This window comes from Kitasatospora cystarginea (genome assembly GCF_039533515.1).
GTDB classification, from domain to species: Bacteria; Actinomycetota; Actinomycetes; order Streptomycetales; family Streptomycetaceae; genus Kitasatospora; species Kitasatospora cystarginea.
This window is the reverse complement of record NZ_BAAATR010000018.1, coordinates 114,009-171,600: the sequence shown is the minus strand read 5'-3', so window position 1 is coordinate 171,600 and position 57,592 is coordinate 114,009. Positions and strand designations below refer to the sequence as shown.

The 57,592-nt window shown below is 71.5% G+C and carries 18 protein-coding genes and 1 pseudogene (1 of these 19 running past the window's edge); 8 read left to right on the top strand and 11 right to left on the bottom strand.

The window, feature by feature from the left end; genetic code table 11:
* Positions 1–306: 306 nt before the first annotated feature.
* From ABD369_RS20900 to ABD369_RS20875, 6 genes are all read left to right on the top strand, one after another.
* Positions 307–1,557, top strand: a complete 1,251-nt coding sequence (locus ABD369_RS20900) for an MFS transporter (RefSeq protein ID WP_344637993.1) — start codon at positions 307–309, stop codon at positions 1,555–1,557.
* 245 nt (positions 1,558–1,802) lie between these two features.
* Entirely contained in the window at positions 1,803–1,946 is a 144-nt protein-coding gene (locus tag ABD369_RS20895) for a hypothetical protein (protein ID WP_344637992.1), read from the top strand.
* Positions 1,947–2,059: 113 nt separating this feature from the next.
* Positions 2,060–2,374, top strand: a complete 315-nt coding sequence (locus ABD369_RS20890) for a hypothetical protein (protein WP_344637991.1) — start codon at positions 2,060–2,062, stop codon at positions 2,372–2,374.
* A 66-nt stretch (positions 2,375–2,440) separates the two neighbouring features.
* Positions 2,441–2,959 carry an aKG-HExxH-type peptide beta-hydroxylase gene (locus ABD369_RS41190; protein WP_425557698.1) on the top strand — a complete coding sequence of 173 codons (519 nt, stop codon included), beginning with the start codon at positions 2,441–2,443 and terminating at the stop codon, positions 2,957–2,959.
* Between the two features lie 864 nt (positions 2,960–3,823).
* Complete coding sequence (locus tag ABD369_RS20880) at positions 3,824–4,591, top strand: ATP-binding cassette domain-containing protein (RefSeq protein WP_344637989.1); 768 nt, start codon at positions 3,824–3,826, stop codon at positions 4,589–4,591.
* Between the two features lie 114 nt (positions 4,592–4,705).
* Entirely contained in the window at positions 4,706–5,533 is an 828-nt protein-coding gene (locus tag ABD369_RS20875) for a GNAT family N-acetyltransferase (RefSeq protein WP_344637988.1), read from the top strand.
* 114 nt (positions 5,534–5,647) lie between these two features.
* On the opposite strand, the pseudogene ABD369_RS20870 reads toward ABD369_RS20875, so the two are convergent.
* Positions 5,648–6,037 (bottom strand): annotated as a pseudogene (locus ABD369_RS20870) (transposase family protein); the annotation flags it as partial.
* Positions 6,038–6,213: 176 nt separating this feature from the next.
* Here ABD369_RS20870 and ABD369_RS20865 point away from each other — a divergent pair.
* Positions 6,214–7,107, top strand: coding sequence for a methyltransferase domain-containing protein (locus ABD369_RS20865; protein WP_344637987.1), 894 nt, complete (start codon positions 6,214–6,216; stop codon positions 7,105–7,107).
* Positions 7,108–7,509: 402 nt separating this feature from the next.
* On the opposite strand, the gene ABD369_RS20860 is transcribed toward ABD369_RS20865, so the two are convergent.
* From ABD369_RS20860 to fabD (ABD369_RS20815), 10 genes are all read right to left on the bottom strand, one after another.
* A complete protein-coding gene (locus tag ABD369_RS20860; protein ID WP_344637986.1) occupies positions 7,510–8,721 on the bottom strand; it encodes a cytochrome P450 in 1,212 nt (403 codons plus the stop codon).
* Between the two features lie 159 nt (positions 8,722–8,880).
* On the bottom strand, positions 8,881–9,699 hold the full coding sequence (locus ABD369_RS20855; protein ID WP_344637985.1) for an SAM-dependent methyltransferase: 819 nt from the start codon (positions 9,697–9,699) through the stop codon (positions 8,881–8,883).
* 256 nt (positions 9,700–9,955) lie between these two features.
* The gene (locus ABD369_RS20850) at positions 9,956–10,972 is read right to left on the bottom strand and encodes an NADP-dependent oxidoreductase (RefSeq protein WP_344637984.1); all 1,017 of its coding nucleotides are present in this window, start codon (positions 10,970–10,972) and stop codon (positions 9,956–9,958) included.
* A gap of 58 nt (positions 10,973–11,030) precedes the next feature.
* Positions 11,031–13,301 carry an ACP S-malonyltransferase gene (gene fabD / locus ABD369_RS20845; RefSeq protein ID WP_344637983.1) on the bottom strand — a complete coding sequence of 757 codons (2,271 nt, stop codon included), beginning with the start codon at positions 13,299–13,301 and terminating at the stop codon, positions 11,031–11,033.
* A 1-nt stretch (position 13,302) separates the two neighbouring features.
* On the bottom strand, positions 13,303–19,113 hold the full coding sequence (locus ABD369_RS20840; RefSeq protein ID WP_344637982.1) for an SDR family NAD(P)-dependent oxidoreductase: 5,811 nt from the start codon (positions 19,111–19,113) through the stop codon (positions 13,303–13,305).
* On the bottom strand, positions 19,110–42,905 hold the full coding sequence (locus tag ABD369_RS20835) for an SDR family NAD(P)-dependent oxidoreductase (protein WP_344637981.1): 23,796 nt from the start codon (positions 42,903–42,905) through the stop codon (positions 19,110–19,112). Before ABD369_RS20835 ends, ABD369_RS20840 begins: the two co-directional genes overlap by 4 nt.
* A gap of 91 nt (positions 42,906–42,996) precedes the next feature.
* Positions 42,997–52,392 carry an SDR family NAD(P)-dependent oxidoreductase gene (locus tag ABD369_RS20830; RefSeq protein ID WP_344637980.1) on the bottom strand — a complete coding sequence of 3,132 codons (9,396 nt, stop codon included), beginning with the start codon at positions 52,390–52,392 and terminating at the stop codon, positions 42,997–42,999.
* The gene (gene asnB / locus ABD369_RS20825) at positions 52,389–54,377 is read right to left on the bottom strand and encodes an asparagine synthase (glutamine-hydrolyzing) (protein WP_344637979.1); all 1,989 of its coding nucleotides are present in this window, start codon (positions 54,375–54,377) and stop codon (positions 52,389–52,391) included. Before asnB ends, ABD369_RS20830 begins: the two co-directional genes overlap by 4 nt.
* 4 nt (positions 54,378–54,381) lie before the next feature.
* The gene (locus ABD369_RS20820) at positions 54,382–54,636 is read right to left on the bottom strand and encodes an acyl carrier protein (protein WP_344637978.1); all 255 of its coding nucleotides are present in this window, start codon (positions 54,634–54,636) and stop codon (positions 54,382–54,384) included.
* Between the two features lie 83 nt (positions 54,637–54,719).
* A complete protein-coding gene (gene fabD, locus ABD369_RS20815) occupies positions 54,720–56,306 on the bottom strand; it encodes an ACP S-malonyltransferase (protein WP_344637977.1) in 1,587 nt (528 codons plus the stop codon).
* 549 nt (positions 56,307–56,855) lie between these two features.
* On the opposite strand from fabD (ABD369_RS20815), the gene ABD369_RS20810 reads away from it, so the two are divergent.
* Positions 56,856–57,592 carry the start of a BTAD domain-containing putative transcriptional regulator gene (locus ABD369_RS20810; protein ID WP_344637976.1) on the top strand. 2,710 nt of this gene lie beyond the right edge of the window, so only the first 737 of its 3,447 coding nucleotides appear in the window; the start codon lies at positions 56,856–56,858; its stop codon lies beyond the right edge, outside the window.

Below are 57,592 nucleotides of genomic sequence, written 5' to 3'. Positions count from 1 at the left end.
TGACGAGCAGCCGACCACCCCCGGAGCCGTGGAACCCGGCGCCCACCCGCGCGACAGCCGGGCCCTCGCCATACCCACAGGCACAAACAGCACGCCCGGACAAGCAGAAACGGCCCGCCAGCAAAGCTGACGAGCCGTCATGCAAGATCGAGGCTAACCAGCAGTCGTTCAGTAGCCGCCGCGGTGGCTACTGAGCCATGCGAAGCGTCTACGCATTCGCCATTCGTCCCTTAGCACTCCAGGGACGTCTTCGCTGTTTGGAGTCATCAGGTGCTCACTGCTCGATCTCGCGTGCCCGGACGTCTTGTGGCGCTCCTCCGAACCAACTCCGACTTCAGACGTCTGTTCTGCGCTTCCGCGTTCAGCCTGACCGGTGACTGGTTTACCTTCGTCGCGTTGAGCGGCTTCGTCTACCACCGCACTGGCTCGCCCGGATTGACCGCGCTCCTGTTCGCCGTCAACTCGCTTCCTGGGGTGCTACTGATCCCAGTCATCGGCCCGCTCACCGATCGCTTCGACCGCAGGCGTCTGCGGATTGCATGTGACATCGGAGCCATAGTGCCGGTAGTCGGCCTGCTGATCGCCTTTCACCTGAGGTCGGTACCGCTTGCGCTGGTATGCCTGGCAGCCCTGTCGGTATTCGCCGCCCTGGCGAGTCCCATTCCCGAGACCGTCCTGCCCAACATGGTCGACGCCCAGGACCTCCCGCTGGCCCAGGCCGCACTTGGCAGCGTGTACTCCGGAGGTCTCCTGGTAGGGGCCGGCCTGGGCGGTGTGGTCACCGCCACCTTGGGAAGCTCCACCACTCTGCTCATTGACATCCTCTCGTTTGCCGCGTCAGCCCTCCTCACCTCCAGGATTCGCCGGCCGTTCTCAGCGGCTGCGCCGGGGCGGCGCATGCGTGTGTGGGCGGACACCGCCGAACTATGGCAGTTCGTGCGAGTCACCCCCGTGGTATCTGCGTTCCTGTGGCTGACAGCAGGACTGCGCCTTTCCTACGGCATGGTCGGCCTCCTGCCCGCCTACGCCCTCGACCGCTTCCACGTCGAAGACGCGGGAGTCGGCGCGCTGTATCTGGCTCAGGGAGTCGGCGCCGTTCTCGGCCCCTTCCTGGGCCGGCGGCTCACTGGCGGTTCCGGCGACCGGCGCCTGTTCGTAGCCACTGCTGCCCTGGCCGTCTTCGGTCTCGGATACCTGGCTCTGGCGCAGGTCAGCAACCTGGGACTGGGAATGGCAGCTGCCCTGGTGGGCCATCTCGGGGTGGGGGCGTGCGCGATCCTGGCCATCAACGGCCTGCAGCTGGCGAGCCCTGATCACGTTCGAGGGCGTGTGATGGTGCTGGCGTTCGGTCTCTCCTCCGGCTTGCAGGGAGTCTCCTCGCTGGCCGTCGCTCCGCTCGCGGCCACTCTTGGTATGACAGTGACCACGTGCTTACTCGGTGTCTTCGCCGTCGCCTATGCCGCACTATGGATCATTCCGATCGCACGTCTGCGAGAGACCCACAAGAGCACCGAATCGGACAAGCTGCAGGACGGTGCGCGCGAGCGCGCCGGATGAACCGTTACGCCTGCGCCACCTCATGTTTCTTCAGGCGAAAGATCAGTATGCCGCAGAGTGAAGGAGTCAACTCCACCCGGCTTCATGTGGCTGACCAGCGCATACGTCCCTCCTGATTGCTGAAGGAATTCGTCCCGTAACAGATGGATGAAACATGGCCCTTCGGGGCTAGCTTTCATGGTCCGTGCACGCCATGCACGGGCGCACACTGTAGGAATTTCCGTTTCCGAGAGGAGGCAACGCAAATGGACGAGCTCCTCCAGAAGATCGCTTCCGCGATCACGGACGAGGACATCGAGCAGGCCCAGGATTCCTCCGTGGCCATGCGTGAGAGCAGCCACAACGCGAAGAAGTACCGGCTGCAGATGTTCGCTGTCGACCCGGACTAATCCGGAGCGGGCTGCCGTGGCGGGAAATCCACCGGATTGAACCCCGCGGCGGCAGCCCGCACCTCCTACCCGAGTGGGCTGCACGGCCCTGTTGCAGACGAATAGGAGACGGCATGCTGCACTTGTACGGCACTGAAGAGAACCTGAAGACTGTCGCTGCGCTTTCCTTCCCGTTTCTCGATAGAGCTCAAGCCATAACCCAACACGCGCTCAAGCAGGCGTACCGCGGGTTCCTGCACACCATCCAGCCCAGCGTCCCGTCAGAAGTCGACACCGAGCCGCGCTATGTCCGGGAAACGAAACGCGTCCAAGAATACCTGGACATCTTCAAAGCGGACTCATCGCTGACCGACACCCGCTACCAGTTCGATGCTCTGAGCACCGAGTCGCCCTTGGTGTCGGAGAAGGCGCAAGCCGCTCTGGGGTGAGTACGCGACCGTGCCGCCTCGCTCGCGCAGCGCGACGAATCATTCGCCGCCGTCTACCCACTTGCGATCAACGCGGTATTTCAGGCCCCCAGCGGGATGGCCGGCGGCGGAACGACAAGTGGGGCGGTCGGGGTGCTGTGGGTCGATCCACGCAGCACCTGGGCAGACCGGGACCTCGACGAATTTCTGATCCACGAGCTCGGCCACACTCTGCTTTTCCTCGACGAGTGCCGGTTTAGACTCTTCACCTCCTACCCGAAGTTGCTCAAGCAGGAAAACTGGGTCACCTCCGCCATTCGTAAGACGGTTCGCCCTCTGGATAAGGCATACCACAGTGCCGTCGTGGCGACAGAGGTCCTCTTGGCGCGTGATGAATTCTTGGGGCACCCGGATTCCAGTGTGCTCCACCCTATCTCCCCTCTGCTTACCCAAGGCGCGATCCGCTCCGTCCAGGATATTGACCGTCCGCAGGTCAGGAGTCTCCTCACCGACCATGCCCTTGGAATCCTGCGCCACTGCCGGGACGAAGTGGAGCGACTGGACCGGAAGCACGGCTGGAATGTAGCCGACTTCAATCGGCCGTGAGGAGCTGATCAAGCATGTATTTCCTCTCCGGCGCCGCCGCCAACCTGCAGACACTCCTGGTTCTTGCACGCCCCCATTTGATCCAGGGAGAGCCGCTCAGCGAGAGCCTGGTCGCCCGGGCCTACCGCAACTACCTGGCGGACCTCCAGCCGCAGGTCCAGGCCCTGGACGCGGACAGGACGGTGCTGGTCCGAGATGACAGTCAGGCGAGCCTACTTGCAGAGCTGTTCGACCTGCCGGCAGTGGATAGGCACTCGCAGCGGGGGACTGCCACGTCAATGGACGACAGCAAGGCTGCGTTCTTCACGGCGGGCCTGGAACGCATCGCGGAGTATGACTCTCAGCTCGCCTCGATCTTCCAGACGGCCGTCGTTTCGGTGTTCTCAACCCAGGACAGCGCAACACCGGGAAGCACTCTCGTAGATCACAAAGCCGCCCGTTGTTGCCGACCAGTAGCTACCCGAGTGATGTGCCTGCCCGTGACGAGAGCGAACGGACCGCCACGGCAACGACTCCTCGAAGTGCCACAGCCTCAACCGTCGCACCTCAACCGAGCGGGCCTCTTCCTCGCCGTACCGGATCCAGACCGTAGGCCCGGCCCCCGTACTACCTGTCCACACCGCAGCACCCCCAGAGCACATGAATCGCACGCCAGTGCGGCGTCCGCGGCCAATAGTCACGCCTGTGATCGACAACTGCGTGGATTCGATGCGCACTTCACCCGTACCGGTACAGCTCCACGATGTCTCGCATAACGCCGCGCAACGGTGGGCAGCATGGCCTGATGTTCACGATGCCCGTACCGGGATTGTTCAACCCATGTTCAAGATCCACCAGCATTGTTCGTCGAGACTCGGAACCTACATGACCATCCCGCGCGGCACCGTCGTCGCGCTGGTCGGAGCCAACGGCTCGGGCAAGAGCACCCTGGCCCATCTGCTGTCCGGCGTCTACCAGCCCCACTCCGGGCGGATCCTGTGGGATGACGTCGATGCCGCCGAGGCCGACCGCGACCAGCTGTTCGCCTCCGTCGCCATCCTCGCTCAGAACTTCCAGCGCTGGGCGTTCACGGTCAAAGCCAATCTCTTCCTCGGCCGCCCCGAGTACCCCTGCGGGCAGGACCAACTCGACGCCTCCGCCACGTACGCCGACCTGCACCCCGTGCTCGACGAGCTGCCGCGCGGCTGGGACACCCTCGCCGCCAAGGGCTTCGAAGGCGGAGTCCAACTCTCCGGCGGCCAGTGGCAGAAGGTCGCCCTCGCCCGCACCCACCTGCGCGTCACCACCCCCGGCCCCGCCGGCCGACTGCCGCACCTGGTCGTCGTCGACGAACCGACCAGCGCGATGGACGCGAAAGCCGAAATCGCCGCCTTCGAACGGATCCGGGAACTCGCCGACCTCGGCGTGACCGTCGTCCTCATCACCCACCGCCTCGCCGCAACCGCCAAGGCCGACCACATCTACGTCCTCGACCACGGCCGCCTCATCGAACAAGGCACGCACGAACAGCTGATGGCCCAACAACCCGCCACCCAGTACCGCGAGGCATACCTCCTGCAAGCAGCCCAGTACGAGACCGGCACCGTACCCAAGCAAGCAGCGCCCGCCGCCAAGACCGCGACGCCACACTGACTCGGCGGTCTGGCCCCCAACACGGCAGTCCAGCCGACCGTGCTGTGCTGTTAAGGCTGGCTCCTCCTCGTGCTCGCCAGGTGGCCCGGCCCGAAGATGGCCCAGTCGGCTCGCATGGAATTGGCCCATGCGATGGGTCAATTTCGCACTACCGTAGGCACAATGACAATGAGATCCACTTCAACCGACCAGCCCACGTCCTTGGCCGAGGCGCCGATGCGTCAGGCCCGCAACTCCGCCGCCTTTTGGATCGCGATCGGCCGATGCCGGGGGCATGAGGTGATCCGGCGCCGCGGATTCGTCGCGGTCGATGGCGACGAGCGTGCAGGCCTGCGGATCCTGATCCAGGAACCCGACCTCGACCCGGGCGAACTGGCCGAGTTGAGCGAGCTGGCCCGCCGGGCCGCGGGCCCGGTGAACGCCGAGGATCCGTTCAGCTCGACCGACCTGAGCCACCTGGGCATGCGAAGCCGGCAGATGCCGATCATGCTGCGCCCGCCCGGGCCCGTCGACGAACCGGTGCTGGACGTGATCCGGGTACAGCAGCCCGAGGACCTCCAGGCGGCCGAGCGGATCGTGATCGAGGGCTTCGAGCTGGCCAGATTCGAGCCCTACCGCCCCGGCGAGCTGTTCCCGATGGCGCTGATCAAGCAACCGGGCGTGGACGTGTTCGTCGCCTTGCACGGCGACGTGGCCGCGGGAGCCTGTGTCAGGGTCGTGGACGGCGGCGTCGGCGGCCATTACTGGGTCGGTACTTCGCCGGCGTTCCGGTCGCGTGGCGTGGGTCGGGCCGTCATGCTCGGCTCCCTCGCCCACCTGGCGGATCTGCCGGTCACACTCACCGCTTCGAAGCTGGGCAGGCCGCTTTACGAGTCGCTGGGTTACACCGCCGCGACGTCCTCGACCTGGTGGGCCTCTCCTCATGTGACAGCGTCGCGGTGAAGCCCGCTGGCTCGCCAGTGCCCCGCAGGGCTCCAACCATGTGGACAGATGCGCCGGTAGGCGCTGTGCTCGTGCCGGTTGCGGGCGGATGACCTGGGCGTAGATCGTCGGCCACCGGGCGACTTCGCGATTCGTCAGGACCAGCAAGGCTCGCACCAGGGTGGTCGCCCGCTTCGGGTCGGTGCGGACCTTGCCGAGGGCCCGCCAGTTCTTGAGGTGGGCGAAGGCGTGCTCGACCGGTGCCCGGACGGAGGCAAGGGCCGTGTTGGACAGTTTCTGGCCGCAAGTCAGGGGGCGGTTCCGGGCGGCCTCGTAGTCGGTGATCACGGCCGGGTCGGCGTCGGGGCCGCTGTCGTCGGGGCCGCTGTCGTCGAGGCCGACGAAGCCCAGGTCGGCGATGGCTCCGAGACCGGCTGCACGGAGATGGGCGGTGAGCTTGTCGTGACGGCAGGCGGTGATCTCCGAGGTGCGTCCCGGTCGCGCTGCGGAGACCCCGACAGTCCGGTCAGCGCGCCGTCCCGCGCCTGGCGCGCTGGCTCTGGGGTCCGAATACGTGTACCCCTTCCGGCGCGTCACGGTGCAGAACCGTGCTGTAGGACGTGCGGGGTTCGCTGACTGTGTGAGACATCCCTCTCCCGTCATCGTGGCGCTGGTGGCCCGGGAAGGTTGACCATGTAGTCATGACTTCCTCGCCCCGCCCACCGCACGTCGATGGCCGACCTGATCTGATAGGCGGGACTACCGCGCTCGGTGGAGAGTCCGCTCCCGCCCGCGGGTACCTGCTGGACAACGCGCGCGCCGAGGCGGGCGAGCGATTCGCTTGGCTGGCCGAGCTGTTCGACGGTGTGACGCGCGGGCACGTCGATCGACTGGGGGTCAGGGCCGGCTCGCGCTGCTGGGAAGTGGGGGCCGGCGGCCCCAGTATCCCGGAGGCGCTCGCGGCGTCCGTCGGTCCGACCGGGCACGTGCTGGCCACGGACATCGACCCGTCATGGCTGAAGGCAGGCGACGGGTACGAGGTGCGCCAGCACGACGTCGCCGCTGACCCGCCCCCGGAGCCGGGGACGTTCGATCTGGTGCACGCCCGACTCGTGCTGGTCCATGTACCCGACCGGGCTCGCGCGTTGGCCACGATGGCGGCAGCGCTACGGCCCGGCGGCTGGCTGCTGGTCGAGGACGCCGATACCGCTCTGCAGCCACTGGCATGCCTGGACGACAGCGGCCCTGCGCAGCGACGGGCCAACCGGCTGCGCGACGCGGTCCGGGAGCTGCTGACGCGCCGCGGCGCGGACCTGCGCTACGGCCGGACACTGCCGCGGGCATTGCGTGAGGCCGGCTTGGTAGATGTCGCCGCGGCGGGCTCTTTCCCGGTCGGCGGGCTGGCCTGCGACCGGCTGGAGGCGGCGACCATCCGGCACGTGCGCGGCGAGCTGCTCGCGGCCGGCCTGGCCGACGACGCCGAGATCGACGCGCACCTGGCCGCCATCCACGCGGGCGAACTCGACCTGACACTCGCGCCGCTGATCTCGGCCTGGGGACGCCGTCCAGCCGAGCACCCTCCGGCACTCGGTTAGGTGCGGATACGGTCTTCCACTCGGATCACGGGGCGTCGAGAACTCCATGATCCTCGAAGCCATGCCGCCCTCCGTTACCTGCCCGTCTGCGTCGTAGCGTCGCGTGCGCAGCCAGTTGATCTCGAACTGCGAGCACAGCATCTGTCAACTGTCGCACGAAGACGCAGACTTGCAGTCCATGGGCTTGGGCCCGGCAGAGACCGCCGGGCCCAAGCCAGCCGGCGCTGACTTCACGGCTGATTTCCGTCGCCGCCCGCCCAGTCCGTTGAAGTCCGTCGCGCTGGGTCGGTGCCGCATTCGCCACTCCCCCACAAGACACGCAATAGATCGGGAGTTACATGGTGTATGACCCGAGAGGGCACGGACGGGTTGCCTTGCGCCGGGCTCCGGATTCGCGGCCTTCTACCAGATGACCGGCAGCCCGTGCAGGCCGAAGATCGCCGCGTCGTTCTTCAGTGGCAGGTCGTCGACGCTCTCGGCCAGCCGGAGTCCGGGAACACGGCGGAGCAAGGTTTCGTAGACGATCTCCAGCTCCATCCGCGCGAGGCTCTGTCCGAGGCACTGATGCGGGCCGTGGCCGAACGCGAGGTGCTGGCGCGCGCCGCGGTCGACGTCAAGCTCGTCGGGGTTCTCGAACACCGCGGGATCGCGGTTCGCCGAGCCGCCGAGCGCGAAGACGCCCTCGCCAACGCGGATGATCTGTCCCCCGATCTCGACGTCGTCCTTCGCCACGCGGGCGGTGATGATGTCCGTGATGGTGAAGTACCGCAGTAGTTCCTCGACGACGTCCGGGGTCGAGCCGGGGTCGTCCGTGATCCTCGCCCGCAGCTCCGGCCTCTCCAGCAGGGCCAGCGTGCCCAGCGAGATCATGTTCCCGGTCGTGTCGTGCCCGGCGGTCAGCAGCAGGAACGCCAGGTCGACCAGGGCGTCGTGATCGTAGGTGCCCGCCTGCCGGCCCTTGGCGACCTGGCGGCTGAGCAGGTCGTCCTCGGGGGACTCCTCCTTGCTCGTCACCAGCTCGTCCAGATAGGTCTGCAGGTCGAAGAACGCCTGCTGCCGGGTCAGCGGCGGGAGCGTCATGCTGAGCATGCGGGAGGTGCGGTCCTCGAAGAAGTCACGGTCGGTGTCGGACACGCCCAGCAGCTCGCAGATGACCAGCGACGGCACCGGGAAGGAGAGTGCCTTCACCAGATCGGCTGGCTTGGGGCCGGCCAGCATCTCGTCGATGCATGCGTCGACGATGTCCTGGATGCGCGGGCGCAGCGCCTCCATCCGCCGGAAGGTGAATTCGCCGACCACCGCGCGTCGTGCGGCGGTGTGCTCGGGCGCGTCCATACCGGCCAGGGAGAGCGTGGAGTCCCTGTCGCTCTTGGCCAGTTCGACCAGCATGGGGAAGTCCGGGTGTCCCCGGTCGGAGCTCAGACGGGGGTCGGCCAGCGCCTTGCGGACGTCCTCGTACCTGGTCAGGATCCACGCGGACCTGCCGGTGGGCAGGGTCACCTTCGCCACCGGGCTGCTCTCGCGGAGACCGGCGTACTCGGCGGGCAGCTGGTACGGGCAGGTGCGGGGGACGGGAAAGGCGAGCGTGGTGTTGTCTTCGGTGGGTGCAGTCACAGAACTTCTCTCCTGAGCAGTGCGTTGACAGGGGTGCGCTGGAGATCCGTCGCTTGGTCCGGCGCGCCCGCCCGCGGCCCTTCGCCATCGGCCGCGCGGTCGGCGGCGATGGTCCTCGAAGGGCCGCGGGCGGGCCCTGCCGAATTCCGGCGTGCCGTCTCAGACGGGCTTCTGCGCGGTCAGCAGGACGGAGCCGAACTCATCGACGTCGATCATGGCCGCGGGGCTGAACTTCTCGTCCGCCTCCTCGTCGAAGACCGGGTCCAGGTCCTGCTCGCTGCGGCTCATCTGCTCGAAGGTCTGACGCACGCTCTGCTCGGTGATGTCGCGGAGTTCGACGAAGCGCAGGCCCGCGCGGCCGAGCATGGGCACATAGTCCTCGGGGCGCGCCAGCGTCATGATGAAGTCGCGGAGCAGGCGGTCCACGGCGGGCTGCTTGTCGGCAGGGATCGGGGCGCGCTCGAAGAAGTCGGTCAGCACCAGTCGGCCACCGGGGCGCAGCACCCGACGGATCTCGCTGAGGACCCGCTCGCGGTCGGGCATGTGGAAGATCGACTCGATGGCGATGGCCGCGTCGAAGGAGTTGTCGGGGAAGGGCAGTTCCATGGCGTCGGCGTGGCGGAACTCCGCCTCGTCGGCAAGCCCGGCCGCCTCTGCGAGCTCGGTGGCGCGAGCGATCTGGTCCCGGCTGATCGAGATCCCGGTGACGTGGGCGCCGGTGCGCACCGCGATCCGCATGGCCGGCTGCCCTACCCCGCAGCCGACGTCGAGCACCTGGTGGCCCTTTTCGAGCCGCAGGGCGTCGGTCATCAGGTCGGTGAGCCGGTCGGCCGCGTCGACGAGGGGCACCTCGTTGTCGTCGAGGTCCCAGTAGCCGAGGTGGAGACTCCCTCCCTGCGCGGCGGTGTCGAGCGCGGTCAGGCGGTCGTAGAGGAGTCCGACCTCTGCGGGGACGGGGATGGTGGTGGGGTTCGACATTCGAGGTCCTCCGTTGTCTTCATGCGTGGAATTCATGGCCGGCTGATTCGCCTGGCGCGTACGCGGTACGGGCGCCGTCGAGCGGATTCAGCGGGCAGGTTTCGAAGAGAAAGGCGGCGAGCGAGGAATCGGCCGCGAGGCGCGTTCACATCGACGACGTCGGTGGTTGCGCGTGAGGAACACGCTACCGGTCCGGGGGTGAACAAGGAACAGTGCACCGGGGCGAATATTCGCGTTCTTTGCGAGAACTACGCGCTCAGCCGGCTATCTTGACGAGCATTTTGCCGGTGTTCGCGCCCCGCAGCATGTCGATGAACGCGGCCGGCGCGTTCTCCAGGCCCTGCACGACGGTTTCCCGGTGGGTGATCCGCCCCTCGGTCAGCCAGCGGCCCATCCGGTCCAGGAACTGGTCCTTCAGATCGGTGTATTCACCGACGAGGAAGCCGCGCAGAGTGATTCCCTTGGCAATGGCCTGCATCAGGTTTCGCGGTCCGACGATCTCGCCCTTCAGATTGTACTGCGAGATCGCGCCGCAGAGAGCGAAGCGTGCGCCCATTCTGCCCAGGAGCAGTGCGGCGTCCAGGTGTTCGCCACCGACGTTGTCGAAATAGACATCGATGCCGCCCGGTGCGGCTTTCGCGAGTTGTTCCCGGACCGGCCCGTCCTTGTAGTTGAACGCGGCGTCGAAGCCCAGTTCCTCGGTGAGGTAGGCCACTTTCTCCGCGCTCCCGGCTGATCCGACCACTCTCGCCGCACCGGACAGCCTGGCGATCTGGCCGACCAGTGATCCGACCGCGCCCGCGGCCGCGGAGACGAACACGACGTCGCCTTCGCGGAATTCGGCGGCTTTCAGCAGCCCCGCGTAGGCGGCGTGCCCGGGCATGCCCAGCACGCCCAGGTAGGCGCCGGGCGGCGCGACGGCCGGGTCGACCCTGACCGCGCCGGCGGCGCCCACGACGGCGTACTCCCGCCAGCCGAGGCCGTGCAGCACCAGGTCTCCGACGGCGAGACCCGGCGACTTCGACACGATGACCTCACCGACGGCGCCCCCGTCGAGTGCCTTGCCGACGGCGAACGGCGGTACGTAGGACCTGACATCGGTCATCCGCCCGCGCATGTACGGGTCGACGCTCATCACCAGATTGCGCACCAGCACCTGGCCGGCGCCCAGCGGGGGCAGCTCCGCCTGCACGACCGAGAAGGTCTCCAGGGTCGGCCAGCCCTCAGGGCGAGCGGCGAGCCGGACTTCGGTTCCCTTGGACGGAACGGTCATCACTCTCCTCAACTACCGTAAAGAACGGGGCCGATATGCGGCACCACGGAATTGCGCCTCAGGATTCGAGGAGACGCAGGCGATTTTGGCTCCCGTCCGTGGGCGGGGATGCGAGGGCGTCGCGCCAGGTCCTCATCGCGGATTCGATGTGTTCGGCGGCACCTTCGAGCAGCATGAGGCCGATCCGGTCGGCATGCCGGTTTCGCCATGGCTCCATGTCGGTGCCGGCGACCCATTGGTTGAACGCCCCCAGGGCCGGGCCCGTGTGGATCTGGTAGTTCACCTTGCCCGAGCCGTCGCCCTCCATGGCGAGGCGCGTCGTGTGGAAGAAGTACCAGCGGAACACGAGCGCCATCTTCTGTTTGGGCTGTGCTTCGGCCTGGGAGATCTCGGCGTCCCTCCCCCGCGACCGGAGATAGTCGCGGACTTCCTCCCAGACCCGGTCGAGGCTCCTGCCGAAGTACGTCCTCTCCAGCAGTGAGCGCGTCTTCGCCGGGATCTCCTCGATGCCGTCGTAGTGCGAGTAGAGGGAGAACAACTTGTTGGCCCTGGTGGGGAAGAACACGCCCTTGCGGAGCACCTGGACCTTGGCGCCCAGCTCGAACATGTCACCGGCCGGGGCATAGGCGGTGTCGGCGATACCGACGTCCTGCAGCATGTCCTTGACCACGGCGCTCGTCCCGGCTTCCACCGTGCACTGGTTGACGGAGCCGGTGAGGACGTAATCGGCGCCCATCATGAAGGCCGCCGCCACCGCCGAGGGGGTGCCGAGACCGCCGGCGAGGCCCATGCAGAGGGGTTCGGCGTAGCCGTACCGGTCCTGCGCCTCCTGCCGGAGCCGGAGCATGGCCGGCATCATGACCGTGGCGACGCCGCCGTCGGTGTGTCCGCCGGAGTCGGCCTCGACCGTGATGTCGTGGCTCATGGGCACCTGCCGGGCGAGTTCCACCTGCTCGTCGGTCAGCGCGTTCTCCCGGCGCAGCTTTTCCAGCACCGGCTCGGGGGCGGGTGCCATGAACGCCCGCGCGACTTCCGGACGCGACACTTTGGCCACGATGTGGTGGTCGCACACCGGCTTGCCGTCGGCGCCGCGACGGAGCCCCCGCGCCCGGTGGAGGACGAGCGCGGATGACATCTGCATGAAGGCCGACGCCTCGATGACGCGCACACGATGGCGCGACAGCAGGTCGATCAGCTCGCGCTCGGCGGCGGGGTCGTCGTGGTCGGCGAGCACGTTGACGCCGTAGGGCTCCCCCCGGGTGAGGCCCCTCTGAATGTCCAGCACCCCACGCTCGATCTCCGGGAGCGACAGACCGCCGGTTCCCAGGAAGCCCAGCATGCCGTTCCTGCCGAGCCTGACGACCATCTCGGCCGAGGCGATCCCCCGGTACATGCCGCCCACGAGATAGGCGTGGCGCACCCCCATCCGCTCGCGGAACAAGGGGCTGCCCAGGGCGGCCGCCGGTGCGTCGGGGAGCGGAGCGGGGCGCGGGGCGGAGCGGATCTGGTCGATCAGTTTGCCGAGCACCTGGCCGCCGAGTTCGACGAAGTCGGTGACACCCTGGTCCAGCAGGTGACGCACGCTGTCGGTCCAGCGCACGGGCCGCACGACCTGTTCGGTGAGCGTGCGCGCGGTCTCGCCGGCCACGTACGGGCGGGCCGTCGCGTTGGCGATCACGGGTGTCCTCGGATCGCCCAGGGTGAACCCGTCCACGAAGCGGGCGAAGTCCTGCTGCGCCTGCCGCATCAGGGGCGAGTGGAAGGCGCCGGACACGCTCAGTCTCGCGCAGCGGACGCCACGCGAATCGAGGTAGGACACCAGCGCGCGGATGGTCTCGGTGTCACCCGAAACGACCTTCTGCGCCGGTGCGTTGTCGTTGGCGATGGTCAGGGCGGAGAATCCGCCCTCTTCGAGGAGCACGTGCAGCCGTTCCGGGTCGACTCCGACCACCGCCGCCATGCCGCCGCCCCGCGCCTGTGCCATCAGTGCGCCGCGCTGCTGGACGAGGCGCAGGCCGGTGGTGAAGTCGAACGCGCCCGCGGCGTGCAGCGCGCAGTACTCGCCGAGGCTGTGGCCGGCGAAGAAGGCCACCTCGTCGCCGTTGTTCTCACGCCACCAGCGGTAGGCGAGCGCGCCGACCACGAACAGCGCGGGCTGGGTGTACTCGGTGCGGCCCAGTTGGTGTCCCGGGTCGTCCAGGCACAGCTCGCGGATCGAGTACCCGAGCACGCTGGAGGATTCCTCGACGAGTTCGGGGTAGGCGTCGAAGAGCTCGCGCCCCATCCCGCGCCGCTGTGCGCCCTGGCCGGGGAAGACCACTGCCTTCATGTCAGCGGCCTCCCCGCGCGGAGAGTTCGGCCGGGACCTCGGCGGCGTACAGCCTGTCGCACAGCCGCATCAGCTTGTCGAGCGACTGCGGGGCCGTCATCACCTCGGCGTGCATCGAGGTGTCCACGTCGATGGTGAAGAAGTCGTCGATCTGCTCCGCCCACTGCTGCCAGTAGGTGATGCCGTCCACCGTGGGCAGGTCCGGGTTGGGGAAGAGCACCATGTGGTCCTCGAACGCGCCGAAGAACTTGCCGCCGCGGTTGCGCAGGTAGTAGCAGCGCAGCCCGTCCCGCCGGGGCAGCGGGTCCACCGTGTACGTCTCGCCCTGAGTGGCCTGGAAGTAACGCGCCAACTGCAGGACGCGTGCCCGCAGTTGCGTCTCGGTCTTGTTGACCCCGCGCGCGAGGGCGGCGTCGATCAAGGAGTCGAGGAACTCCGGGCCGTCCAGCGTGGTGTCGACCTCGTCGCGGTGCAGGATCGGGGAGGCGCCGCCGTGCGAGTCGAAGCGGTTGTTCCCGAGGATCAGGTTGACCGCGCGGAAGTTGCTGACCTTGCTCACCGCGTCGGAGCTGAAGTCGCCCCCGACGATCAGGGCGTTGGCCTTGTTGGTCGCCTCGGCGTCCAGCGTGTCCAGCATGACCAGCGAGCTGACCTCCGCCCCGCGCGACTGGAGCTGCCGCACGACCTCGTAGGCGAAGAGGCCGCCGAGGGAGAAGCCACCGATGTCGTACGGGCCTTCCGGCTGTACGGCGAGGATGACGGTGGCGTAGTACTCGGCCATCGCGACCTGGCCGGTGAGGATGTCGGTGGAGTCGATCCAGCCCTTCGGCTGGATGCCGTAGAAGGGGCGCCGGCAGCGTGCGGCCAGCGGGGCGTAGGACTCGACTCCGCCGTTGCCGTGGTGGACCCAGAACACGGGCCTGCCCTCGGTGACACCGTTCATGCGGACCAGTTCGGGGAAGCTGTTCGGCGACACCGGCTCGGCCGGCCGCGCCGGGGGCTCCACCGCGGGAGCCGCCTCGGCCGGGCGGGTCTGGGCCACCGGCCGGGCCTCTTCCGCCGGGGCGGGCACGGGGGAGGTCGCGGCGGCGATCTCGTCGACGATTTCCTGGAGCGTCCGGCAGTCGCCGATGACGTCGAGGGTGAGGGAGGCGTCGATGTGCGTCTGTGCCTTCGTGAGGAACTGCACCATGAAGATCGAGTCGAAGCCGTAGTTGCTCAGCGGCTCGTCCCACCGCAGGGTCGCGGCGTCGACTTCGAGCAGGGTCGCCATGAGGTCCGCGACCACGTCGCCCATCGTCGACCGCGCAGCCGGCTCCGGGTCGGCGGCCGGCGCCGCTTCCACGGCCGTCGCGGGCTCGGTGGCCGATACCGGCTCGTGTGCGGGCAGGAACCGCTCCCGCATCCGCGCGTGGTCACCGTCCAGCGCGATGACGCTCGGCTTCCGGACGGCCCAGGCGCGGTTCAGGGCGTCGATGCCCACCGACGCGCGCATGGGCCGCATGCCCACGGATTCCAGGAGGCCCAGGGTCGAGGTGTCGGCGCCCATGCCGCCCTCCTCCCACAGCGGCCAGTTCACCATCAGGGTGCGCCCCGCACGGCTGCCCTGGGCGACCAGGGACTCCCGGTGGGCGGCGAAGCCGTCCATGAAGCCGTTGGCCGCGGCGTAGTCGGCTTGACCCACGTTGCCGAAGGCCGCCATCGAGGAGAAGCCGACGAAGCAGTCGAGCGACGTCCCGGCGGTGGCCTCGTCGAGGTTGCGGAGCCCGCTGACCTTGGCGGCGAACACCTCCCGCAGATCGGCCGCGCTCTTCCTGGCGACGAAGCCGTCGCGCAGCACTCCCGCCGCGTGGACGATGCCGTGCAGTGTGCCGTGCTCGGCCTCGATGTCGCGTACGGCCTGGAGCACCTCGGTGCGGTCGGCGACGTCCAGCACGCGGTAGTCGGCCTTGGCCCCCGACGCGCGCAGGGCGGTGAGCAGTTCCTCCTGCGCGGGTCCGGCCGGGCTCCGGCCGCAGAGGACCAGTGTGGGCGACTGGACCCGGTGGGCGATGTCCTGGGCGAACAGGGCGCCGAGCCCGCCGGCGCCGCCGGTCAGCAGGTAGACCCCGCCGTCGCGCCAGGGAGTTTCCGGGGCGGGCGTGGGAATCTCGCGCCAGTGGGACACCTGCCGGCGTCCTCCGCGGTAACGCACGGCTTCCTCGTCGACGTCGGCACCGTCGCACCGCAGCCGTTCGGCCAGTTCAGCCGGCCGCGGTGCGTCGTCGAGTTCGATCCACTGCGTCAACAGCTTGGGGTGTTCCATGCGCGCCGTGCGCAGCATGCCGCTCAGGCCGCCCAGCCAGGGTGCGCTCGCGGGGGTGACGACCTGGACCACGCGCTGCGGCCGCGCCGCCTCCTGGGCCTTGCCGCGCAGCAGTTCCAGCAGGCGCTCGGCGTACGTGGTGTAGCGCGTCTCGATCGCGCCGTCGGCCTGCCAGCTCTCGCAGGTGCCGCCCACCGCTTCGCCCAGCGCGGTCGCGTCCACCTCGGGCAGCTCGCACAGGACGACATGCCGGATCAGGTCGCCGCCGCGGTCCTGGGGTGCCACGTTGTCTCGCCAGTCCGCGTGGACCATCAGCGCGGGCGTGTCCGGGACCTCGACGGCGGCGGACGGGCGCTCCCGCTGCACGCGGGTGCTGAAGCCCAGCAGGCGCACGCAGACGTTGCCCCGTGTGTCGCACAGATCGATGTCGAGGCGGCGCACACCGGAGTCGCGGCGGTCGTCCTCGGCGCGGCGTACGAGCGCCCAGCCCTCGGCCGGGGTGGCGGCGAGCACCTGCACCTCGCGCACGCTGAAGGGCAGGGAGTTCTCGGTGGGAGCGTCGTCCCGCTCGCCGAGGACCAGGCCCAGGGTCGCCTGGAGGGCGGCGTCGAGCATGCCGGGGTTGAGCGTGAACGAGGTTGCCGCCGCCGCGGGCAGGCGCAGGCGTGCCACCGCCATGTCCTCGCCGTAGTGCACCGATTCGACGGTCTGGAACGCGGGGCCGTAGTGCATGCCCATGCGGGCGAACAGCGTGTAGAACTCGGTGCCGTCGCACCGGGACGGGCAGTTCGCGCGCAGCGCGTCGATGTCGTGGATGATGTCCGACGCGAGCAGGGCGGGGTCGAGGCGCACGGTCCCCTGCGCGTGCAGGACGCGCTCACCAGCGTGGTGGGCGTGCACCTCGAACGCCCCGTCCACCGGGTCCAGTTCGACGTCGAGGGAGCGCGGTGCTGTCACCTCCAGGGGGCGCAGCCAGGCGACGTCCCGCAGGCGCACACCGGTGGGGGCGGCTCCAGGGGCGGCCTTGACGGCCGCTTCGCGTACGAATTCGAGGTATGCGGCGCCGGGCAGTACCGGTGTCTCGCGGACGCGGTGGTCGCGCAGGTAGAACTCGTGCCCGTCCAGTTCGCGGCGGTGGGGCGCGGGAGGCGCGCTCGGCAGGATCTGTGCTTCGCCCTTGGCGTCGGCGATCCAGAAGCGCTGCAGGTGGAACGGGTAGGTCGGCAGCGGCATGCGTCGCATCGACCGGTCCGCGTACAGCCGCTGCCAGTCGAAGTTGAAGCCGGTGACCCAGAGCTTGAGCAGGCGCCCGATCTTGCCCTTGGCTATCCAGCTGTCGATGGCGACGGCGATGTCGTCGTCCCCGACGAGTTCGCTCCACGGCCCCTGGCGCTGTGCCCGTCCGGTGTGCAGTCCCTGGGCCTTGCCGCCGTCGAGATAGGCGCGCAGCCGCTCGCGCAGATCGGCGGGCGAGTGGGTCAGGAAGGCCAGGCGCTCCTCCATCGCGACGCGGCCGACCTGGAGGGTGTAGGCGAGGCCCGGCAGGTCGGCTTCGCCGAGCCGGCCCGCGTCGATCCAGTCGGCGAGCTGCTGGACCCGTGCGCGCAGGGTCTCGGGTTCCGACGCCGATATCACGATGGCCACGGGGTCCGCGGTGTTCGTCGCTGGTGCGGGGTGGGGGACGTACTCCTCGAGGACGACGTGGGCGTTGACACCGCCGAAGCCGAACGAGCTGACTCCGGCCCGGCGCGGCAGCTCACGGCCTTCCGCGTCGCGCGGGGCGGGCCAGGGCCGCTGTTCGCGCACCAGGTGGAAGGGGCTGTCCTCCAGGTCGATGTAGGGGTTGACCCTCTCGCAGTGCAGGCTCTTGACCAGCGTGCGGTGCCGCATCTGGAGCAGCACCTTGATCACGCCGGCGACGCCCGCCGCGAGTTCGAGGTGGCCGATGTTGGTCTTCACCGAGCCCACGCCGCAGTGCGCTTCCTCCACCGTCGCGCCGTGGGCCTCGTACAGCTCGCGGAACGCCGCCTTGAGTCCGTTGATCTCGATGGGGTCGCCCAGCTTGGTGCCGGTGCCGTGGGCCTCGATGTAGCCGACCGTCCGGGGGTCGATGCCCGCCTTGCCGTAGGCTCGCCGGATCAGCGCGGCCTGTGCCTTGGGGTTGGGGGAGGTCAGGGAGTTGGAGCGGCCGCCGTGGTTCTCGGCGGTCGAGCGGATGAGGCCGTGGATGTGGTCGCCGTCGCGCTCGGCCGCGGAGAGCTTCTTGAGCACCAGCATGCCCACGCCCTCGCCACGGACGTAGCCGTCGGCGCGGTCGGAGAAGGTGCTGCACCGTCCTTCGACGCTGAGCATCCCGGACTTGCTGAAGCTGATGTGGCCGTCCGGAATCACCATGGTGTTGACGCCGCCGACGACAACCATGTCGCACTCGTCGCGTTCGAGCGCGGCGACGCCGCGGTGGATGGCGACCAGGGAGCTCGAACAGGCGGTCTCGATGGGCTCGCTGGGGCCGTGCACGTCGAGGAAGTAGCTCATCCGGTTCGGGCCGATCGAGGGGACGCTGCCAGTGGGCGTGACGCTCTCGCCCCTGCCGCCGCTGCGGTCGGCCAGCAGGCTGTAGCCGGTGTCGTTGGTGCCGACGAACAGTCCGAGGTTCTCCCCCGCGAGCCGGTCGGCGGCGTATCCGGCGTCCTCCAGCGCCTTCCAGACGTAGAGCATCAGCAGGCGCTGTTGGGGGTCCATGTGCACGGCGTCCTTCGGTGCGATGCCGAAGAACAACGGGTCGAAGTCGGCGACGCCGTCCATGAAGCCGCCCCACTTGACGTTGGTGCGCCCCGCCTCCCGGAGGGGGTCGCCGAAGTAGGCGCGCCAGTCCCACCGGTCGGCGGGGACCTCGCTCACGCAGTCGCGTCCGTCACGCAGGTTCCGCCAGAAGGCGTCGATGTCCTCGGCCTGTGGGAAGCGGCCGCTGACGCCGACCACCGCGATGGGTTCGGCGTCCTGCCGGTACGCCCGTGGGGGAACGGGCGCGGCCGGTGTGGGCGTGGGGACTGCGGCGGGCTCCGGGACGGGGGGCCGGGCCACCACGGGGGCGGGCGGCCGCAGGCCGAGACGGGTGGTCAGCGAGGAGCCGTACTCGTCGGCGAGATGCGCGCTGAAGGCCCGGAGGGTCGGGTGCTCGAAGAGGACCGTGGGCACGAGCTCCAGTCCCAGAGACTCGTTCACCATGATCACCAGCTGGCTGATGACGATGGAGTCCAGGCCGTACTCGCTGAGGTCGACGTCCACGTCCAGGTCCGCCGCGCTCACCTTCAGCAGCTCGCAGACCTTCTCGATCACGACGTCGCAGATCCGTTCCACCAGATCCTCGGTGTCGGCGGCAGGCGGCTGCTGCTCGGTCCGCGCCAGTTTCCAGTCGCGGATCAGGCGGAGCGCTTCGTCCTGTCCCACCCGTCCCTCGCGAATGAGCCGGTGCAGCTCGTCCAGGGAATCGACTCGGGTGCTCATATCAGGCTCCTCTTGAACTCGTCCGCGCTCAGTTCGCGCTGGCTGATGGCTTCGATCAGGTGCAGCAGGTACGCGTCGTCAGGCTCGGCCGGCGGCTCTGCCGCCGGGGCCGGCTCGGTGGGCGCGTCGTTGCCGAGGGTGCGGGCGCTGAAGCCGCGGAGGCGTACGCAGACGTCGCCGTTGTCGTCGCAGAGGTCGAGGTCGAGGCGACGGACGGCGCCCGGGTGGTCGTCCTCGGCGAAGCGGATGATCACCCAGCCCGTGGCCGGGGCGGCGCGGAGCACCTCCAGTTCGCGCAGGGCGAAGGGCAGTGCCGTGCGGGCGGTGCCGGGTTCGCCGACGAAGAGTCCGACCGTGGCCTGCAGCGCGGCGTCGAGCATGCTCGGGTTCAGCACGAAGCCGCTCTCGCGGGCCGCGCCGGCGGGCAGGTTCAGGCGCGCCATCGCCTGCCGCGTGCCCGTGTGCAGTTCCTCGATCGCCCGCAGCGTCGGGCCGTAGGTCATGCCGATGCCGGAGAACCGCTCGTAGCAGGCCTCGGCGTCGAGCACGGGGCCGTCGCACCGCGCGCGCAGCGCCGCGAGGTCGAGTCGCTCGCCCGGCGTCCCGCTCCGGCGCCGCAGCTGGCCCCGGCCGAACACGACGCGTTCGCCGTGCTCGTCCACCGAGTACACCTCGTAGCCCAGTCCGTCACCGGCCCGGGTGGACAGCGCGACGTGCACGTCGGTCTCCTGCTCGACCGTGAGCGGGCGCAGCCACGACGCCAGCTTCAGCGACCATGTCCCCTCGTCGCCCCCGGCGGCCTGGACCGCCGCGGCACGCGCCATCTCCAGGTAGGCGACGGCGGGCAGGACGGGTACGGCGTGCGGGCGGTCGTCGGAGGCGACGAACGCGCGGCCCGGCCGCCATCCGGACACCACCTCCATCACCCGGTCCTGCACCCGGTGGTCGGTGAGGAAGAACTCGCGGCCGGTGAAGCGCGAGGTGTACCGGTGCTCGTCCAGGTCCGAGGTGTTCACGTGCACCAGCGGGTGAAGCACCGTCGGCCGGGCGCCGTTCGCGGGGCGCGTGGTGTCGACCCAGTAGCGCTGGAGGCGGAACGGGTAGGTCGGCAGCGGGATCCGGCGCGGCCGGCGCCCGGTGTGGAGCCGGTCCCACTCGAAGGCGGCACCGCGCACCCAGGTCTCCAGCAGGCTCGCCCAGTCCTGCCGGCTCAAGGCGGTGAGGTCCTCCCCGGCGCCGAACGCGGCCGGTACGTCCGGGAGGTCGACGCCGCGCGGGACGCGGCCGCTGAAGACGTTGCCGGCGATCTCACCGCGCAGCCAGGCTTCCAGTGCCTCGCTGAGCTCGTCGACGGTCCGGGCCAGGCAGGCGAGGCGCTCGGACATCTGCGTGCGTCCCGTCTGGGAGGTGTACGCGATCGACGCGAGGTCGGTGTCGTCGTACGTGCCGCGGCGCAGCGCGTCCACCCAGCGCGTGGCGATCTCGCGCAGTACTTCGGGGCGGGCCGCCGACAGCAGGAACGGGAGGCGTTCGGTGGGCGCCTGGTCCGGCTCGGAGGCGGTCCGGGGCACGTGTTCCTCGAGCACGACATGGGCGTTGACGCCGCCGAAGCCGAACGAGCTGACTCCGGCCCGGCGCGGCAGCTCACGGCCCTGCGCGTCACGGGGCGCCACCCACGGCTGCCGCTCGCGGACGAGGTGGAAGGGGCTGCCCTCCAGGTCGATGTAGGGGTTGACCCTCTCGCAGTGCAGGCTCTTGACCAGCGTGCGGTGCCGCATCTGGAGCAGCACCTTGATCACACCTGCCGCACCGGCGGCGAGCTCCAGGTGGCCGATGTTGGTCTTCACCGACCCCACGCCGCAGTGGGCTTCCTCCACCGTCGCGCCGTGCATCTCGTACAGCTCGCGGAACGCCGCCTTCAGCCCGTTGATCTCGACGGGGTCGCCCAGCCTGGTCCCGGTGCCGTGGGCCTCGATGTAGCCCACCGTCCGCGGGTCGATCCCCGCCTTCTCGTACGCCTCCCGCAGGAGCGCGGCCTGCGCCTTGGGGTTGGGCGCGGTCAGGGAGTTGCCCCGGCCGCCGTGGTTCTCTGCCGAGGAGCGGATGAGGCCGTGGATGTGGTCGCCGTCGCGCTCGGCCGCCGAGAGCTTCTTGAGCACGAGCATGCCGACCCCCTCGCCGCGCGCGTAGCCGTCGGCCCGGTCGGAGAAGGACTTGCACCGGCCCTCCGGGCTGAGCATCCCCGCCTTGGAGATGCTGATGTGCCCGTCGACGCTGACCATGGTGTTGACCCCGCCGGCGATCGCCATGTCGGACTGGCCCTCGCGGAGGACCTGGATGGCCCGGTGAATGGCGACCAGTGCGCTCGAACAGGCCGTGTCCACCGGCTCGCTGGGACCGTGCAGGTCGAGGAAGTAGCTCATCCGGTTCGGGCCCATCGAGGGTGCCGCGCCGGTGATGTCGTAGCCCTCGATCACCGGGGAGTACCGCGTGACCAGCGTGCTGTAGCCGGTGCTGGTGGTGCCCGCGATGAGAGCGGTGTTGGTGCCCGCGACCGCGCTCGCCGAGTAGCCCGCGTCCTCCAGCGCCTTCCACACGTACAGCATCAGGAGCCGCTGCTGCGGGTCCATCAGCTCGGCTTCCTTCGGGGAGATGTCGAAGAACAGCGGGTCGAAGTCGCCGACGCCGTTCATGAAGCCGCCCGATGTCACGTTGGACGTGTTGGGGTCCTTGACCGGGTCCCCGTAGTGGGCGCGCCAGTCCCAACGGTCCGCGGGTACTTCCTGGGTGCAGTCGCGCCCTTCGGCCAGGTTCTCCCAGAACTCGTCGAGGTCGTCCGCCATCGGGAAGCGGCCGCTGACGCCGATCACGGCGATGGGCTCGTCGTCGGGCGCGGTCGCTACGGTCGTTGCGGGCCGCTGGTCGGCCGTCGCCGCGGCGGGCGTTTCCTCCCGCGCCTCGGGGGCTACGGTGACGCGGTCGGCGTGGTGCTCGAGGAGATGGTCCGCGACCCCGGCCAGGGTGGGGTTCTCGAAGAACAGAGTCGGTGCGAGCGAGAGCCCGAACTCCGCGTTGAGCTCGTTGGCGAAGCCGATGAACGAGAGGGAGTCGAAGCCGTACCTGCTCATCTCCGCGGTGCCGCCGATCCGCTCGGCGGGCACGTCCAGCAGGACCGACGCGCGGGCGATCAGCTTCTTGAGCAGGGCCTTGTGCCGCGTGTCCCGGTCGGCCGGTGCGGCGGGCCCGTCCGCCCGCGCGGGTGCGGGAAGCGGGGCGGCCGTCCCGAAGCGATCGGGATGGTTGTCGAGGAGGTGGTTCACAGCCTCTTCCAGGGTCAGGTGTTCGGGGAACAGCTTCGGAGTCAGCGAGAGCCCGAACTCCGCGTTGAGCTTGTCGGCGAACTCGGTGAGCGAGACCGGGTCGAAGCCGTACTCGCCCATCTCCACCGCGCCGTCGATCTCGTCCGCGCGCACGCCCAGTACGGCCGAGGTGTGGGTGATCAGGCGGCGGAGAACGGTCGCGTGCACGGTGGTCCGGTCGGGTGCGCTCGAAGGCTCAGGACGGGCGGCCTTGGCGGGAGCGAGCAACGTGGCGTCGATCCGCGCGCGTTCGCCGTAGATCGCCAGCACGTGCGGCGCGCCGCTGCCGTAGGCCCGCTCCAGCGCCTCGATGCCGTGGCGGGCGCGCATCGGCACCATGCCGACGCTGTCCCGCAGACGGCGTTCGGTGGCGGCGTCGACGGCCATGCCTCCGCCGGCCCAGAGCGGCCAGCCGACCACCAGCGTGCGGCCTCGGCGCTCGCCCCTGGCGACCAGCTCGTGGCGCCGGAGCGCGTAGGCGTCCATGAAGGCGTTGGCCGCCGCGTAGTCGCCCTGGCCCTGGTTGCCGAAGGCCGACAGCGAGGAGAAGCCGATGAAGAAGTCCAGGTCGAGTCCCGCGGTGGCCTCGTCGAGGTGGACGAAGCCGGCGACCTTGGCGGCCAGCACCTCCCGCAGTTCCTCGGCGCTCTTCTGGCCCAGGTAGCTGTCGCGCACCACACCGGCGACGTGGACGACGCCGTCCAGGCGTCCGTGTTCGGCGACGATCGCGTTCACACGGTCGGTCACGGCCTCGCGGCAGCTCACGTCCAGCGCGCGGTAGGCCGCGCGGGCCCCCAAGTCGTCCAGCTCGCGGAGCAGTTCGCGCTGGGCCGGGCCCTCCGGTGAACGCCCGCACAGCACGAGGGTGGCGCCGGGCGCCTGCCGCGCGATCTCCCGGGCGAACAGCCCGCCGAGCGCCCCGGCTCCCCCGGTGACGAGGTAGACGCCACCGGCCTTCCACGGCCGGACCTGCGGAGCGTCCTCGACGGCGGTCCACTGGGGAACGTGCCGCCTGCCGTCGGCGTACCGCACGACCGCGTCGTCAGGACCGGCCGCGTCCCGGCGCAGGCGCTCGCACAGCGTCGCGGTGTCGACCGGGGTCTCCATCTCGACGAGCTGGGTGAGCAGTTTGGGGTGCTCCATGCGGGCCGTGCGCAGCAGGCCGCCCAGCCCCGCGAGGAGTCGGCCCTCGCCGTCGGCGGGCACGACCACCTGGATCAGCACCTGGCCGTCGCCGGTCGCCGGGATGGCCTGCCTCAGCCGTGCCAGCACGGTCTCGGCATGGCGGGTGTAGCGCAGGACCAGGTCGCTCTCGTCGGGCAGTGCGGCGCACGGCACACCCAGTTCGGCCTGGACGTCCCGGGGGTCGATCGCGCCGAGCCCGCCGAGCAGGACCTCGTGCCGCGCTAGCGGACGCGGTGCCCCGGAGGCTTCGGCCGGGCGCGTGCCGACACGCATGAGGGTGAGCGACGCGCCGTCCGGCACGCCGTCGGCCGCGACGCTCTCCCGCGGGGCGTCGGCCGCGGGCAGCACCCGGGTGCTGAACCCGAGCAGCCGCACGCACACGACGCCGTCGTCGTCGCACAGTTCGATGTCGATGCGCCGTACGGCACCGCCGCGGTCGTCCGCCGCGGGCCGCACCACGGCCCAGCCGCTCACCGGGCTCGGTGCGAGGATCTGCGCCTCCTCCAGGACGAAGGGGAGCGCGGCCGCCACGGTGTCGGTGTCCTCGGTCAGCGACAGGCCCAGCGTGGCCTGAACGGCGGCGTCGAGCATCGACGGGTGCAGGGTCCAGTCGGCGCCGTCCCGCGCCGCCTGCGGCAGGCTCAGGCGCGCCACGGCGAGCCCGGTGCCGACGCTGAGCCGGCGGATGCCCCGCAGCGCGGGCCCGTAGCCGATGCCCATGCTCGCGAAGAGGCGGTAGCACGACTCGTGGTCCAAGGTGCGCGCGTCGCACCGCTCGCGCAGCTCGGCGATGTCCAGGCGTGCGGGCGCGGGCGTCTCGCACCGTTCGACGCGGCCCTGTCCGTGCGGTACGGGCAGGTCGCCTCCGGTCGTCGTGGTGATCTCGTAGGTGAAGTCGCCGTCCTCGCGCGGCCGCAGGGCGATCCCGACCGAGGTGGGCCCGGTGATGCGGGCGGGGCGGGACCAGACGACGTTGCGCAGGCGGAAGCCGGTGGGCGCGATGCCTTCTGCCCGCGCCGCCGCGCACGCCAGCTCCAGGTAGGCCGCGCCGGGGAGGACGGGCACGTTCCGTACGCGGTGGTCGTCGAGGAAGAACTCCTCTCCGGTCAGCTCGACGGCGTAGTGCGGCTCGCCGGACTCCGTGCGGACCGCGCGGCCCTTCAGCGGCGAGGTGGGCGCGGCGGGGGCCGCCGGAAGGGGGGACGGGCGCGTCCCGACCCAGTAGCGCTCACCGGCGAAGGGGTACGGCGGGAGGGAGACGACGGTGAAGCCCCCGTCGCCGAACAGCGGGGCGAAGCTCAGGTCCAGCCCCTGCGCGAAGAACCCCGCGAGCTCGGTCAGGCAGTCGTGCCGGTCGCACTCGGCCATCAGGTGGCCGACGCGCGTGCGCACGGCGGGGTCCTGGCGGCGGTGCCCGTCCGCCGCCTCACCGGTGACCACGCCCGGGGCTCGGCCGTCGCGCAGCCATGTCCGCAGGGCGTCGACGAGCTGCTCGCGGTCCGACACCACGCCCGCCCACCGGTGGGTGCAGTGACGGCGTCCGGTGGCCAGGGTGTAGGCCACGTCGCCCACGTCCAGGTCCTCGTGCGTGACGGCGTGGCCCAGCAGGCGCTCGACCTGGGCGCGGCGTGTGGCGTCGTCCTGTCCCGACAGGACGATCAGCCAGAGCGGGCGGGCGCCGTGTGTGCCGCCGTCCCGTGCGGGAGCCTCTTCGATCAGCGCGTGCGCGTTGGTTCCCGCGGCGCCGAACGAGCTGACTCCGGCCCGGCGCGGCCCGTTCGCGGGCGCGGGCCACGGGCGCAGCTCCGTGTTGACGTGGAACGGGCTGTTCTCCAGCGTGATCGCCGGGTTGCTCCGCTCGAAGTGCAGCGACGGCGGCAGTTGCTCGTGCTTGAGCGCCAGCAGCACCTTGATGACACCGGCCACGCCCGCGGCGTACTGGGTGTGCCCCAGGTTGGTCTTGACCGAGCCGAGCGCGCAGCCGCCCTTGGGCGCGGCGCCGAACGCCGCGCTCAGTGCCTCGAATTCGATCGGATCGCCCAGCGGCGTACCGGTGCCGTGCGCCTCGATCAGCTGGATCCCGGCGGGATCGACACCGGCGCGCTCGTGGACTCCGCGCAGCAGGCGCTTCTGCGAACCGGCGCTGGGTGCGGTGAGTCCATTGGTGGTTCCGTCCTGATTCATGCCCGACCCGCGGATCACTCCGTAGACCTGGTCTCCGTCACGCAGGGCGTCGGCCAGCCTCTTGAGCACGACCACACCGGCGCCCTCGCCCGGCACGAAGCCGTCGGCGCTCGCGTCGAAGGTGCGGCAACGCCCGGTCGGCGAGAGCATGTTCGCACGCACGGCGGACTTGTAGAAGATCGGCGTGGACTGGATGAACACGCCACCGGCCAGCGCCATCGACGTGTTGCCCTGGCGGAGGTCCTGGCAGGCCTGGTGGATGGCCACCAGGGAGCTGGAACAGGCCGTGTCCACCGACAGTGCGGGCCCCTGGAGGTCGAGGAAGTAGGAGATCCGCGAGGCGATGACCGAGGAGATGTTGCCCCAGAGCGTCTGCGGCGGCGCGTCGTCGCCGATCAGCTGCTGGTAGTCGCTGGGCGAGCCGCCGACGTAGACGCCGCACCCGCGGCCGTCGAGCCGCTCGCCGGCGTAGCCCGCGTCCTCCAGGGCGTGCCAGCACTCCTCCAGGAAGATCCGCTGCTGTGGATCGGTGTAGGTCGCCTCCTTGCCCGACATCCGGAAGAACCAGGCGTCGAAGCGCTCGATGTCGTCCACGAAGCTGCCCTGCTGGCGCGGGGCGCCGGCTCCCAGCTCCTTCTCCATGTCCCAGCGGGTGACGTCACCGACCAGGTCGTCACCGGCCGCGAGGTGCGCCCAGAGCGCCGCGGCGTCGGGCGACCGCGCGAACCGGGCGGCGATGCCGACCACCGCGATGCCGTCGTCGGCGGGACCGCTCGCGGGTGCGGCGGGAGCCACGTCGTCGGCCACGGGGGCCACGAGTGCGGCGGGGGCCTCCTCCACGTGTGTACGGGCCACGGGAGGAGCGTCGTCGGCCTCGGTGGACGGCTCGCAGAGGGCGCTACCGGCCCGCAACCGGGCTCCGTACACCTCGACCAGATGGTCCGTCAGCCGGTCGAGCGAGCTGTGCTCGAACAGGGCCGTGCTCGACAGGTCGACGCCGAGGGTGGTGTTGACCGCGCCGACGAGCTTCACGCTGAGGATCGAGTCCACGCCGAAGTCGGAGAACGACGCCTGCGGGTCGATCTCGTCGGGCTCCATGATCAGCACACGGGACAGCTCGGTCAGGAGGCGGTCACCGACCAGGAAGCGCAGCGTCGAGGCGTCCATGGCCGCGGGCCGCGGCTCGGGGGCCGGGGCGACGGGCGAGGGGGCCGTGAGGACGGCCGGGGCCTCGGTGCCACGTCCGCGCCGCGCCGGGGCGGTTGTCGCGACCCAGTAGCTCTTGCGCTGGAAGGGGTACGTCGGCAGCGGTGTCCGGCGCACGTCGAGGCCGGAGAACAGCGGCGCGAAGTCCACCGCGGCGCCGTCGAGATACCGGTCCCTGGCGCGCTCCTGCGCAAAGCCACCGCTCACGCCGGTCGCGCTCCGCCCGTCCAGCCATGCCTCCAGCAGATGTGCCAGCTCGTCGCGGCCACGGGCGACGAACGCGGCCCGGTGGGTGAAGTGATCGCGGCCGACGGCCAGCGTGTAGCTGACGTCGCCCAGCGCGGCGTCGGGGGTGCGGCTCAGGTACGCCAGCAGGTCCTCGGCGCGGCCGCGCAACGCTGCCGGCTGCGGGGCGGAGAGCACGAACAGGTGCGCGCCGTCCGGGTGCCGACGCCCGGGGCGGGCCGGGGCGTCCTCCACGACCACGTGTCCGTTGGTGCCGCTGAAGCCGAACGCGCTCAGGGCCGCGACGCGCTTGCCTTCGCGGTTCGGCCGCCACGGCCGCAGCTCCGTGTTCACGTAGAACGGGCTGCCGTCGAGCCGGACCGCGGGGTTGGTCTCGTAGTAGTGCAGCGACGGCGGGATCTGCCCGTGGCGCATGGCGAGCACGATCTTCAGCAGGCCGGCGACGCCCGCCGCGGAGGTGGTGTGCCCGAGGTTCGTCTTGATCGAACCGAGCGCGCAGGAGCCGGGGGGCAGGGTCGCCGGGAAGGCGCTGGTCAGTGCCTGGCACTCGATGGGGTCGCCGAGCTGGGTGCCGGTGCCGTGGGCCTCGACCATGCCGATCCCGGCCGGGTCGATGCCGAAGTCGGTGTGCGCCTGGCGGATGAGGCGCTCCTGCGACAGGGCGCTCGGGGCGGTGATGCCGTTGGTGGCTCCGTCCTGGTTGACGACCGAGCCGCGGATCACCGCGTGGATGTGATCGCCGTCGGCCAGCGCGTCGGACAGGCGGCGGAGCACCACCACGCCCACGCCCTCGCCCGGCACGAACCCGTCGGCCGCGGCGTCGAAGGTGTGGCAGCGCCCGGTCGGCGACAGCATCCCGCCCCGGGTCGCCGCCAGGTAGGTCTCCGGCGTGGTCTGGACGCTGACCCCTCCGGCGATGGCCAGCTCCGTCTCGCCGCTCCACAGGCTCTGGCAGGCGAGGTGCACGGCGACCAGCGAACTGGAGCAGGCCGTGTCGACCGCGATGGCCGGCCCCTGGAGGTTCAGGTGGTAGGCGATGCGGGCGGGTACGACCGACGGCGCGTTGCCCCACGCCGCCTGGGCGGGCGGCGCGTCCTCGAACCACTGGGCGTAGTCGCCGCCGGTGCAGCCGACGTAGACGCCGCACTTGCGGCCGTTCAGCGAGGCGCCCGAGTATCCGGCGTCCTCCATCGCTGTCCACGCCTGCTCCAGGAAGAGGCGCTGCTGCGGGTCGGTGTAGGTCGCCTCGAGGCCGGTCAGGTTGAAGAAGCGCGCGTCGAACCGGTCGATGCCGTCGAGGAAGCTGCCCGAGCGGCAGGAGAGTTCGTGCCGGCTGTAGCCGGAGAGGTCCCACCGTTCGACCGGGCCGACGAGGTCGTCGCCGGCGGCGAGGTGCTGCCACAGCGCGTCGGCGTCGTCCGACTTGGCGAACCGTGCGCTGATCCCGACGATGGCGATCGGCTCGCGTCCCGCAAGCTCGCGCCCTTCGGAGAGGCGCGGCGTGCTCACGGTGTGCGGTGCCGGAGCCGTCGCGGCGGGCGACGAGGCCGCCGGAGTCTTCGGGGCGGGCAGCTTCGGCCGGTGGCTCTCCGCGATGTGCGCGGCGAGCTGTCCCACGCTGCGGTAGTCGAAGATGACCGTGGTCAACAGGTCGGTTCCCAGCTCTTCGTTGAGGCGCTGGACGAACTTGACGCCGACGATGGAGTCGAGGCCGTAGTCGGCGAACGCCTGGTCCGCGTCGATCCGGTCGGTGGGCAGGCGCAGTGCGGCCGCGAGCTCCGCCAGCACCAGGTCCGCCACCCTCCGGACCGCGTCCGGAGCCTGAGCCGGTGCCGCAGCCGCGTCCGGAGCCGGGGCGCCGGTCGACGGTCGGGCCGGGAGGCTGCTCGCCTCCGGCGCTCCCGCCCGCACCCGGGGGCTGCGGGCGAGGCCGTCGCTGTGGGCCACCACGACTTGCTGGCCCAGGGGCAGGGCGTCCGCGGCCGGGTGGCCGACGCACCTGAAGCCCTCCTGCTCCAGCACCAGGCGCCAGCCCTCGGGGGAGAGTGCGGGGCTGCCGGGCACGCGCAGTTCGGCGTCGTCGTAGAGCCACCAGCCGTCGAGCAGGCCGAAGGTGAGGTGGTTGATCAGGTAGAAACAGCTGATCTCGTTCAATGCCAGTAGGCCGTTGCCGCGCAGGAGTGCCTTGGCGTGCCGCAGGGCCGGGCGGATGTTCTCCGTCGCGTGCAGCACGTTGGCCGCGATCACGACGTCGAACGCTCCGGTGTCGAGCCCCTGGGTGTGCGGGGGCCTGGCCGCGTCGAAGACGCGGTACGTCAGGTGGTCGAACCGCGGTCCGAACGTGTCCTGGGCGTGTTGCAGGAAGGCCTGCGACAGGTCGGTGTAGCAGTACTCGGCCAGGTCGAGCCCGGCACGGGCCAGGCGGTCGAGCACCGGGCCTGTGGTGCCGCCGGTACCCGCGCCGATCTCCAGCACGCGCAGGCGGGCGCTGGGGTCGGCGTCCTGGCGGGCCCGCAGGAAGGACGCGACGTGTTCTGCCAGCACGGCGTTGAAGTACCCGGCCACGCGGTTGTCGCGGTAGACGCCTGCCACCAGGGAGAACGAACCCTGGGGAAACAGCACGTCGGTGGCCGGCACCCGGCCGCACAGGATGTCGGTCAGGGCGGGCAGCGTCTGACCCAACAGCCGCATGGGCGCGCGCAGATCGGTGTTGCCCTCGGCCCACAGCGCCTGGCCCTGGGCCCAGTCGGCGCGGCAGGCTTCGGCGTCCCGCGCGGCCGGGGCGTGACTGCTCCAGCCCCGCGCGTCGATCAGGCCGTGTTCGGTGAGGGTGCGCAGGGTGGTCGTGAGCCAGCCGTCGAAGCGGGGGTCGACGCCGTTGCGCTCCTTCCAGCCGGTGAGGCCGTCGCGCGGGTTGTCGAGGCCCGTCCGGCGCAGTTCCGCCACGAGGTAGCGGTGCAGACAGGCGTCGATCTCGCCCGGCACCGGGCCCGCGTGGTGGGCGGCCAGGGCGACCGGTACGGGCACGTCCGTGGCGCTGCCGCGCGTCGCCGCACCGTACGGGTGCACGGTCAGCGTCTCCGTGGTCAGGGCCCCCTCGATGGGCAGCGGGCGCCCGAGGCGCATGAAGCCGATCTGGTCGAGCGGCCCCGCCAGGAGCCGTTCCAGCGCGCCCATCGCCGTGGCCGGGTCGATCGGGGCCAGGCCCATCGCGGTCACGTCACGCATGAGCTCCTCGGGAACGTTGCCCCAGTAGCCCCAGTTGACGACCTTGACCGGGCAGTCCAGTGCCTTGCGCAACTCCGGGGCGCGGGCGTCCTCGAAGGCGCAGGCCGCCGAGTAGTGCGCCTGGTGGGAGTTGCGGATGAAGCTGACCAGCGAGGAGATCAGCAGGATGAAGTCCAGGCCCTGGGCGGCGAAGGCGTCGGCGAAGTGCACGCACGGATCGACCTTGGCCGACAGGGTGGCCTCCAACTCGGTCTCGCTCATCCCGGCCAGCGGCGTGTGGCTGAAGACCATCGCCAGGTGCACGACCCCGTCGATGTGGCCGTACCGGCGGAGCACCTCGTCCCGCATCCCGGCGAGCGCCTCGGGGTCGGAGGCGTCGGCGGACACGTATACCGGTGCGCGCCCGCTCGTGGCCACCTGGGCCGCCCTGGCCCGGATGCCGTCGTCCTCGGCGCGGCGGCCGACCCACACGACGTGCGCGTCGTACTGCCGGACGAGGTACTCGCTGAGCAGTACTCCGAGGTCGCCCGCCCCGCCGATGAGCACGTAGACGCCGTCGCGGCGCAGCACGGGCTCGGCCGGTGCGGGGGTCGCGTCCACAGGCAGGAGCTGCCTGCGCAGCCACTGGCCGCCGCGGCGCGCGAGGGGGTGCGCGCGGTGGTCGGCGGGCAGCGCGAAGACCTCCTCCGCGACGAAGGGCTCACCGTCGGCCAGGTCGACGGCGCGGATGCGCCATCGCGGCAGTTCCTTGGCCAGGCCGCCGATCATGCCGTGCAGGCTCGCCTGTGCCGGGTCGCCGGCTCCGGAGCCGCTCGGGTCGAACGCCCCGTGCGTGAGGAGGGTTAGCCCCAGGTTCCGCTCTTCCGGGCCGAGAGCCGTCAGTGCCTTGAGGAGGCGGAACATGCGCCGGATCGCTCCGCGTTGCGCGGCGATCCGTGCCGTGGCGGTGTGGGCGGGGGCGGTCGGGAACCGCATGATCACGTGGTCGAACGCGCCCAGCGCGGCCAGTTCGTCCCGCACTTCCTCGGCGGAGGACGCGCTGGTGTGCAGCGCCACCAGGTTCGGGTAGCGGGCGCTCAGCGCCGCGAGGGCTTCCGGTTCGAGTCCGACGGCCACCACGCGGGCGGTCCTGGAGGGGTACGGCGTGCCGCGCAGCAGCCGGGCCGGCTCCCAGACGGGGTGCAGCGTGAGGTCGCCCTCGGGAAGCTCGTAGGAGTTCACCGGCTGTGCAGGGGCTGCCGGGGCGGTGGGTGTGAGCACGGCACGGATCTCCCGCGTGGGAGGCGGCGGTGTGGTCCGCGACGCGGACCCGGCCGGCAGTTCGGGGAGCCCGTCGGTGTACCAGTACCGCTCCCGGGCGAACGGGTAGCTCGGCAGGCCGACCTTGCGCGGCCTGGGTCCTTCGGCGTACAGGAGCGCCCAGTCCACCGCGAGGCCGCTCGTCCATGCCTCGGCCAGCGGCGCGAGCTTTCCGCGGCGCGCCCAGCGCACGGCCGTCTCCTGGAGGTCCTCGTCGGTGAGGAAGCCCCGGACGGCGCCCGCCCGGTCGCCGCCGGAGCTGACGTACGCGCCGTCCGGGAGCCTGTCGCCGCGTGCGCAGGCGTCGAGCGCGTCGGCCAGGGCCGGAAGAGTGCTCACCACCACGGCGAACCGTGCGGTCATCGCCTCACGGCCGGCCTGGAGCGTGTAGGCGATGTCGCCCAGGTCGCCGTCGGTCCAGTCCCCCGCGCGCAGCGCATCGCGCAGCCGCCCGGCGGATTCGCGCAGGCGCTCGTCGTCGAACGCGGACAGCACCACGACGACGGGGCCACCGCCCTGCGGGGACGGCTCGGGCACGGTGTGCTCCTCGACGTATTCCTCGACCACCAGGTGCGCGTTGGAGCCTCCCGCGCCGAACGACGAGACGCCGCCGAGGCGCGGGCGGTCGCCGGGCCGCGGCCAGGGCGCGGCCTCGCGCTGGAGGACGAACGGGCTGTCGGTGAAGTCGATCTCGGGGTTGGTGCGTTCCGCGTGCAGCGACGGCACCAGCGTGCCGTGCCGCATCTGCAGCAGCAGCTTGGCGAGGCCCGCGACGCCGGCGGCCGACTCCAGGTGGCCGATGTTCGACTTCACCGAGCCGATGGCGCAGAAGTTCCGCGCGTCGGTGAACTCGCCGAAGGCCGCGCTCAGTCCGGCGATCTCGATCGGGTCGCCCAACGAGGTGCCGGTTCCGTGCGCCTCGATGCAGCCGATGTCCCGGGGGTCCACCCCGGACCGGCGCCAGGCGCCGCGGATGACGGCGGCCTGGGCGAGCGGGTTCGGCACGGTGAATCCGTGCGTGTGGCCGCCGTGGTTCAGTGCGCTGCCGCGGATCACCCCGAGGACGCGGTCGCCGTCGGCGACGGCGTCCTCGAGTGGGCGCAGCAGCACCGCGCCGACGCCCTCACCGGGTACGTAGCCGTCGCCGCCCTCGCCGAAGCTGCGGCAGCGGCCGTCGCTGGAGGCGAACTGCCCCTGGCCGATCATCAGGTACTTGCTCGGGTGCACCGACAGGTTGACCCCGCCGGCCACGGCGACGCCGCACTCCCCGCTCCGGATCGCCGCGCACGCGAGGTGGATCGCGGACAGCGCGGAGGCGCACATGGTGTCGACGGTGACGCTGGGGCCGCTGGCGTCGAGGTAGTACGACACGCGGTTCGCGATGGACGCCAGGCTGCCCGGCACGACGACGGGCTCGCCGCGCACGCTGTACTCGGCGCCGTGGAGCTGGTACTCGGAGTACATCGCGCCGACGAACACCCCGATGTCACCGGCATCCCCGGCCGCCCGGGCGCGGCCCGCGGCGCGAAGGGCGTCCCGCGTGTAGCCGGCGTCCTCGAGCGTCGCGTGGGCGCACTGCAGGAACAGCCGCTCCTGCGGGTCCATCATGGACGCCGCCTTCGGCGAGATGCCGAAGAACAGTGGGTCGAACTCGTCGATCCCGTCGAGGAATCCGCCCCACTTGCTGTACGTCTTGCCTTCGACGCCACGGCGCGGGTCGTAGTAACGGCTGTGGTCCCAGCGGCCTTCCGGGATCTCGGTGATGCTGTCCCGACCGGCGAGCAGGTTCTCCCAGAACGCGTCGAGGTCAACGGCGCCGGGGTAGCGGCCCGCCATGCCGACGATCGCGATGGCCATCCCGTCCCCCCGCTCCGCGTGGGCCGCGTTCGCGGGCCGCGCGGTGGCTACGGGTTCGGTGACCGCGGGCGCCGGGGTGACGGAGGGTGTCCGGGCGTCGGTCGTGGCTACGGGCTCGTCGGCCGGGCCGACCAGTGCCGCGAGCGCGGCGGGCTGGGTCCGCAGGAAGTGCCGCACCAGGCCGTCGACCGTCCGCACTTCGAAGAACAGCGTGCTGCCGACGTTGTCGAGCACTTTGCGGACCGCGTCGGTCAGTTGGACGACGAGGATCGAGTCGATGCCGTAGCGCTCGAAGGGCACGTCGGCCCGGATGTCGGCGAGGGGCAGCCGCAGGGTGTCGGCGACCAGGCGGCGGAAGTAGTCGCGGGCCGGCTCCAGCAGGCGCTCGTCGTGGTCGCCGCCGGTGGCGGCCGGGGCGGGCCGCTGCGAGGGGGCGAGCGGCTCCGGCGGAGCGGTCCGGGGCAGGGCTTCCGGGAGGGTGCCACGGAAGGCGGAGGCGCCTTCCGGGCGCGGCTGGCGGACCGCGCCGTCGCTCTCGGCGACGATGACCTGCTGGCCGAGGTCGTCGGCACCCTCGGCGGCGACGAACGCCGCGCGGAAGCCCACCTCGCCGAGCACCCGCCGCCAGCTCTCCGGCGCCAGGCCGGGCGAGCCCGCGATGCGCGGCGCCGGGTCGTCGTAGAGCCACCAGCCGTCGAGCAGGCCGAACGTCAGGTGGCTGAAGAGGATGTTGTCGCTCAGCTCGTTGAGGAGCAGCAGGGCGTTCGTGCGGGCGGCGGCCTTGGCGTTGCGCAGCGTGTTGCGGATGTTGCGGGTCGCGTGCAGCACGTTGGTGGCGATCACCACGTCGTACTCGCCAGGGGCCACCGGCTGGCCGGCGAGCGGCTTCTCGGCGTTGAAGAGCTGCGGGTCCAGGTAGGGCGCGATCTCGCTGTACTCCCGCTGGGCGTGCAGGAGGAACGCCTTGGAGATGTCGGTGTAGCTGTACTTCTCGATGTGCCGGGCCCACGGGCGCAGCCTGCGGAACACCGCGGCGCTGGTGCCGCCGGTGCCCGCGCCGATCTCCAGGATGCGCAGGCGTGCGGACGGGTCGTCCGCCAGTCGGCGTTCGAGGTAGGCGACGAGGGTGTCGGCGAGCACGTCGTTGAAGTAGTCGGCGACGGGGTTGTTCTTGTAGACGCCCTCGACCAGTTCGAGCGAGGCGTTGGGGAACATCACGTCGGTGGCCGGGCGGCGGCCGGTGAGGATGTCGGTCAGCGAGCGCAGCGTCGTGTCGACCAGGACCGCTTGCGGGCGCTTGGCCTCGTCGGCCAGCCAGCGCCGGTGTTCACGGTCCCAGTCCGCCCAGGCGTCGTCGAGGGATCCGGTCCGGGGGTCGAGGGCCGCGTAGCGCTCCTCGCCTTCGCGGCGCAGGCGGCCGGCGTCGGCCAGCACGGTGAGGCTGTGGGACATCCACCGCGCGTAGCGGTCCCCGACGCCGCCGACGGCACGCCACTCGTCGGCGGTGGCCGCGCGGCCGTCGCGGAACATCCCGAGCGACTGCAGCAGCGCCCAGGTCATGTTGACGAGCGCGTCCTGCATGGCTCCGGCGTGGCCGTCGGCCTTCTCGCGCAGCCGCTCGATCTCTGCGCGCCGGTCGGACCTCTCCTCGCGCAGGGCCGTGATCAGCGAGGGCGTCGCGGCGGCGAGGTGGGTGAGGGCGTCGTCGCCGTGGATGCCGTCGATGCTACGGGTGTCCGTGGCCTTGAGCAGTGCGAGCTGCGGGTGCGGGGAGGCGAGCAGCGCGTCGAAGGCCGCCATGCCCTCGGCGGGTTCGATGGAGCCCAGGCCCAGTTGGGCCATGCGCCGGCGGTAGCCGTCGGCGGTGACGATGCCGACGCCCGCCCAGTAGCCCCAGTTCATCACCTTGACCGGGCAGTCGAGCCTGGTGGACAGCTGCTCGGCGAAGGCGTCGGCGAAGGTGCAGCCCGCCGCGTAGTTGGCCTGCCCGGGTGCCTTGAAGAACGCCTGCATCGAGGAGAAGAACGCGACGAAGTCCAGCGGCTGGCCCGCGAAGGCGTCGGCCAGGTTCACCGCCACGTCCGCCTTGGCCTCGTAGGTCGCGCGGAACCGGTCCTCGTCCATCCGGGCCAGGCTCTGGTCGCCGAGCACGATGGCGGTGTGCAGGACGCCGCGCACGGGGCCGTGCCGCCGCACGATCTCGTCACAGGCGCGGCGCAGGGCGTCGCGGTCGGTCGCGTCGGCCTGTACGTAGTCGGGCTTCGGGCCGTACGCGGCCAGGGCGTCCTGCCGTGCCGCGATGGCGACGTCCAGCGGGCGGCGGCCGATCCAGACCACCCGGGCGCCGTGGCGGCGCATCATGTGCTCGGTCCACACGACACCGATGCCGCCCGCGCCGCCGATGGCCACGATCACGCCACCGGGCTCGCACGGAAGGTCCGTCGTACCCGGCTCGGACACCTCCAGCAGGCGCTGGCGGTACCACTCGCCGTGCCGGTGGGCCAGGGCCTCGCCGCGGGGGTCGGCGGGCAGTTCCAGCAGTGCCGTCCAGGGCACCGGGGCACCGGCCTCGATGTCGGCGACGCGGACGCGCCAGTGGGGGTACTCCTTGGCCAGGGTGCCGAGGAGGCCGTGCACTCCGGCGTGGGCCGGGTCGACGTGGTCGTCGCCCGGGAGCAGGCGGGCCTGCCGGGTGATCGCGGTCAGGCCGAGGTCACGGGCGTCCGCGCCGTCTGCCAGAAGTGCCTTGATCAGACGGAACACAGCGAGCGCGCCGCCGGGCCGGGCGCCGGCCGGATCGCCGGGGGTGCCGGCCGGGGCGAGCCAGAAGACGTGCTCGGTGCCGGCGGGCAGCCGCGCGGCGAGCCGGTCGGCGGGCTCGTCGTCGTGGGTGTGCAGGACGGTGGCATCGGGGTGGTGGCGGCGCAGCTCGGCCTGTTCCTCGGCGGTACCGCCCAGCAGGACCACGCGGGCCCCCGGTGCGGGCAGCCGCGGGGAGGAGGTCGCGGGCAGGGCGTCCCACACCGGTGCCAGCAGTGCCGCGCGGGGGGCTTCGCCGGTCACCGGGGTCATCCGGCGGGAGGCGTAGCCGCGCAGGCTCACGCCGAGCCGTCCCTCGTCGTCGTAGAGGTCGATGTCCACTTTGGTCACGTCCCGGTCGGCCGAGGGCGCGTAGCCCTCGGTGTGGCGCAGGTGGGCCCACATGCGCTCGGTGGTGGGGGCGAAGATGTCGGCGGCGTCCAGTGCGAACGGCAGCGCGGGCGCGCCGCGGTGTTCGGCGAGGGCGCCGGTGGCGTCACCGTGGAGCGCGACGACGGCCTGGATGGCGCTGTCGAGCATCGCCGGGTGCAGTGCGAAGGCGCCGTCGGCACCGGCGGGCAGGACGAGGCGGGCCAGGACCTCGCCGTCGCCGACGGCGAGGGTGTCGACGGCGCGCAGGCGGTCGCCGTGCCGGATGCCGACGCCTTCGAGGGCGTCGTGGCACTGCTGCCGGGAGAGCGTGCGCGGGCCGCAGCGGGCACGCAGCGCGTCCAGCGGTGCCGGCGTGGGCGTGCCGGGCCGTGCGACCCGTCCCTGGGCGTGCACGGCCGAGCCGTCGCGCAGCACGCGGAAGGCGTCGCCGTCGAGGTCGACGCACAGCTCGGCACCGTTCTCCTCGACGGGGAACGGAGCGGGCCAGACGACATCGCGCAGGCCCACCGGCGTGAAGGAGTCCCCGCTCGCGGCACGCCGCGCGGCCTCCAGCGTCAGCACGCCGGGCAGCACCGCCCGGCCGCCCACGTGGTGGTCCGCCAGGAAGAACTCCTGGCCGGTGAGGTGGAGGCGGTAGGCGGGGCCGTCCGGGGCAGCCTGCGGGGCCGGGGTGTCGATCCAGTAGCGCTGCCGCTCGAACGGGTAGGTCGGCAGCGGGACTTGGCGGCGCGCGGCGGGCGGGAAGCTCTCGGTGAAGCGGTCGACCTCACCGCGTACATAGGCCCGGGCCAGTGCGGTCGGCGTCAGTTCGCGTACGCCCCCGACGGGCCGGGGGTCGGCGGCGGTCTCGCCCTGCGCCACCGCGTCCCCGACGGTGCCGGACTGCCAGGCGCGCAGGTGTGCCGCGAGGGCAGGCAGGTCGGCGGCGACGACGGCGAGCCGGTGGGCGAAGTGACCGCGTCCGGCAGCGAGGCTGTAGGCGACCGCCGCGGCGGGCAGTCCGGGTTCGCGGTCGAGGTGGGCGAGCAGCCGCTCGACGACGGCGTGCAGTGCGGCCGGTGTGCGCGCGGACAGCAGGAACGCGTGCTCCCCGCTCGGTCCGCCGACCGCGGGGGCCGGGTGCTCCTCCAGCACCACGTGCGCGTTGGTACCGGAGGCTCCGAAGGAGCTGACGGCTGCGCGGCGCGGCCCGTGCGCGGGCGTCGCCCACGGGCGCGGCGCGGTGGTGACGGTGAAGGGGCTGCCTTCGAGGGCGACGGCCCGGTTGGCCGCGCGGAAGTGCAGCATCGGCGGGATCTGCCGGTGTTCGAGGGCCAGCAGTGACTTGATGACACCGGCGATTCCGGCGGCGAACTGTGTGTGTCCCAGGTTGGTCTTGATGGAGCCGAGGACCGCGCTCCCGGCCGGAGCGCCCTCGAACGCGCGGGTGAGCGCGCGGAATTCGATCGGGTCGCCCAGCTGTGTGGCGGTGCCGTGTGCCTCGACGAGCTGGATGCCGCCCGGCTCGATGCCGCCGCGGGCGTGGACGTCGCGCAGGAGCTGTTCCTGGGAGGCCGCGCTGGGGGCGGTGATGCCGTTGGTGGTGCCGTCCTGGTTGATGCCCGAAGCGCGGACGACGCCGTAGATGTGGTCGCCGTCGCGCCGGGCGTCGGCGAGCCGCTTGAGGACGACCGCGCCCGCGCCCTCGCCCGGCACGAAGCCGTCGGCATCGGCGTCGAAGCTGTGGCAGCGACCGCCGGCCGAGAGCATGCCCGCGCGGCTCGCGGACTCGTAGAGCCGCGGGGTGGTCTGGATGAACACGCCGCCCGCGATCGCCATGTCTGCCGTGCCGTCGCGCAGGTCGCGACAGGCCAGGTGCAGGGAGACGAGCGAGCTGGAGCAGGAGGTGTCCGTGGTGAGGGCGGGGCCCTTGAGGTCGAGCTGGTAGGCGATCCGGGACGCCACGACCGACCCCATCGTGCCCCACAGCGCCTGCGCCGGGGGATCCGCGTCCAGCTGGTCGTGGTAGTCCCCGGTGTAACAGCCCACGTACACACCGCAGTTGCGGTTGCGCAGGCGTTCGCCGGTGTAGCCGGCGTCCTCCAGCGCGTTCCAGCACTGCTCCAGGAAGATGCGCTGCTGCGGGTCCATGTAAGTGGCCTCGACCCCGGAGATGGCGAAGAACACCGGGTCGAACTGGTCGATTCCGCGGACGAAGCTGCCGGAGCGGCAGGTCACGTCCGGGCCGAGCGGCCAGCGGGTGACCGGCTCGACCAGGTCGTGCCCGGCCATCAGGTGGTCCCACAGGGCGCGCGGGTCCTCGGCGTCGGCGTAACGGGCGGCCATCCCGACCACGGCGATGGCGTCGTCGGCCGGGGACGCGGCGGGCGCCGGGGCCGCCGCCTGGGTGCGCAGCGTGTGGCCGTAGGCGCTGGTGATGAACGTGTGCAGGCGCTCGACGGTGCCGTGGTCGAAGAGGTCGGTGGTCTCCAGCTCGGTGCCGAAGGCCGCGTTGAGCGTGTGCACCAGGTTCACACCGAGGATGGAGTCCAGGCCGTAGTCCGCGAACGGGCGGCGGCGCTCGATCTCGGCGACCGGCATCTGCAGGGCCTCGCCCAGCGAGTCGAGCAGGACGCGCTCCACGTCCGCGGCCCCGGCCGCCGCCGTGCGGGGAGTGGCGGTCACCGGCGCGGGCCGCTCGCTCTCACCGGCGACCGGGTCGAACCAGAAGCGCCGGCCCGCGAAGGGGTAGCTGGGCAGGTGCACCCGCGCGGGGGTGTCGCCGCCGTGCAGGCGGGTCCAGTCCAGGGGCATGCCCTTGGCCCAGGAGGCGGCGAGCTCACTGTGGTCACCATTGGTGATCCACCGGGCGACGAGCTCGCGGAGCTCGTCGCTCGAAGCCAGGGCGGCCAGGGTTTCCCGGGTGGCCTTGACCCGGCCGCGGTGCCACGGACCCGCGGCCTCGGGGTCGGCGAGGAAGCCGCGGAGCTGCTCCAGCCACGCGGTGGCCGTGCTCGCGACGAAGCACACGCGCTCGTCCATCGGCTCGCGGCCGGTCTGCAGAGTGGCCGCGACGGCCGCCAGGTCGACCGGGGTCTCGGTGTCGAGCCAGGCGGTCAGTTGGGCGGCCCGTGCGCGCAGGTCCTCGGGCGTACGGGCGGACAGGGGCAGCAGGACCGGACCGGCCGGGGCGGCGGTCGTGACGGCCGTGGTGCCCTGGTGCTCGGCGACGATCACGTGCGCGTTGGCGCCGCCCGCGCCGAAGGAGGAGATCCCGGCCATCCGCGGCCCACCGCCTCCGGGCCGCGGCCAGGGGGCGGCGGAGGTCCGCAGGGTGAACGGGGTGGCCGCGAAGTCGATGTCCGGGTTCGGCCGCTCGGCGTGCAGGGTGGGCGCGAACTCGCCGTGCCGCAGCTGCAGTACGGCCTTGGTCAGCCCCGCGATGCCGGCGGCCGCTTCGAGGTGGCCTATGTTCGACTTGGCCGAGCCGAGGGCGCACGCGCCGCTGCCGACGGCGTCGGGGGTGAACGCCTGGGTGAGGCCGTCGATCTCGACGGGGTCGCCGAGCCTGGTGCCCGTGCCGTGCGCCTCGATGTAGCCGATGTCGGCGGCGGACACCCCGGCGCGGTCCAGCGCCTCGCGGATCAGCGCCGCCTGCGCGCGGGGGTTGGGCACGGTGTAGCCGTTGCTGCGGCCGCCGTGGTTGATGGCGGAGCCGAGGATGACCGCGTGGATGGGGTCGCCGTCGGCCTCGGCCTTGGACAGCGGCTTCAGCAGCACCGCGCCGACGCCCTCGCCGGGGGCGAACCCGTCACCGCCGTCACCGAAGCTGCGGCAGCGGCCGTCGGTGGCGAGCATCCGGGAGCGGCACAGCTCGACGTACGTGGAGGGGTGCAGGTAGAGGTTCACCCCGCCGGCGATGGCCAGTTCGCAGGCGCCGTGGCGCAGGTGCTCGCACGCCTCGTGGATCGCGGTGAGCGACGCCGAGCACATGGTGTCGATGGGCATGCTCGGGCCGCGCAGGTCCAGCAGGTAGGACACCCGGTTGGCCAGCGACCCGAAGGAGGTGCGCGGGGCCGGCGGCACCCCGTCCGTCGCCGGGGGGCGGTGCCGGTCGAAGCCGGTCTTGGTGATCCCGGCGAAGACGCCGACTCGTGAGGCGTGCCGATCGGCGAGCCGCTGCCGGGTGTAGCCGGCGTCCTCCAGCGCCGACCACGCGCTCTCGATGAACAGCCGTTCCTGCGGGTCCATGTCGGCCGCGTCCCGGGGCGCGATTCCGAAGAACGCGGCGTCGAACCGGGCGAAGTCGTCCAGGAACGCGCCCCACTTGCTGTAGCTGGCGCCCTGCTGCACGGCGCGCTGGGCGTCCGGTTCGAAGAAGCCGTCCAGTGACCAGCGTTCAGCCGGGATCTCGCGGACGCTGTCGCGGCCGGCGCGCAGGTTGTCCCAGAAGGCCCCCACGGTCGGCGCGTCCGGGTAGCGCCCGCTCAGGCCGATGATGGCGATCGGCTCGGCCGCGCCCCCCGGGCGCGGCCGAGCCGTCGCCTGGGCGGCGGGACGGTCCGGCGCCACGCTCCCGGCCGGGGTGTCACCGAGCCAGCGGTGGCAGCCGTGCGGGTGCTGCTCGGCGAGGTGGCCGGCCAGCTCGTGCAGCGTCGGGTACTGGTAGAGCAGCGTCTTGGGCAGCGCGCCGAACCATTGCGTGAAGCGGTGGTTGAGCCGGGTGACGGCCAGTGAGTCGATGCCGAAGCTGTCCAGGGGCGCGGCGGCGTCCAGCCTCGCCGCGTCCAGCCGCAGCGTCTCGGCGACGAGTTCCTTCAGCCGGGGCAGCACCCGTGCCCGCAGTCGCACGGCCTGCGTCCCTTCCTCGTCCACGTCGCTCTCCCCTTCCATGACCAGCAGGTGTGGTGTGCCGAGCGCGAGCGCGCCGTACAGCGCGCGCAGCGCGGTGTCCGTCTCCAGGGGGCGGCCGAACCGCTCGGTGAGTGCGGGGACGTCCTCGGCCGGGACGCTCATCCCGCCGTCGCGCCACAGCGGCCAGGCGATCGAGACGCTCCGGCCGTGGCCCTCCCCCGCGGCCACGAGAGCGGCGCGGTGGGTCTGGTAGGCGTCCAGGAACCCGTTGGCGGCGGCATAGTCGGCCTGGCCGGCGTTGCCCAGCGTCCCGGCGCCGGAGGAGAACGCCGCGAGGAAGTCCAGCGGCAGGTCGCGGGTGGCCTCGTCGAGGTGCACCAGCCCGGCGGCCTTGGGCGCGAGCACCCGCTGGGCGTCCCGGTGGGACTTGCGGATCACGAAGTCGTCGCTGATCACGCCGGCCGCGTGCACGATGCCGTCGAGTCGGCCGTACCTGCGCACGAGGTCGCCGACCAGTTCCGCCACGGCCGCGCGATCGGTGACGTCCACCCGGCGGTACTCGCCCCACGGGCCGGGCTCCCGCACCGCCGAACGCCCGCACAGGACGATCCGGGCGGCGGGGACGTGCCGCGCGATGTCGGCAGCGAGCAGCCGCCCGATACCGCCCGCTCCCCCGGTGATCAGGTAGACCCCGCCGGCCTTCCACACCGGTGCGTCCGTCACCTGCGGGGCGGCATCCCACACGCGGACCTGGCGACGGCCGTCGGTGTAGCGGATGTGCTCCTGCTCCTGCCCGAACTCCGCCTGGAGCACCTCGGCGAGTTCCTCGCCCGACGGCCACCGCGTGAACTCGATCAACTGGCCGTGCAGCGCGGGGTCCTCCTGGGTGGCGGTGCGCAGCATGCCGATCAGGCCCGCGTAGCCGTACGGCGTGGCCTCACGGCAGACGACCTGCACCCGGCAGGGGCCGCCGGCCGGCTGGTCCATCAGCCGCTGGAGCTCTCCCAGCAGCCGGGTCGCCGCGTGCTCGTAGGCCGCGGCGGGCCCGTCGGCACGGCTCTCCACCCGGGCGACGGACACGCCCGGCAGGTCCCGGCGCAGGACTGTCACGTCCTGCTCGGCGACGTCGCACAGCACGACCAGCCGCCGGGCTCCTGCCGGCGTGGCCTTCCCTCGCACCGGTTCGTCGCGCCAGCTCGGCACACGAAGGATGTTTCGACTCAAGTTCGTTCCGTTCTGGGTTCGTGGGGCGGCGGGGCCGCCTGATCCAGGGAGGAGGCAGGGAGGGAAAGCCTCAGGGCCGGCTCAGGGCGTCCGGGCAGGCACGCCCGTCGAGGACCGCGTCGAGCAGCGCCACGGCTGCGGCGGAGTCGAAGGCGGTACCGCCGCCGGGCAGCGGGGCGGGGGCCTCGTCGCTCGCGGGCGCCCAGTAGCGGTCGCGGGCGAAGGGGTAGGCGGGCAGCCGCACGGTGCGCCGCTCACCGGCGGGATGCGTCGCCCGCCAGTCGACGAGCGCGCCGTCGCACCACAGGGACGTCACGTCGTCGAGCCGCCCGTCACGCAGCGCCCGGGTGACCTCCGCGGTCTGCTCCGGCTCACGCCGCACCCCGGTGCCGCGCGACCGCTTGATGCCGCCGGTGTGCCAGCCCGAACGCGCGTCCCCGGCGAGGAAGCGGCCCAGCACACCGAGGACGTCCTCGATGCTCCCGGCGACGAAGCCCAGGCGCTGCTCCATCGCTTCCCGGCCGACCTGGAGGGTGAACGCCAGGTCCGCGAGGTCGGGGGTACGTGCGTCGCGGCGAGCCTGTTCGAGGAAGTCCCGCAGCCGTCCGGCCGAGGCCCGCAGCCGGTCACCGTCCCGGGCGGACAGCACGATGGCCTGGGGCACGGTCGTGCGGGCCGGCGAGATCCGGGGCGCGGGGGGTGCCTCGAGCACGACGTGGGCGTTGGCCCCGCCGAAGCCGAAGCTGCTCACCCCGGCCCGCAGCGGCCACTCCCGCCCGGCAGCGTCGGCGCGCGGCTCCCAGCGGCGCAGCTCGCGCACCACGTCGAAACCGCCGTCGGCGAGCGGCAGGTGCGGATTGAGCCGGTCGCAGTGCAGAGTCGGCGGCAGCTCACCGTGGCGCATGGCGAGCAGCACCTTCAGCACTCCGGCCAGACCCGCGGCCGACTCCAGGTGACCGATGTTCGTCTTCACCGAGCCGAGCGCGCACGGCCGAGGACCGTGCGGCGGTTTGCCGTCCGCGGCGCGCAGGGTGCGGTAGGCGCTGGCGAGGGCGTTGACCTCGACCGGGTCGCCCAGCGCGGTGCCCGTGCCGTGCGCCTCGACGTAGCCGATGCTGTCCGGGTCGATGCCGCGCATGGCGTCCTGGATCAGCGCGGCCTGTGCCTTGCCGTTGGGGGCCGTCAGGGATCCGGCGCGGCCGCCGTGGTTCTCGGCGCTGCCGCGGACGACGCCCCAGATGGCGTCGCCGTCCCGCTGCGCCTGGGCGAGCGGTTTGAGCAGCACCACGGCGACGCCCTCGGAGCGAACGTAGCCGTCCGCGTCGGCGGAGAAGGTCTTGCAGCGGCCGTCCGGGCTGAGCATCCCCGCCATCTGTGTGGCGGCGAAGGTGTCGACGCTCAGCAGCAGGTTGACCCCGCCCGCGAGGGCCATGTCGCAGCGGCCCGACCGGATGCTCTCCACGGCACGGTGCAGCGCGATGAGCGAGCTGGAGCAGGCCGTGTCGACCGGTTCGCTCGGCCCGTGCACGTCCAGGACGAAGGAGATCCGGTTGGCCAGCATCGAGTGCGCGTTGCCGGTGGCGGTGAAGCCGTCGGGAGCCACGCCGCTGGCGTTGAGCAAGTGGTGGTAGTCGCTGCCCGAGACGCCGAAGTAGACGCCGGTGTTCTCCGGCAGCCGGGCCGGGGCGTAGCCGCCGTTCTCCAGCGCGGCCCAGACGGTCTCCAGCGCCAGGCGGTGCTGCGGGTCCATCAGCTCCGCTTCGAGCCGCGAGAGGTGGAAGAAGTCCGCGTCGAAGCGGTCCACTCCCTCGATCCGGCCGGCGAACTTCGGGAAGTCCGCCCGAGCGACGGTCTCGGCGTAGCGCCCGTCGAACCGGTCGCCGGGGTAGTCGCCGATCAGGTCGGCGCCCGTGCGCAGCCGCTGCCAGAAGGTGTCGAGGTCGTCCGCGCCGGGGAAGCGCCCTGCCGCGCCGACGATCGCCACGGCGCCGTCGTCGGGAACGGGCTCGGACCGGCGGGCCGGCTCGGGTGTCTCGGGTGCCGCGGGCATCTCGGGTGCCGCGGGGGTTGTCAGCTCCGAGCCGTAGCGCTCCAGCAGGTGCTCGGTGAGGCTGCGGATGTCGGGGCACTCGAAGAAGACCGCCGGAGTGAGGTCCGCGCCGAGGATGCCGTTGAGCTCCGAGGACAGCTTGGCCAGTGTGATGGATTCGAAGCCGTACGCGTGGAAGTGCGTGTCGACGTCGATGTCGGCCAGGTCGAACTTGAGGAGGTCGGCGACGGTCTCGCGCAGGATGTCGACGAGCGCGGACTTCCCGTCCGCCGCGGCCTCGAGTGCCGGAGGGGGAGCAGCCGTTCGGTCGGCCGTCGACTGTCCGTCCGGCTCCGCACGCGACGCCCGGGGCAGGGCGACCGGCGCCCGATCGGCCTCGCCCCGCAGCGCCGCCGGGAGCGTGCCGCCGGTGAACTCGGCGTCCTCGATCCGGCCCAGTACGCGGCCGTGTTCGTCGAGGAAGGCCGCCTGGAAGACGGCACCGGACGTCCGCTCCAGCACGATGGCCCGGGTGTGCTCCACCCGCTCGCCGTACGCGGAGCCGATCCGTGTCACGGCCGCCTCCGTCCGGCCCAGTGCGTGCTGGACGCCCTGGACGAGCCCGACGAGCACCCATGCCGGGAGCTGTACCCGCTGCTTGTGCGGGTCCTGGCACATCGGGGGTTCGGCGACCCGGACGAGCAGCCGGTGCCCGTCCAACTCGGTGACGCTCTCGACGCTGCGCGCGTACGGCCGGGCGTCGATGTCCGATTCGGCGAGCCCGGCGTAGAAGCCGTCCTGGTCGAGGGTGGCCGGGTCGCCGAGCGGCTGCGGCATCGACGCGGTCGCCTCGGGCGCCGCCTGCTCGATGTCGGCGGCGAACCGCAGGGTGGCCTCGTCTGCGTGCCACAGTTCGACGCGGTGCGAGCCCGACCCGGTCGTGCCGAGCCGCCATTCGAACGTCTCCACGGCGTCCGCGGGCGACGGCAGCGCGGCCCATCGGGCGTCGCGCAGCCGCAGCGGCCCCTCCAGCCCGGCGAGCCGGGCGAAGGCCAGTGCCGCGTCCAGCAGCGCCACGGTGGCGTAGCGACGCTTGCGGCCGACGGTGTGGACGTAGTCGAGCAGGTCGTCCCCGCGCAGCTCCAAGGCGTAGCGCACGCCGTTCAGGTCCGACCGGTTGGCGCCGATCCACGGGTGTGCCCGCCGGGTGAAGGCCAACGGCCGCAGCACGCTCGGCGCGTCGTCGTACTCGGGGTACCAGCAGCGCACCTGGTCGAAGGGGTAGGCCGGGAGCGACAGCTTGGCCGGGCGGGTTCCCGTCGGCCACAGCAGGTCCCAGTCCGGTCCGGCGCCGCCCGCCCAGTGGCGCGCCAGCGCGGACAGGTCCGCGTCGCGCAGGGCCTGCTCGACGATGGCGGCGTCGGCGGTGCGCCGCTGCCTCAGCGTGCTCACGGTGAAGTGCACGCCGCGGGGCGGATCGAGTGCTTCGGCGGTCCAGTCGATCTCGGACAGCCGGGCGAGCCGGGTGAGCGCGTCGGACATGTCATCGGCGACGAACGCCAGTCGGCACGGCAGTTCGTTCTTGCCGGTCTGCAGGGTGTAGGCGAGCGCGTCCAGGCCCGGTGCGGTGTCCCGCACGTACTGATGCGTGTCACGCAGCACCGTCCGCAAGGCCTGGGGAGTCATGGCGGAGAACACCAGCAGTTGCGGCCGGCCGCTGTCCGGCGCCGCGACGACGCTCCCGTCGTGCTCCTCGACGACGATGTGGACGTTGATGCCGCCCGCGCCGATGGACGTGACGCCCGCCCGGCGGGGGACCTCCTCGCCGCCGATCAGGGGGCGGCGCCACTCCGCACGGTGACGCTGCACCACGAACGGCGTATTCTCGAACTCGATCGCGGGGCTCAGCGTCTCCGCGTGCAGCGACGGCGCCAGTGTGCGGTGCTTGAGCTGGAGCAGCACCTTGGTCAGGCCGGCCAGGCCCGAACCGGACAGCAGGTGTGCCACGTTGGACTTGACCGAGCCGATCGCGCAGAACTCCCGGTCCTGGGTGTCGCGGCCGAACGCCAGGCTCGCGCCCTTGATCTCGATCGGGTCGCCGAGGGAGGTCGCCGAGCCGTGACCCTCCAGGTAGCTGATCGTCCGCGCGTCCACTCCGGCGTCGTCGAGCGCCTTCTCGATGGCGCGTGCCTGCTGCCGCGGGCTCGGCACCGTGAAGCCGTTGCGCACCCCGGCGTTGGTCATGCCGCTGCCCTTGATCACGCCGTAGACGTGGTCGCCGTCGGCCACCGCCTCCGCCAGCGGCTTGAGCACGAGCGCGCCGACGCCTTCACCGAGGATCGTGCCGTCGGCACCGAGGCCGTAACTGCGCACGACACCGGCGGACTTGGTGGTGAAGTGCGCCTGCGAGGTGGCGATCAGGTCGAACGGGTGCAGCATCAGGTTGATGCCGCCGACGACGACCATGCGGCACTCGCCGCCGCGCAGCATCCGCACCGCCTGGTGCACGCATGCCGACGAGGAGGAGCACATCGTGTCGAGGAACGCCGACGGCCCGGTGAAGCCGTACTGGTACGACAGCATGTTGGCCATCACGCCGATCTCGCTGCCGCTGGTGGCGGTGCCGCGGGTCAGCATGTTCTGGAAGCCGTAGAACGAGTAGCTGTTGTTCATCGAGCCGACCAGTACGCCGACGTCGCTGTCGTAGCGGCGCTTGAGCGTCTCGCGTGAATAGCCCGCGTCCTCCATCGCCGTCACGCCCGCTTGCAGGAACAGCCGGACCTCCGGGGACAGCAGCTCGGCGTCGCGCTGGGAGATGTTGAAGTAGCGCGGGTCGAACGCCTCGACGTCCCGGAGGAACGTACCGGTCCTGACGACCGTCTTCCCCTGGACGTCACGCTCGTCGAAGTAGATGTCGCTGTGCCGCCACCGCGATTCGGGGACCGGTTCGAAGCTGTGACGGCCCTCGCTGAGCAGCTCCCAGAACTCCTCCAGCGTGTCGGCGCCGGGATAGCGCCCGGCCATGCCGATCACCGCGATGTCGTGCCGCTCCGGGTCGGTCCACGGCGCGGGGGTGCGTGCTTCGACGGCCGCGGACGTCCGCGGGACCGGTGCCGTTGCAGCGGGCGCCTCGACGACCGGCGTCTTTGGGACCGTGTGCCCGGTAGGGGGTTCCTCGGGGGCGAAGAGCTCCAGCAGGCGGTCGCGGTGCTCGGCGACGAAGTAGTCCGCCACGCCCTGGAGATCGACGTGCTCGAAGAACAGCGTCTTGGGCAGCGACCCGAAGGTGTCCTCCAGCTTGCTGGTCAGGTCGACGATGGAGATCGAGTCGATGCCGTAGGTCTCCAGCTTCTCCTCGACCAGGATGTGCTCCGCGTCCTGCCGGGTCACCTCGGCGAAGAGGTTGCGCAGGTACTCCTGCGTGCGGGCGGCGAGTTCACGCTCGTCCAGGACGGCCGGCGCGGCGCTCGTCCGCTGCGGTACGGGCCGCGCGGCGCGGTCCAGTCCCGCGTAGACGCGCAGCTTGGGCCTGTCCCCGAACAGCACCACGCGGCGGACGGGTGTGTCGGTGCGCAGCGCGCGCTCCAGCGCGTCCAGACCGGCCTCGCTCGGCAGCGGCACGGTGCCGGTGCGCTTGCGCAGGTAGGCCAGGCTGGCGTCGTCCACCCGCATGCCGCCGTCGGCCCACAGCGGCCAGTCGACCGAGCGGGTCACACTGCCGGATGCCTGCCGCCGTGCGGCGAACGCGTCGAGGAAGGCGTTGGCGGCGGCGTAGTCGGCCTGCGCGGCGTTGCCGAACGCGCCTGCCACCGAGCCGAACAACAGCAGGAAGTCCAGGCCGCTTCCGCGGGTCGCGGCATCGATGTGCGCGACGCCGTCCACCTTGGGCGCGAGCACGGCGGCGGTGCCCGCGAGCGGCTTGTTCGCGAGGTAGCCGTCGTCGAGCACACCGGCCGCGTGGAACACCCCGTCGAGCCGGCCGTGCTCCGCGCGGATGGCCGCCACCGTCGTCCGTACGCCGTCCGCGTCCGTGACGTCGGTCCGGCGGTACGCCACCGCTCCGTGGGGCAGTCGCGCCCGCAGCTCGTCGACCGCCGTGCTCCCGGCCGACCGGCCGCTGATGACCACCGTCGCGCCGTAGCGTCGGCACAGCCGCTCGGCCAGCAGCCGGCCGAGCCCGCCGGCTCCCCCGGTGATCCAGTACACGCCGCCGTCACGGAGCAGGCTCTCCCCCACGTCGGCGTGCGGCAGTTCGACGGTCTCGTGGCGCAGTCGGCGGCCGTCCGGGGTGTAGGCGACCTCGGTGTCCTCCCCGGCGCCCGCCTCCGCCCGTACGACGCGCTCGAAGCGGACGGCGTCGCGGGAGTCCCACCCGTCGAGGAGCACCAGCGCGCCCGTGAAGGACGGGTTCTCCTGGTGCGCGGTCTTCAACAGCGCCGCCAGTGGGGCGTAGACCGGCGACTCGGGCGCTCCGGGCGCGACGACGAGCACGCGCCGCCCCTGCCCGAGCAGTCGCTGGACGTGCGGGTAACAGGCCTGGAACGCGGCCTTCATCGCGGTCGCGTCGGTGGCGCCCGCGGGGACCGCCAGGTGCTCGACGTCCATGCCCAGTCGCGCGGCACTCGCCGCGACGAGGTCCGGGTCCAGCGCGGCGTTCAGCACCGTCACCGGCCCGGTCGGTCCGGCCACGGGAGCCACGGCCTCCGACCAGCGGCCGGTGACCTCGATGAGCTCACCTTCCGGGGCAGCGCTCACGGACCCGGCGGCGGGCAGTGCCCTGGAGGTGTATCCGGTGAACCGCACGCACAGCCGGCCGTTCTCGCCGATCAGGTCGATGTCGACCGCCGCCTTGTTCCCCCGGGCGCTGTCCGCGGGCCTCAGCCACGCCCACATCGTCGGGGTCGTCGGCGCGTGGACGAGGAGGCCGTCCAGGGCGAACGGCACCGCGGGCGCGGACGGCTCACGCCAGCCGCCGTCCGCCGAGCCCAGGGCCAGGGCCGCGAGGAGGGCGCTGTCGAGGATCGCGGGCTGAAGCCGCATGCCCGCCGGGGCGTCGGCGGGCAGCCGCAACTCGGCCAGGACACCCTCCTGTCCGCGGTGCAGCGTGTGCAGAGCGCGCAGCGCGGGGCCGTGCTCGATGCCGCTGGCCCGCAGCGCGGCATACCCTTCGGCGACGTCGACGCTCCGGGGGTGCCGCTCGCGCAGCGCACCCAGATCCGTCGTGTCCACCACGGCCGCGCCGTACTCGACCCGGCCGCTGGTGTACGCCGTGCCCTGCTCGTCGGTGATCGCGTAGTCGTAGCCCTCGCCCGCGGCGGTCAGCAGGAGCCGTGCGGACAGCACCGTGTCCGCGACGATCAGCGGGCGGATCCATACCGCGTTGCGGACGCGCGGCGCCTGTCCGGCGCGGGTGCCCGCCACGACCGCCTGCCCGGCCGCCGCCGCGACGAGTTCCAGCGCCACCACGCCCGGGACGATCCGGACGCCGTTGACCACGTGGTCCCGTACGAATCCTTGCGTGGCGTCGAAGCGCACGGGGAACGACCAGCCACCGTCGTGCGCCCGCCCCTCGCCAAGCGGCGCGGGAGCCTCCGCCGTACGACTCGGCTCCGGCTCGCCGGCCGGGCGGAACCAGTGCGGGGTGCGTGCGAACGCGTAGCCCGGCAGGTGCACGCGCCGGCCCTGTTCCGGCCACTGTGCCCAGTCAACCGGCAGGCCCTGGGCCCACGCCGCCGCGAACTTCTCCCTGCGGCCCTGCTCCAGCCAGCGCTCGGCCAGCGCCGCCAGGTCGTCCGCGTCCAGCCCGCCGGGGCCCTTTGCGTCCGCGCGGCCGCGGAGGCAGTCCGTGGGGGGCGTCTCCCCCGCGGCGACGCTCTCCAGCTGGGCCGCCCACTCGCCGAGGCCGCTCGCGCGGAACACCACCCGCTCGCGCATCGGCACCCGGCCCTCGCGCAGCGTGCGCGCGACATCGGTCAACGACAGCGGATCCCCGTTCTCGACGCGGCCGCGGGCCCAGTGGGCGAGCGCGGCGCACGTCTCGCGGAGCCGCTCCTCGTCCTTGGCCGACACCGGCAGCCACTGTTCGCCGGTGTCCTCGGTGACGGTGACCGGGTCACCGGATTCCAGCAGCACATGGGCGTTCGTCCCGCCGAACCCGAACGAGCTGACGCCGGCACGCAGCGGTGCGGATTCCCCGGCGCCCCAGTCGACGAGGCGGTCCACGACGTACAGCGGACTGCCGTCCAGCTTGATGAGGGGGTTGAGCTTGCGGAAGTTGACCGTGGCGGGCAGCTTGCGGTGGCGCATGGCGAGGATCACCTTGAGCATGCCCGCCACCCCTGCGGCACCCTCCAGATGCCCGATGTTGGTCTTCACCGAGCCGACGCCGCAGCGGTGTTCGGCCGCGGGCCGGTCCGCGTTCAGCTCGGCGAAGGCCTGCTTCAGACCGCGGATCTCGATCGGATCCCCGACGGGCGTGCCGGGGCCGTGCGTCTCGACGTAGGTGACGCTCTCGGGCTCGATGCCCGCCCGGCGGTAGACGTCGGTGATCAGCTCGGCCTGGGCGGCCGGGTTGGTGACGGTCAGGGAGCTGGTGCGCCCGCCGTGGTTGCTGCCGATGCCCTTGATCACCGCGTGGATGGCGTCGCCGTCACGGCGGGCGTCCGCGGCCCGCTTGAGCAGGACGACGCCGCCGCCCTCGCCCCGCACATAGCCGTTGGCGTCCGCGTCGAACGCGCGGCAGAGCCCGTCGGGCGAGAGCATGCCCGCCTTGGCGAAGGCGATGAAGTGCCGGGGCGACCACGTCAGGTTGACCCCGCCGGCGAGGGCCTGGTCGCAGTCGCCGTTGTGCAGCGCCTGCACCGCCTGTTGCACCGCGACGAGCGAACTGGCGCACGCGGTGTCGTTGACGACGCTGGGGCCGCGGAAGTCGAAGTGGTGGGACACGCGGTTGGCGATGATCGCGTAGGCCGCGCCGGTCGGGTAGTAGGCGTCGATCTCCTCGACTTCCCGCTCGATCAGCTCGGCGTAGTCCCAGTGGCAGACCCCCATGAAGACGCCGGTGCGCGAACCCGCGATCCGGTCGGCGCGGTATCCGGCGTCCTCGAGCGCGTGCCAGCTCAGTTCCAGGGCCATCCGCTGCTGCGGGTCCATGGACTGCGCCTCGCGAGGAGAGATCTTGAAGAAGTCCGCATCGAAGCAGTCGATGTCGTCGACGAAGCCGCCCCACACGCTGTTGGTCTTGTTGAACTCGCGGCGCGGGTGCCCGAGGTGGTCCTCCTTGCGCCAGCGGCGCGCAGGCACCTCGCTGATCAGCGAGCGCCCCGCGGCCAGGTGGTCCCAGAACTCCTCCGGGGTGCGCGAGCCGGGCAGCCGCAGGGACAGACCGACGACGGCGATGTCCTGGTCCTCGGCGGGAGCGCCGGATTCCGTCTTCACAGCACGTTCTCCGTCCTGGCCGACAGGGCACTGCTGCGCCGGTCGACGACGTTCAAAGGGATACCGAGCGGAGCGTGGCGGCGCGCGTGCCCGCGCACGTACCAGTGGTGCAGCCAGACCGTCGAGGCCAGGAGGACGAACGCCTGGTTCTCCTTTGTGCCGATCCCCTCCGGGGGGCTGTCGAAGACGCGGTCGGTGAACCGCCGCACGAAGCGCGGGTCCAGCACACCGATCTCCTCGAGGGTGCCGGGGTCGGTCAGCAGCTCGCGGTAGTGCGGGCGGGACCGGACGAACGCGGCACTGTCCGGGGCGCGGTAGGGGAACTTCCCCTTCCTGACGATCCGTTCGGGCAGCACATCGGCGTAGGCCTGCTTGAGCAGGTACTTCTCGTCGAAGGAGTCCCCGAACCGCAGGTTGAGCGACGCCGCCCGGCGCACCACGGCGGGGTCGAGGAACGGGCAGCGGTTCTCCACACCGTGCGCCAGCGCCATCCGCTCGCCCTGGGTCGACAGCAGATAGCCGCTCAGTAGGGTGCGGAATTCCAGCCACTGTGCCTTCTGCACCGGGGACAGCCGCGCGTAACCGGGCTCGCGCGCCACCAGCTCCTTGACGGCCGCGAACGGATCGCCCGCGTCCCGCAGCAGGCGGGCGGCGAACCGGCCGTTCTGGAACCGCATCTGGTGCGAGAAGAGGCCGGGCAGGCTCTCCTCGGTGAACTGCCGGTAGAGCCCCAGCATGCGGCGGTGGCCGTCCGCCCCGTTGAAGTGGCGCAGGTAGGGGTGGAGCTGCCCCATCCTGCGCATGCGGGTGTCGTCGTCCAGCTCGTGCCACGCCGAGAGCAGCTGGGTGTCCTTGAAGATGCCGTATCCCAGGAACGCCTCGTCCGCGCCCTCGCCGCTGAGGACGACCTTGATGCCCTCGCTCCGCACGTGGCCGGCCAGCAGGTACATCGGTACGAACGCGGTACGGAAGACGGGCACCTCGGCGTGCCGGACAGCTTCCGGGAAGGCGTCGACGATGTCGGAGTCCTTCACCCGTACCGTGGAGTGCCGCGTGCCCAGGTGCTTCGCCAGCTCGTCCTGTTCGGCCGACTCGTCGAACTCCGCGTCCTCGAACTGGATCGAGAACGTCCGCAGGGGGCGGTCGGTCCGCCGCGCGGCGATGTGCGCGATGATCGACGAGTCCAACCCGCCGGAGGCGTACACCCCGACCTCCACGTCACTGCGCAGCCGTACGTCGACCGCGGCCTCCAGCTCCGCGCGGACCAGCCCGACGGCCTCCTGCTCGGACTCCGGCGCCGGGCCGGCGGTCAGGTCGAGGCTCGCCCAGCGGCCGCGTCGGACCGTGTCCCCGCGCACGGAGAGGTACTCGCCCATCGGGATCTGCTCGATTCCGCGGTAGCCGCTCTGGCCGGGCAGCGGGGCCCAGGTGGCGTAGATCGAGGACAGTTCGCGTGCGTCGAAGTCGAAGCTGAAGCCCGGGTAGGCCAGGAACGCCTTCATCTCGGAGGCGAACAGCCATGCGCCCTCGTGCCGGGCCACGAACAGCGGCCGCTTGCCGAACCGGTCGCGCGCCAGGTGCAGCTCGCCGGTGGTGGTGTCGAAGACGGCGAACGCGAAGGCGCCGTTGAACCTGGGCAGGCAGTCGTGGCCCCAGGCGGCCCAGGCGTTGAGGACGACCTCGGTGTCGGACCCGGTGCGGAAGGTGAAGCCGCGGCCGGTCAACTCGTCGCGCAGTTCACGGTAGTTGTACAGCTCGCCGTTGTAGCAGAGCCAGTAGCGGCCGTCGGCGCTGCCGACCGGCTGCGAGCCGCTGGACAGGTCGATGATGCTCAGCCGTACCGTGCCCATGGCCAGGCGGTCGTCGAGGAAGCAGCCCGCTTCGTCCGGGCCGCGGTGCTCGATCTGTGCGAGCATGTCGTGGATCACGTGCTGGTATTCCCGCGGGTGCAGGGAGCTTTCGTGGAAGCCGGCTATTCCGCACATCGGGTCACCGGCTCCCGACGGTCCGCGCACGGGCCGCGTCGACGAACTCGACGATGCCGGACAGCGAGACCATGATGTTGCCGAGGAGTTCCTCCTCACCGAAGGAAACGTCGTATTCCTGCTCGATGTGGGCCATCAGCGAGACGTAGCCGAACGAGTCGAGGATGCCCGCCTTGAACAGGTCGGTGTCCTCGGTGATCTCCGAGTCGAACTCGAACATCAGCCGTTCTTCCATGTACTTCTTGATTTCCTGCTTCATGGCTGTCCTCACCGTCGAAATGGTTGGTCCGGACGCGCGCCGGTGCCCGACGCCCGTGAATGCTTCGCTGCTTCGGCGCGGTGCTACGCGACCGCGAGCCCGGCGCGGACGACCCGGGCCAGCGCGGGCCACTGGGCCCGGATGAAGAAGTGGTCGCCGGGGAACCGGTGGGTGGTCAGGGGACGGGTGCTCTCCCGTTGCCAGGCGTCGACGTCGGCCTGGGTGAACCACTCGCTCTCACCGGTCATGGCGGTGACGGGCACGTCCAGTGGCGGCGCGTCCTCGTGCTCATAAGCGCCCAGCGCGGCGAAGTCGGCCCGCATGACGCGCTCGTAGTAGGCCATCAGGTCCTCGTGCTCCCATAGCTCCGCTGGGATGCCGCCGAGCTGCTTCAGGTGCGCCCAGAAGGCGTCGGTCGGCAACTCCCACGTATGGCGCTCCCGGCTCGGTATCGCCGGTCCGCTCTCGCCGGAGACGAACAGGTGGGCCGGTGCGGGCAGGCCCTCCTCGCGCAGCCGGTGGCAGAGCAGGAAGGCCAGCCGGGCGCCGAGGCTGTGGCCGTAGAGGGCGTACGGGGCGTCGAGCCGGTTCCGCAGCTGCCGGAGCAGGTCGTCGACAATCGCCGGGAGTTCCCGCAGCAGGGGTTCGGAGGACCGCCGGCCCCGGCCCGGCCGCTCCAGCGTCACCACGTCGACGTCCGGGAGGTGCTCGGTCAGGCCCGCGTAGGCGCGCTCGTCGCCTCCGGCGTAGGCGACGCAGAACAGCCGGGGCCGTGCCGTGCCCGCCGCGCGGGCAGGGGGCGCGGCGGCCGTGCGGATCTGCTCGACCATGCGTGTCAGGACCTGTCCTTCGCCCACCTGCCGGCAGTCCTCGGCGGACGTGCGCTCCAGCAGGTAGCGGATGCTTTCCAGCCACCTCACCGACCCGGAGATCTGCTCGCTCAGCGTCGCGGCGATGTCCTGCTCCACGTACGGCCGCGCGGTGAGGTTGGCGATCACCGTGGCCCGCAAGGGGGAGAACCGGAAGCCTTTGAGGAAGGCCGCGAACTCGTCACGGGCCGGAGCCATGAACCGCGAGTGGAACGCGGCCGACACCTTCAGTGGGGCGACCCTGATCCGGCGCTCGTCGAGAACCCGGCGGGCCCGCTCGATCTCGTCACGGGCCCCGGACAGCACGATCTGAGTGGGGGTGTTGATATTGGCGACATCGAGCCGGGAAAGGCCCTCCTCGTCGAGGAAGGCGCGCAGGTCGCTCTCACTCATCCCCACGACGGCGAGCATGGCCCCGTCCGAGATCCGGGCCATGAGCTCGCCCCGCTTGATGACGAGCTTGAGGCCGGTCTCGAAGTCGAAGGCGCCGGCGGCGTGCAGGGCGTTGTACTCCCCGAGGCTGTGGCCGAGCAGGTAGTCACCCTCGGGTTCGCCCCGCTCCAGGGAATCCCGGTAGGACAGGGCGTTGACGACGTAGAGCGCGGGCTGGGTGAAGCGCGTGTCGTTCAATCGCCTGTCGGGGTCCGCCAGGCACAGCCGGGGGAGGTCGTAGCCGAGGACGTCGTTGGCCATGGCGGTCGTCTGCCGGAAACGCTCGAAGAGTCCGGCCCCCATTCCCCTGGCCTGGGACCCCTGCCCGGGGAAGAGCACGGAGCGCGTTCCCGCGGTGGAATCCCTCACGCCGGACTCCTGTCGGCCCGTTCTCGGGTCATGGCCGACTTCCCCGTACAGGTGACGAGCGCCGGTGCGCCCCGCTTCGCGAGAGCCACCGAAATCGTGGCGGGCAAACGACACGGCGGTACTCCTCAGGTGAATGCCTCTTGGCGATCCGACGGTTCAGTGGAGGGCATGGCGACGGCTGTCATCAGGCCGGTTCATGCGCTCCCGTTTCGGCGGCGGTTCCCGACACGGGGAATCCTGCGTCACCACCCTTGCGGTCCCCTGGTCAGGACGCTGGCTGTCCCTTGCCACCGCTTGTGGCCGAATTCCGGCATCCTTGACGAACCCTCTGTGAAATCCCTGCCGTTACCTTGCCGACCGCTGAGTCGTGGTCTTGGAATGCGTCGTGCACTATGCCAAGATCCAATTGATGGTCCGGCCTCGCATCGTCGACCGTTCGTCAGCACAGTCGCGCGTGCAAGAACGATTGGGAGCCACATGCCCACATCCCCGATACCGGGTCCGCCGGCGACCGGCCCCGCGGAACCCCTGCTGAACGTTCTGGGCCCGATGTCGGCACGCCACGGCGGACAGGACTTCCCACTCGGCCCACCCCGCAGACGCGCGCTGCTGGCCCTGCTGCTCATACGCCTGGGGCGCGTGGTGCCGACGGAACTGCTCGTCGAGGAACTGTGGGGCGAGGACCCACCGCGCCAGGCCGTCGCCACGCTCCAGAGCCACGTCTCCCATCTGCGCCGCGCACTGCACCCGGCGGACGGGCCCGGCCGCCCGTCGGTGCTGCGTCACCGGGCCCCCGGCTACGTCCTGGAACTCGATCCCGAACAGATCGACGTCTGCCGCTTCGAGCGCCTGGTGACCGACGGGCGGCGGCTGCTGGAACGGCGTGAACCGCTCACCGCCCGGAACCGGCTCACCGAGGCGCTCGGGCTGTGGCACGGCTCGCCCTACGGGGAGTTCGACGGCCACCCGCCGCTGAGCGACGAGGGCACACGGCTGGAACAGGTCAGGCTCACCGCCGTGGAATCCTGCGCGGAAGCCCAGCTGGCCCTGGGAGCGGCCGAGGAGGTCGCCGCGGAACTGGAGCGCGAGGCACGCAGCCACCCGACGCGAGAACGCCTCGTCGGCCACTTGATGACCGCGTTATCCCGGCTCGGACGGCAGGCGGAGGCGCTGGAGGTGTACGAACGGACGCGTCTACACCTGGTCGAGAAGTTCGGCGTGGACACCGCCCCTGAACTCCGGCGGATCCGGACCGCGATCCTCCGCCAGGAGCCGGAGACGTGCGG

Bases quoted from the DNA above. Each gene is read 5' to 3' on its own strand.
- ABD369_RS20895 (WP_344637992.1), top strand. From the start codon at position 1,803: ATGGACGAGCTCCTCCAGAAGATCGCTTCCGCGATCACGGACGAGGAC.
- ABD369_RS20890 (WP_344637991.1), top strand. From the start codon at position 2,060: ATGCTGCACTTGTACGGCACTGAAGAGAACCTGAAGACTGTCGCTGCG.
- ABD369_RS20880 (WP_344637989.1), top strand. From the start codon at position 3,824: ATGACCATCCCGCGCGGCACCGTCGTCGCGCTGGTCGGAGCCAACGGC.
- ABD369_RS20875 (WP_344637988.1), top strand. From the start codon at position 4,706: ATGGAATTGGCCCATGCGATGGGTCAATTTCGCACTACCGTAGGCACA.
- ABD369_RS20865 (WP_344637987.1), top strand. From the start codon at position 6,214: ATGACTTCCTCGCCCCGCCCACCGCACGTCGATGGCCGACCTGATCTG.
- ABD369_RS20855 (WP_344637985.1), bottom strand. From the start codon at position 9,699: ATGTCGAACCCCACCACCATCCCCGTCCCCGCAGAGGTCGGACTCCTC.
- ABD369_RS20850 (WP_344637984.1), bottom strand. From the start codon at position 10,972: ATGACCGTTCCGTCCAAGGGAACCGAAGTCCGGCTCGCCGCTCGCCCT.
- fabD (WP_344637983.1), bottom strand. From the start codon at position 13,301: ATGAAGGCAGTGGTCTTCCCCGGCCAGGGCGCACAGCGGCGCGGGATG.
- ABD369_RS20840 (WP_344637982.1), bottom strand. From the start codon at position 19,113: ATGAGCACCCGAGTCGATTCCCTGGACGAGCTGCACCGGCTCATTCGC.
- asnB (WP_344637979.1), bottom strand. From the start codon at position 54,377: ATGTGCGGAATAGCCGGCTTCCACGAAAGCTCCCTGCACCCGCGGGAA.
- ABD369_RS20820 (WP_344637978.1), bottom strand. From the start codon at position 54,636: ATGAAGCAGGAAATCAAGAAGTACATGGAAGAACGGCTGATGTTCGAG.